This is a genomic window from Polynucleobacter sp. AM-25C3 (assembly GCF_018882335.1).
Lineage (GTDB): Bacteria > Pseudomonadota > Gammaproteobacteria > Burkholderiales > Burkholderiaceae > Polynucleobacter.
In genome coordinates, this window is the sequence record NZ_JACVOS010000009.1 from 57221 (window position 1) to 101165 (window position 43945).

Annotated in this window: 48 protein-coding genes (1 of these 48 only partly in view); 38 read left to right on the forward strand and 10 right to left on the reverse strand. The window is 45.2% G+C overall.

What is annotated here, in order from left to right:
- Together ICN12_RS07495 and ICN12_RS07500 are read left to right on the forward strand one after the other, a co-directional pair.
- A protein-coding gene (locus tag ICN12_RS07495) for an ABC transporter ATP-binding protein (RefSeq protein WP_216271884.1) crosses the window boundary here: on the forward strand, positions 1 to 365 show its end. 1309 nt of this gene lie to the left of the window's left edge; 365 of the gene's 1674 nt are visible here — the last part of the coding sequence; its start codon lies off the left edge, out of view; its stop codon occupies positions 363 to 365.
- Between the two features lie 138 nt (positions 366 to 503).
- A complete protein-coding gene (locus ICN12_RS07500) occupies positions 504 to 1187 on the forward strand; it encodes a C40 family peptidase (protein ID WP_255537751.1) in 684 nt (227 codons plus the stop codon).
- 26 nt (positions 1188 to 1213) lie between these two features.
- Here the strand turns inward: ICN12_RS07500 and ICN12_RS07505 are convergent, their stop codons facing one another.
- The 4 genes from ICN12_RS07505 to ICN12_RS07520 form a co-directional block, all read right to left on the reverse strand.
- Positions 1214 to 1486, reverse strand: coding sequence for a BrnA antitoxin family protein (locus ICN12_RS07505; protein WP_216271885.1), 273 nt, complete (start codon positions 1484 to 1486; stop codon positions 1214 to 1216).
- The gene (locus tag ICN12_RS07510) at positions 1461 to 1739 is read right to left on the reverse strand and encodes a BrnT family toxin (protein ID WP_216271886.1); all 279 of its coding nucleotides are present in this window, start codon (positions 1737 to 1739) and stop codon (positions 1461 to 1463) included. Before ICN12_RS07510 ends, ICN12_RS07505 begins: the two co-directional genes overlap by 26 nt.
- Before the next feature lie 128 nt (positions 1740 to 1867).
- Positions 1868 to 2788 carry a hypothetical protein gene (locus ICN12_RS07515; protein ID WP_255537752.1) on the reverse strand — a complete coding sequence of 307 codons (921 nt, stop codon included), beginning with the start codon at positions 2786 to 2788 and terminating at the stop codon, positions 1868 to 1870.
- 93 nt (positions 2789 to 2881) lie between these two features.
- The gene (locus ICN12_RS07520; RefSeq protein WP_216271887.1) at positions 2882 to 3796 is read right to left on the reverse strand and encodes a patatin-like phospholipase family protein; all 915 of its coding nucleotides are present in this window, start codon (positions 3794 to 3796) and stop codon (positions 2882 to 2884) included.
- Positions 3797 to 4000: 204 nt separating this feature from the next.
- On the opposite strand from ICN12_RS07520, the gene scpB reads away from it, so the two are divergent.
- From scpB to ICN12_RS07575, 11 genes are all read left to right on the forward strand, one after another.
- Positions 4001 to 4747: an SMC-Scp complex subunit ScpB gene (gene scpB, locus ICN12_RS07525; protein ID WP_216271888.1), complete on the forward strand. Its 747-nt coding sequence runs from the start codon at positions 4001 to 4003 to the stop codon at positions 4745 to 4747.
- A gap of 6 nt (positions 4748 to 4753) precedes the next feature.
- The gene (locus ICN12_RS07530; protein WP_216271889.1) at positions 4754 to 6520 is read left to right on the forward strand and encodes a pseudouridine synthase; all 1767 of its coding nucleotides are present in this window, start codon (positions 4754 to 4756) and stop codon (positions 6518 to 6520) included.
- Positions 6521 to 6693: 173 nt separating this feature from the next.
- A complete protein-coding gene (gene rimP, locus ICN12_RS07535; protein WP_216271890.1) occupies positions 6694 to 7185 on the forward strand; it encodes a ribosome maturation factor RimP in 492 nt (163 codons plus the stop codon).
- Positions 7182 to 8663, forward strand: coding sequence for a transcription termination factor NusA (nusA, locus tag ICN12_RS07540; RefSeq protein WP_216271891.1), 1482 nt, complete (start codon positions 7182 to 7184; stop codon positions 8661 to 8663). Before rimP ends, nusA begins: the two co-directional genes overlap by 4 nt.
- A gap of 13 nt (positions 8664 to 8676) precedes the next feature.
- A complete protein-coding gene (infB, locus tag ICN12_RS07545) occupies positions 8677 to 11472 on the forward strand; it encodes a translation initiation factor IF-2 (protein WP_216271892.1) in 2796 nt (931 codons plus the stop codon).
- 14 nt (positions 11473 to 11486) lie between these two features.
- On the forward strand, positions 11487 to 11855 hold the full coding sequence (gene rbfA, locus ICN12_RS07550) for a 30S ribosome-binding factor RbfA (protein WP_216271893.1): 369 nt from the start codon (positions 11487 to 11489) through the stop codon (positions 11853 to 11855).
- Between the two features lie 5 nt (positions 11856 to 11860).
- Entirely contained in the window at positions 11861 to 12772 is a 912-nt protein-coding gene (gene truB / locus ICN12_RS07555; RefSeq protein WP_216271894.1) for a tRNA pseudouridine(55) synthase TruB, read from the forward strand.
- Between the two features lie 63 nt (positions 12773 to 12835).
- Complete coding sequence (gene typA, locus ICN12_RS07560) at positions 12836 to 14653, forward strand: translational GTPase TypA (protein ID WP_216271895.1); 1818 nt, start codon at positions 12836 to 12838, stop codon at positions 14651 to 14653.
- Positions 14654 to 14781: 128 nt separating this feature from the next.
- On the forward strand, positions 14782 to 17154 hold the full coding sequence (locus ICN12_RS07565; RefSeq protein ID WP_216271896.1) for a Tex family protein: 2373 nt from the start codon (positions 14782 to 14784) through the stop codon (positions 17152 to 17154).
- Positions 17155 to 17237: 83 nt separating this feature from the next.
- Positions 17238 to 17492 (forward strand): type II toxin-antitoxin system Phd/YefM family antitoxin, encoded by a 255-nt coding sequence (locus tag ICN12_RS07570; protein WP_216271897.1) that lies wholly within the window; start codon positions 17238 to 17240, stop codon positions 17490 to 17492.
- Positions 17492 to 17908 carry a type II toxin-antitoxin system VapC family toxin gene (locus ICN12_RS07575; RefSeq protein ID WP_216271898.1) on the forward strand — a complete coding sequence of 139 codons (417 nt, stop codon included), beginning with the start codon at positions 17492 to 17494 and terminating at the stop codon, positions 17906 to 17908. Before ICN12_RS07570 ends, ICN12_RS07575 begins: the two co-directional genes overlap by 1 nt.
- An 8-nt stretch (positions 17909 to 17916) precedes the next feature.
- Here the strand turns inward: ICN12_RS07575 and arsA are convergent, their stop codons facing one another.
- Together arsA and arsD are read right to left on the reverse strand one after the other, a co-directional pair.
- The gene (gene arsA, locus ICN12_RS07580) at positions 17917 to 19674 is read right to left on the reverse strand and encodes an arsenical pump-driving ATPase (protein ID WP_216271899.1); all 1758 of its coding nucleotides are present in this window, start codon (positions 19672 to 19674) and stop codon (positions 17917 to 17919) included.
- Positions 19675 to 19692: 18 nt separating this feature from the next.
- The gene (gene arsD, locus ICN12_RS07585; protein ID WP_216271900.1) at positions 19693 to 20055 is read right to left on the reverse strand and encodes an arsenite efflux transporter metallochaperone ArsD; all 363 of its coding nucleotides are present in this window, start codon (positions 20053 to 20055) and stop codon (positions 19693 to 19695) included.
- Between the two features lie 112 nt (positions 20056 to 20167).
- Between arsD and ICN12_RS07590 the strand changes: the two genes are divergently transcribed.
- The 5 genes from ICN12_RS07590 (at position 20168) to relB (ending at position 22716) form a co-directional block, all read left to right on the forward strand.
- A complete protein-coding gene (locus ICN12_RS07590) occupies positions 20168 to 20497 on the forward strand; it encodes an ArsR/SmtB family transcription factor (protein WP_216271901.1) in 330 nt (109 codons plus the stop codon).
- Positions 20494 to 20985: an arsenate reductase ArsC gene (locus tag ICN12_RS07595; protein WP_216271902.1), complete on the forward strand. Its 492-nt coding sequence runs from the start codon at positions 20494 to 20496 to the stop codon at positions 20983 to 20985. Before ICN12_RS07590 ends, ICN12_RS07595 begins: the two co-directional genes overlap by 4 nt.
- Entirely contained in the window at positions 20982 to 22025 is a 1044-nt protein-coding gene (gene arsB / locus ICN12_RS07600) for an ACR3 family arsenite efflux transporter (RefSeq protein ID WP_216271903.1), read from the forward strand. Before ICN12_RS07595 ends, arsB begins: the two co-directional genes overlap by 4 nt.
- A 71-nt stretch (positions 22026 to 22096) precedes the next feature.
- On the forward strand, positions 22097 to 22420 hold the full coding sequence (locus tag ICN12_RS07605) for a type II toxin-antitoxin system RelE/ParE family toxin (RefSeq protein ID WP_216271904.1): 324 nt from the start codon (positions 22097 to 22099) through the stop codon (positions 22418 to 22420).
- Positions 22417 to 22716, forward strand: a complete 300-nt coding sequence (gene relB, locus ICN12_RS07610; protein WP_370624983.1) for a type II toxin-antitoxin system RelB family anti-toxin — start codon at positions 22417 to 22419, stop codon at positions 22714 to 22716. The genes ICN12_RS07605 and relB overlap by 4 nt, the downstream gene beginning before the upstream one ends.
- Positions 22717 to 22745: 29 nt before the next feature.
- On the opposite strand, the gene ICN12_RS07615 is transcribed toward relB, so the two are convergent.
- From ICN12_RS07615 to ICN12_RS07630, 4 genes are all read right to left on the reverse strand, one after another.
- Positions 22746 to 22982 carry a hypothetical protein gene (locus ICN12_RS07615; RefSeq protein ID WP_216271905.1) on the reverse strand — a complete coding sequence of 79 codons (237 nt, stop codon included), beginning with the start codon at positions 22980 to 22982 and terminating at the stop codon, positions 22746 to 22748.
- 70 nt (positions 22983 to 23052) lie between these two features.
- Positions 23053 to 23478, reverse strand: coding sequence for a universal stress protein (locus tag ICN12_RS07620; protein WP_216271906.1), 426 nt, complete (start codon positions 23476 to 23478; stop codon positions 23053 to 23055).
- Between the two features lie 119 nt (positions 23479 to 23597).
- Entirely contained in the window at positions 23598 to 24371 is a 774-nt protein-coding gene (locus tag ICN12_RS07625; protein WP_216271907.1) for a sulfite exporter TauE/SafE family protein, read from the reverse strand.
- A 1-nt stretch (position 24372) separates the two neighbouring features.
- Positions 24373 to 25653, reverse strand: coding sequence for an HD-GYP domain-containing protein (locus tag ICN12_RS07630; protein WP_216271908.1), 1281 nt, complete (start codon positions 25651 to 25653; stop codon positions 24373 to 24375).
- A 159-nt stretch (positions 25654 to 25812) separates the two neighbouring features.
- On the opposite strand from ICN12_RS07630, the gene ICN12_RS07635 reads away from it, so the two are divergent.
- The 20 genes from ICN12_RS07635 (at position 25813) to ICN12_RS07730 (ending at position 43338) form a co-directional block, all read left to right on the forward strand.
- Positions 25813 to 26709, forward strand: coding sequence for a pseudouridine synthase (locus ICN12_RS07635; RefSeq protein WP_216271909.1), 897 nt, complete (start codon positions 25813 to 25815; stop codon positions 26707 to 26709).
- A gap of 164 nt (positions 26710 to 26873) precedes the next feature.
- A complete protein-coding gene (locus ICN12_RS07640; RefSeq protein WP_216271910.1) occupies positions 26874 to 27128 on the forward strand; it encodes a hypothetical protein in 255 nt (84 codons plus the stop codon).
- Between the two features lie 246 nt (positions 27129 to 27374).
- Entirely contained in the window at positions 27375 to 27629 is a 255-nt protein-coding gene (locus tag ICN12_RS07645; protein WP_255537753.1) for a helix-turn-helix domain-containing protein, read from the forward strand.
- Between the two features lie 67 nt (positions 27630 to 27696).
- Positions 27697 to 27906: a TA system antitoxin ParD family protein gene (locus ICN12_RS07650; protein WP_216271911.1), complete on the forward strand. Its 210-nt coding sequence runs from the start codon at positions 27697 to 27699 to the stop codon at positions 27904 to 27906.
- Entirely contained in the window at positions 27906 to 28184 is a 279-nt protein-coding gene (locus ICN12_RS07655; protein WP_216271912.1) for a type II toxin-antitoxin system RelE/ParE family toxin, read from the forward strand. The genes ICN12_RS07650 and ICN12_RS07655 overlap by 1 nt, the downstream gene beginning before the upstream one ends.
- 484 nt (positions 28185 to 28668) lie before the next feature.
- Positions 28669 to 29928 carry an urea ABC transporter substrate-binding protein gene (gene urtA, locus ICN12_RS07660; RefSeq protein ID WP_216271913.1) on the forward strand — a complete coding sequence of 420 codons (1260 nt, stop codon included), beginning with the start codon at positions 28669 to 28671 and terminating at the stop codon, positions 29926 to 29928.
- Between the two features lie 53 nt (positions 29929 to 29981).
- A complete protein-coding gene (urtB, locus tag ICN12_RS07665) occupies positions 29982 to 31565 on the forward strand; it encodes an urea ABC transporter permease subunit UrtB (RefSeq protein WP_216271914.1) in 1584 nt (527 codons plus the stop codon).
- A gap of 2 nt (positions 31566 to 31567) precedes the next feature.
- Positions 31568 to 32710, forward strand: coding sequence for an urea ABC transporter permease subunit UrtC (urtC, locus tag ICN12_RS07670; protein ID WP_216271915.1), 1143 nt, complete (start codon positions 31568 to 31570; stop codon positions 32708 to 32710).
- Positions 32707 to 33504 (forward strand): urea ABC transporter ATP-binding protein UrtD, encoded by a 798-nt coding sequence (gene urtD, locus ICN12_RS07675; RefSeq protein WP_216271916.1) that lies wholly within the window; start codon positions 32707 to 32709, stop codon positions 33502 to 33504. The genes urtC and urtD overlap by 4 nt, the downstream gene beginning before the upstream one ends.
- A 2-nt stretch (positions 33505 to 33506) precedes the next feature.
- Positions 33507 to 34199 carry an urea ABC transporter ATP-binding subunit UrtE gene (urtE, locus tag ICN12_RS07680; protein ID WP_216271917.1) on the forward strand — a complete coding sequence of 231 codons (693 nt, stop codon included), beginning with the start codon at positions 33507 to 33509 and terminating at the stop codon, positions 34197 to 34199.
- A gap of 95 nt (positions 34200 to 34294) precedes the next feature.
- Positions 34295 to 35110 carry an urease accessory protein UreD gene (locus ICN12_RS07685; protein ID WP_255537754.1) on the forward strand — a complete coding sequence of 272 codons (816 nt, stop codon included), beginning with the start codon at positions 34295 to 34297 and terminating at the stop codon, positions 35108 to 35110.
- Between the two features lie 20 nt (positions 35111 to 35130).
- Complete coding sequence (locus tag ICN12_RS07690) at positions 35131 to 35433, forward strand: urease subunit gamma (RefSeq protein WP_216271919.1); 303 nt, start codon at positions 35131 to 35133, stop codon at positions 35431 to 35433.
- A gap of 8 nt (positions 35434 to 35441) precedes the next feature.
- Complete coding sequence (locus tag ICN12_RS07695) at positions 35442 to 36074, forward strand: HupE/UreJ family protein (protein ID WP_216271920.1); 633 nt, start codon at positions 35442 to 35444, stop codon at positions 36072 to 36074.
- Positions 36071 to 36409: an urease subunit beta gene (locus ICN12_RS07700; protein ID WP_216271921.1), complete on the forward strand. Its 339-nt coding sequence runs from the start codon at positions 36071 to 36073 to the stop codon at positions 36407 to 36409. Before ICN12_RS07695 ends, ICN12_RS07700 begins: the two co-directional genes overlap by 4 nt.
- Positions 36409 to 38112, forward strand: a complete 1704-nt coding sequence (gene ureC / locus ICN12_RS07705; RefSeq protein WP_216271922.1) for an urease subunit alpha — start codon at positions 36409 to 36411, stop codon at positions 38110 to 38112. Before ICN12_RS07700 ends, ureC begins: the two co-directional genes overlap by 1 nt.
- An 8-nt stretch (positions 38113 to 38120) precedes the next feature.
- Positions 38121 to 38714: an urease accessory protein UreE gene (gene ureE, locus ICN12_RS07710; RefSeq protein WP_216271923.1), complete on the forward strand. Its 594-nt coding sequence runs from the start codon at positions 38121 to 38123 to the stop codon at positions 38712 to 38714.
- Complete coding sequence (locus ICN12_RS07715; RefSeq protein WP_216271924.1) at positions 38704 to 39396, forward strand: urease accessory protein UreF; 693 nt, start codon at positions 38704 to 38706, stop codon at positions 39394 to 39396. Before ureE ends, ICN12_RS07715 begins: the two co-directional genes overlap by 11 nt.
- A 10-nt stretch (positions 39397 to 39406) precedes the next feature.
- Positions 39407 to 40027: an urease accessory protein UreG gene (gene ureG / locus ICN12_RS07720; protein WP_216271925.1), complete on the forward strand. Its 621-nt coding sequence runs from the start codon at positions 39407 to 39409 to the stop codon at positions 40025 to 40027.
- Positions 40028 to 40031: 4 nt separating this feature from the next.
- Positions 40032 to 40889 carry a hypothetical protein gene (locus tag ICN12_RS07725; RefSeq protein ID WP_216271926.1) on the forward strand — a complete coding sequence of 286 codons (858 nt, stop codon included), beginning with the start codon at positions 40032 to 40034 and terminating at the stop codon, positions 40887 to 40889.
- Between the two features lie 403 nt (positions 40890 to 41292).
- Positions 41293 to 43338 carry a TonB-dependent receptor gene (locus ICN12_RS07730; RefSeq protein ID WP_216271927.1) on the forward strand — a complete coding sequence of 682 codons (2046 nt, stop codon included), beginning with the start codon at positions 41293 to 41295 and terminating at the stop codon, positions 43336 to 43338.
- The last annotated feature ends 607 nt before the right edge of the window (positions 43339 to 43945 follow it).

Here is a 43945-nt window from a genome sequence, read left to right on the forward strand (position 1 = left end):
TCGGCATTGATCGTTCCGCCCTCATGCGCTACCCCCATGAATTTTCTGGTGGCCAAAGGCAGCGTATTGCCATTGCCCGCGCCTTAATTTTGAAGCCACAGATTTTGGTGTTGGACGAGCCGACTTCGGCGCTGGACGTTTCAATTCAAAAACAAGTGCTCGCCCTGCTCACTGAGTTGCAGAAAAAATATAACCTGGCCTACTTGATGATTAGCCATGATTTGGCAGTTATTCGGGCAATGTCCCATGAGGTGATAGTGCTTAAAGCAGGTCGGGTAGTAGAGTTCGGTGATACGGAAACCCTCATCAAGCATCCTCGTCAAACCTATACCAAAGAGCTTTTTACGGCCGCTGAACTGACTTAGAGTCTTTTAGAAATAGGCCCTATAAAGCGCTAAATTGGTGCATTCATGCCCAATAATGGTAAATATTGTATTGAAAACAATGAGTTAGCCCAAGGGCTAGCATTTGGTTAAATGATGCTTCTTTGTTAGAATGAATAGATGTCCTTTCAAAAAGACCTCCTACTACGCGTAGTGAAGCAAATGCCAATGGCTACGCTGATTGCATTCGCAATCGTTGTGAATCCAGTAATGGCCTTAGATGCCGCTCCTGATTCTGCAAAAGAATCTTCTGCTGAAGTTCTCAAAGACGCTCCCAAAGAAAGCATGTTCCAAGCGGGCAGGTCTTACTTTGCCCGCGTATCGGATCGCTTGGCTGACTCCGTCACCGTTAAATCAGATGAGTTGATAAACCGCGCAATGGAAGTGATTGGCGTGCGATATCGCTGGGATGCGGAGTTGCCGCAATCGGGTTTAGACGGCAGTAGTTTTGTTGGTTATGTCTTTAAAGACAAGTTAGGTTTTTTATTGCCACGTAAATCCACTCAAATGAGTCGTGTTGGCAAGCCTATTACTCGCGAAGAATTGCAGCCTGGTGATTTAGTGTTCTTCAACACCATGCGTTTAACTTTCTCCCATGTCGGCATTTATGTCGGCGACAATAAATTTATTCACTCGCCATCTAAAGGCACCAGCGTGCGCGTAGATGATCTTGGTAGCCTCTACTGGGATAAGCGTTTTGATGGTGCGCGCCGTTTAGATGGTAGCGACAACTTGGGTGATGCAGAGCGTCAAGAGCTGTTGAATGAAGTGAATAAGTTGAAACGTAAGTCTCGTAACCTTTAATCCCGGACTCCTAAATTTCCATTGAGCTAAGCGAGCGTATGCTCCCTCAGCCATTCTCTTAGTGCTAAATCAATCCTAGTCTGCCAGCCAGATCCCGATGCTTTAAATGCTTCAATTACATCACTGGATAGACGAATAGTTGTTGAGATTTTGGTGGGCAAAGCTTGAGCCCCTCTGAGCTTGCGAGAGGCTAATTTAGCTTGTAGCGACTGTGGCAGATCTTGAAATGTTTTCGATTTCTTAAACTCTTGAGCTGACCACTCGAAGTTTTCATCATCTATCTTGGATTTGTTTTTCATATTCAGTGAGCTCCCGCTTGTTTGCCTTTCTAAAGCTAATGACTCGTATTCCCTTTTCGGTTTCAGTAAAAACCAACGTGTGCAAACGACATCGTAAAAAACCAATTGCCCGTATTCTTATTTCGCCATAATCCTTGCGTTCGTCTATGGATAATCTTGCACCCTCAAATTCAAATTCAATCACATCCTCAAATGAGAGATTGCGTTCAATCAAATTTTTTCTGTTTTTAGAGCGATCATAAGTAATTTCCATACATCTGATTGTAGTTACAATCAGATGTATGGAAATATACCATGCTTATGAAATGGGGATGTAGGACATCAATAGCGCTCGAATGAAGTGGGCGGGCTTAAGCGCAATTCTCGCAACCTTTAATTGCTTTAGAAGCTGGCTGCTAAACCAATCGAAGTTCCTCGGACATTCTGTCCAAATTGATACCGAAATACCAATCGCACCCGGCTAAACATCGGATCTGATGCACTACGATCGACCTCCACGCCGGTACCTACGGAGGAAAGGGAGTCAAACCCAAGGGCGCCTCGAAGTTGACCCAGAAACTCAGTATGAGCCACTTCAAAGACGGCGCGCAAAGGTCTCTCTAATACGGTTAGTGGAGTCGGGTATCGAGCACGAGCCCATAAACCTAAGCTTTGTGAATCTGCGGAGCCTTGAACGGCGGCTGAGCTATCAAAGGTATTGGTGGCGATATTGGTGTAGCGAAGTTCCACATCGTATTCACGTTCAGGTTTGTAGTCCTCATAATCCAACATGAGTGATCCACCAAGCCCATAAGCATTCATGCGGCCACCGTTTAAGAATTGCAGATCAATTCCCTTTTGGTTATTGAGGTAGCGACTTGCCAGAGACAGGTCGCTCTCAATATGGCCTAGCATGACGTTGGCAATGGGGCGGATACGTAAGGTATCGGTAAGCGGGAAGTCCCAACCAATGCCGCCAGTTCCAGTAATGCCATTCCAGTGGACGGGTACAGTGACACCCGTGTTAGCAATGCCATCTGTAAATGTGGGGTTGTAACGATTGACGGCAATTGTGCCTTCAAGATAGAGTGGAAAGTTTGCGCTAATGCGATCGCCGCCACCCAAAGAAATCATTTGCAAGTTTGGATTGTCGCCACCTTTATCGGTGATCGAGAGCGACCCAGTGGTGATATCTGGAGTGAGCGAGTAACCCGTGATAGTCATGAAGGCATCGGTACGCTTCTTAAGGTAGTTATTGGCTGCCGTTGAGAATTGGCCGCTCTGCGCATAAATGGGATGCGCTTGCACGCTGAGTACCAGCATGAGCAAAACCTTAAGAAGAGTGGGGGTGGATTTCATAAACAATTGCACTGAATCCTAAATCAATCACTTCCACTTGGGAAGTTAGCCTTAGAGCTAGCCTCGAAGCTTTTCTTTCAGGGCGGCCATCTGCTCTTGGGCTGCTACTTCGCCTGCCAGGATCGCAGCATTTCTGGATCTGAAGTCGCCACTACTCATTTGTTTGAGAAGGGGGGTTATCACAATGTCAGCGTTTTTGAGCTCGTACTGGTTAATGCTTCTTTGCATGATTGAGATGGTTTGCTGCATGATGCCGAAAGTTCCGCTGGCATCTTGATGAACGGGTTCCGATGAGATGTTGACCGCAATCACTAGGGTTGCACCCATCTGCCTGGCATAACTTACTGGGACTGGCGCGACTAAGCCGCCATCCACATATTCTTTGCCACTAATGACGGCCGGCTGAAAGACGCCAGGGACACTGCATGAAGCGCGCACTGCTAGACCGGTATTACCAGAGCGAAATAAAACACCTTTGCCTGATTGCAGTTCGGTAGCTACAACCCCTAGTGGGATGCGCATTTGCTCAATCGATTTGTTTTGTACTTCACGGTTCACCATGTTCTGCAGGGCATCCCCTTTGATGAGGCCGCCAAATCTTCCCGCGAACGGTAATCCCCAGTCCGCAATAGTGGCTTCATCCAAATTTAAGGCAAGTCGGTTGAGTTCGTTTCCGGTGGCGCCAGAGGCAAGTAATGCGGCAATAACGCTACCAGCACTGCTGCCAACCACTATATCGGGTCGGATGCCTTGAGCCTCGAGCGCCTTAATAACTCCCACATGGGCAAAGCCACGGGCAGCGCCGGCTCCTAAGACAAGGCCAATAACAGGTTTGCGACTGCTCATTAAGCTGCATCCAGCTAGACTTGAACCCCCAATGAGAGTCCCCAAACCAAGACTAAAGCCCAAAAAACGGCGCCTTGCATCGGTTTCGAAGGGTGTAGATGGGTTTAGGGTTGTAATTTCATGCATATAGCTATTGTATTGAGCCTCCCTTATAATGAACGAATGGTGAGCGAAAAAGACTTCGTTTCAGCGGGGGTAGCTCTCCGATACGTAGATTTTCGGAGATGAATTGCCCGTAGTAGCTAAAAGTGCCACCAGAACACCACCAACCCATTACTGAAATACATTTTTTATACCCTCGTCAGGTCATTACCTGATAGCCCGAATTTTATGGATGATCACAATAAACGCGTAATTGAAACAGCCCTCTTGTGCGCGCAAGAACCACTAACAGTTGCTGATCTCACGCGCTTATTTGTCGAAGACATTGCGGTTGGCGAGATTGATGATGCTCTATTAGAGCTTCAAAAAGCCTGGGAAGATAAAGGTATGGAGTTAGTCCATATCGCAACCGGCTGGCGTTTCCAAAGCCGTTTAGCGATGCGCGAATATCTCGATCGTTTGACACCAGAAAAGCCACCAAAGTATTCTCGTGCGGTGATGGAGACTTTGGCAATTATTGCTTATCGTCAACCAGTCACCCGTGGTGAGATCGAAGAGATTCGTGGTGTTGCTGTGAGTAGTAATGTCATGAAGCAATTGGAAGATCGTGGCTGGGTTGAGGTGATTGGCCACAAAGAGACTATCGGTCGTCCTGGCTTGTATGCCACTACTAAACAGTTCCTGGATGACTTAAGCCTCACCAATTTGCAAAGCTTGCCAATGCTTGAAGATGCTGCGCCGATGGCTGCGGCTGAGCAATTGGGTCAAGCGGTAATGGAGTTTGATCCAAGCGCTACTGTAGAAACAGTCATTGAGTTAGACGAAAACGGTCAACCCCTGATTCAAACAGAGAGCGAAGAAATCACTGAAGTAACTGCAGAAGAATTAACTGCGGAAGAAGTAACGCACGAAACAATGGAAGAAGTAGAAGAAGTTACCCCAGAGTCTGAAGAAAAATCAGACGAACAAAAATAATTATTAATGACAAGTCCCAACGAAAACGATTCATCCCCGATAAAACCAACATCGGATATTTCCCTTAGCTCTGAACCTCGCTCCGGCAACGCCGATGGTGCGAAGACTGAAGGGCGCGAGGGTGAACCACGTCGCCCACGCCGTCAAGGCGCTGGCGCTAGTAAGCATCCTTTTAATAAGAAGCGCCCATTTAATAAAGATCGGCCGCGTCGCGAGGGTGCTGAATCTAATGGCCCACGTGAAGGTGGAAACAATCAATCCGCTAAGCTTGCACCCAACCCAGCAGAAAGTGATGCTCTGTTCGCGTCAGTGGTTTCTGGTGAGTTCGATGCTGCTTTGGATGCACCTGAAGCGCTTGAAACAAAAAACCCTGATGGCGTGAATGAGAATGAAGTTTCTCATCAGACTGGTGCTGAGCGTCGTGCGCAACGTGTGCGTCATGACGAAGACGCAGATATGCCTAGCGATGATGAGATGAGCAGTTTGCAATTTGCAAACATCGATGATTTACCGCTCAGCTTGCGTGATGAAGTGTGGTCAGACTTAGATGGTTTAGACGACGACGCTGACGATGAAGACACTGTGAAGTTACATAAGGTGTTAGCTGATGTCGGCATGGGATCGCGTCGCGATATGGAGGACTTGATTATTCAAGGACGCGTATCTGTGAATGGCCTACCTGCTCACATTGGCCAGCGTATTGGCCCAACCGATCAAGTGCGCATTAACGGTAAGCCCGTGCATCGCAAGATTCAGACTAAGCCACCACGCGTCATCATGTATCACAAGCCTTCAGGCGAAATCGTGAGTCAGTCCGATCCAGAGGGTCGCCCAACCGTATTTGATCGATTGCCAAAGCCACGTCAGGGACGTTGGATTGCAGTAGGGCGCTTGGACTTCAATACTGAAGGTCTATTGTTGTTTACGACATCAGGCGAGTTAGCAAATCGCTTAATGCACCCTCGCTACGGTGTCGAGCGTGAGTATGCCGTTCGTATTTTGGGTGATCTGAGTCAAGAAAATACGGCTCAATTAAAGAGCGGTATTACCTTAGATGACGGCCAAGCTAAATTCTTACGTCTTTCTATGGGTGGCGGGGAAGGTGCAAACCGTTGGTACCACGTTGCTTTGACTGAAGGTCGTAACCGTGAGGTGCGCCGCATGTTCGAAGCAGTCGGGCATGTCGTCTCTCGTTTGATTCGTACTCGTTATGGCATTTTCTTGTTGCCTCCACGCTTGAGGCGGGGAAAATGGGAGGAGATTGAGGCCGGCGGCATCTATAACTTGATGAAGTTTGCGGGTTTGAAGATGCCTCAGCCACAAGATAAAGGTCGCAATCCAAACTCACAGGGTCGTGATCGTCACTCCACTCCAAGTGGTGATTTTCAGCCAGATCCAATGCAAACCTCAGTTTCTTATTGGGGTTCACGGGATGCTTTAACCCAGGCTAGTGGCCACGGTGCTCTAACCCATCAAGGTCGGGGCGACAAGCCTGCTGGCGGTCGTGGTGGTTCAGGCGAAGGTCGCGGTCCTTTCCGGGGTCGCACTAATGCTGGCAGACCTGGGCAGGGATCCGGGCAAGGCGGCCAGGGTGACCAAGGAGCTCAGGGACAGAATCGCAATAAAGGCAAGAAAGTCCACCATGGCCAGTCTGCTTTTGTGACGGCAAGCCCTCAAAGCCCAGGAAATGGCCCTAAACGGGGCGCGCCAAAAGGGCGTAAACCCTTTAATAAAGGACCTAGAAAACCTCGAAATCCTAGCGAAAGCTTCTGATTTTGATGAATTTTCCTCTAAATCGGCTATAATTTTGGACTTACAGCAGTTTGCTGCTGTTTTGGGTGGTTACCGACTGATGTTGCGATCAACGTAAGTCGGCCTGTTCTGAATTTCGAGAATATGGGCTTTGAAGCCCATTTTTTTTTGCCGTTTTGGATTGAAGGGTTGTTGTGAAAGATCAGCGGATTATTTCTGCGGAAGTAGAAAACTTAGGGTACACGCTAGTGGATATTGAGCGTGAAGCCGGCGGTTTGCTGCGTGTCACGATAGAAAACCCGGATTATGAGCGCTTGATTAATGTCCAGGATTGCGAAAAGGTAAGTCACCAGCTGAGCTATACATTGCCAGTGGAAAACATTCCCTTTGAGCGCCTTGAGATCTCTTCTCCTGGTCTAGATCGCCCTGTGAAGTCAGCGGCTGATTACGAGCGCTTCTCTGGAATGGAAGTGGATTTGAAATTGCGTGTTGCCGTTGGTGATCGCAAGAAGTTTCGTGGTGTGTTGCAAGGTTTGCTGAGTGGTGAGTTGGATTCACCTGACGCGAAATTTGGTTTGTTGTTTGAAGGTGCCGATGGCGCCGAGTCTCAATTGGAGTTTTCTTTAGCCGAGGTCGATAAGACTCGGTTGGTCCCTGTTATTGATTTCAAAGGAAGAAAGTCATGAGCCGAGAAGTTCTCATGTTGGCAGACGCCTTAGCGCGTGAAAAGAACGTAGATCAAGCGATTGTGTTTGAGGCGCTAGAAATGGCGTTGGCATCAGCCACTAAGAAGCGTTACCCGACAGAAGATGTGGATATCCGTGTATCGATTGATCGTGAGTCTGGAGAATACGAAACCTTCCGTCGTTGGTTGGTTGTTCCTGATGAAGCGGGTCTCCAAGAGCCGGATAAAGAAATTCTGCATTTTGAAGCTTTAGAGCAATTCACCGACATGGAAGTTGGTGAATTCATTGAAGAGCAAATCGAATCTTTAGCTTTTGGCCGTATTGGCGCTCAAGCTGCTAAGCAAGTGATTTTGCAACGTATTCGTGATGCTGAGCGTGAGCAGATTTTGAACGACTACCTTGAGCGTGGCGAAAAAGTCATGACTGGTACCGTGAAGCGTGCTGACAAGAACGGTTTGATTATTGAATCTGGCCGTGTTGAAGCCTTGCTGCGTCGCGATCAAATGATTCCTAAAGAGAACCTCCGTTCTGGTGACCGCGTACGCGCTTACATTCTCAAAGTAGATCGTGAAGCCCGTGGTCCACAGATTGAGCTCTCACGTACTTGCCCAGATTTCTTGATTAAATTGTTTGAGAATGAAGTTCCAGAGATGGAGCAGGGTTTATTGGAGATTAAGGGCGCGGCTCGTGATCCTGGTATCCGCGCAAAAATTGCTGTGATTACTTACGACAAGCGTATCGATCCAATTGGTACTTGCGTTGGTGTTCGTGGCACCCGCGTTACTGCAGTGCGTAACGAAGTGGCTGGCGAAGCAGTGGATATCGTGTTGTGGTCTGAAGATCCTGCGCAGTTTGTGATCGGCGCTTTGGCTCCAGCCCAAGTATCTTCCATCGTGGTTGACGAAGAGCGTCACGCCATGGATGTGGTGGTTGATGAAGAGAACTTGGCAATTGCAATTGGCCGCAGCGGACAAAACGTTCGTTTAGCTAGCGAATTGACTGGTTGGCAGATCAACATCATGACTCCAGAAGAGTCTGCTGAGAAAACTGAAAAAGAAGCTGCTTCTGTACGTCAATTGTTTATGGATAAATTGGACGTGGACCAAGAAGTTGCTGACATCCTGATCGAAGAGGGTTTCAACACATTGGAAGAGGTTGCTTATGTACCCCTTTCTGAAATGTTAGAAATCGATTCTTTTGATGAAGACACAGTAAATGAATTACGTACTCGTGCACGTGACTCCCTCTTGACCATGGAATTGGCGAAAGAAGAGCGCGTTGGCGAAGTCTCACAAGATTTACGTTCCCTCGAGGGAATGACCACTGAATTGATTGCTAAGCTTGCTGACAATCAAGTTCATACCCGTGACGACTTAGCTGAACTGGCTGTTGATGAGCTAGTTGAGGCGACACAAATTGACGAAGAAACCGCGAAAACGCTCATCATGAAAGCGCGCGAACATTGGTTTACTTCATGAGAGGAAGTAGTGCATGGCAACAACAGTAAAAGTACTCGCTAAAGAATTAAAACGTACCGCGCCAGACCTTCTGGAGCAATTGAAGGCGGCCGGTATCGAAAAAGGTTCTGAAGACGACAGCATTACCGAAAAGGACAAGACTGTCCTGCTTGAGCATTTGCAAAAAGAGCATGGCAGTGCGGATACAGGTAGTCGTAAAAAGATTACTTTAATCAAGCGCGAAAACTCGGAGATTCGTCAGGCGGATTCCGCTGGACGCACTCGTACAGTTCAGGTTGAGGTTCGCAAAAAACGCGTGCTAGTTAAAGCAGGAGACAAAGCTCCTGAAGAGGCTCCGGCTGAAGTGGTCAAAGAGGCTGCTCCTGCGGCTCCTACCAAACCAATTCTGTCGGCTGAAGAGTTGGAGAAACGCGCAGCTGAAGCAACTCGCCAAGCTGAGTTATTGGCTCGTCAAGAAGCGGAAATGAAAGCGGCAGAAGATGCTCGTGAAAAAGAAGCGGCTGCTGTTGCTGCCGCTGCAAGCGTGGCTGAACCAGCCCTTGAAAAAGTAGCTAAGTCGGGTGACGAAGCGTCTGCTGCTGCAGAAGTTGCAGCAAAAGCGGCTGATAAAAAAGCACAAGCTGATAAGGCCGCCAAAGATATTGCTGATGCCAATAAGGCACAGTTGGCTGATATTACCAAGCGTCGTGCCGCCGCTGAAGCGGAAGCTTTAGCGATTCGCGACATGATGAGTGCGCCTGCACGTGTTCTCAAAGCACCAAGTGAAATTGCTGCTGAAGAAGCTAAAAAAGGTACCTTGCATAAACCTGCCAAGGTTGAAGGTGCAGACGACAAGAAGAAAGTGGTTGCTAAGGTTGGTGGCAAGACGATTAAGTCTGCAGAGACTTCATCTACCTGGCAAGAAGAGGGCGCTAAGAAACCTAGCGGCCTTAAGACTCGTGGCGACAGCTCTGGTGGTGTAGGTGGTTGGCGTTCAGGCGGCGGCAGAAGAAAGCAGCGTCAAATTGCAGAAGCCAACGTTGATACCAACTTCCAAGTTCCAACAGAAAAAGTTGTGCATGATGTTCATGTTCCCGAAACGATTACTGTTGCGGAGTTAGCTCATGCAATGGCTGTGAAGAGTGCTGAAGTAATCAAGCTCTTGATGGGTATGGGTCAGATGGTGACGATCAATCAGATCTTGGATCAAGACACTGCAATGATCATCGTAGAAGAAATGGGCCATACAGCCCATGCTGCTAAGTTAGATGATCCAGATTTAGATCTCGGTATTGCTGGTCACGATGCGGAATTGTTGCCACGTCCACCAGTAGTGACGGTGATGGGTCACGTTGACCACGGTAAAACATCTCTACTCGATAAGATTCGTGCTGCAAAAGTTGCTACTGGCGAAGCCGGTGGTATCACTCAGCATATCGGCGCTTATCACGTTGAAACTCCACGCGGCATGATTACCTTCCTGGATACCCCAGGTCACGAAGCCTTTACGGCAATGCGTGCTCGTGGTGCTAAGGCAACCGATATCGTGATCTTGGTTGTCGCGGCTGATGACGGCGTGATGCCACAAACAAAAGAAGCGATTCATCATGCGCAAGCAGCGGGTGTTTCTATCGTGGTTGCAATCAACAAGATTGATAAGCCTGAAGCCAATTTAGAGCGCGTTAAAACTGAACTGGTTGCTGAGCAAGTGGTGCCTGAAGAATACGGTGGCGATGTGCCATTTATTGGTGTCTCTGCAAAAACAGGTGACGGCATTGATGCATTGCTCGAGAACGTTCTATTGCAAGCTGAAATTTTGGAGCTCAAAGCGGCTAAAGATGCTCCTGCACAAGGTCTTGTCATTGAAGCGCGTTTGGATAAAGGCCGTGGTCCTGTTGCTACTATTTTGGTTCAGTCTGGCACGCTCAAGCGTGGCGATATGTTGTTGGCTGGTTCAACCTACGGTCGCGTTCGTGCGATGTTGGATGAAAACGGCAAAGCATGCAATGAAGCTGGCCCATCTATTCCGGTGGAGATTCAAGGCTTATCCGAAGTTCCTGCAGCTGGTGAGTCAGTACAAGTGGTTCCTGATGAGCGTAAAGCGCGTGAGATTGCCCTCTTCCGTCAAGGTAAGTTCCGCGATGTGAAGTTGGCTAAACAGCAAGCATTCAAACTCGAAACCATGATGGAAAACATGGAAGAGGGCGCTATTGAAGCGAAGTTGTTGCCCCTCATTATTAAGGCCGACGTACAAGGTTCTCAAGAGGCTCTGTCACAGTCATTACAAAAGCTATCTACTGCAGAGGTGAAGGTTCAAATCGTTCACGCAGGAGTGGGCGGCATTACTGAAACTGATGTGAACTTAGCAGTTGCCTCTAAGGCAGTCATTATTGGCTTTAACTCTCGTGCGGATGGTGCAGCACGTAAGTTGGCTGAGAACAATGGTGTGGATATTCGTTATCACAACATTATTTATGACGCAGTGGATGAAGTGAAAGCAGCCTTAAGTGGCATGTTGACGCCAGATAAGAAAGAAGAAATCACCGGTATGGTGGAGATTCGTCAAGTCTTCTTGGTATCTAAAGTTGGCGCGATTGCTGGTTGCTTGGTACTCGATGGTGTTATTAAGCGTAACTCCAGTGTTCGCCTCTTGCGTGACAACGTGGTTATCTGGACTGGTGAGTTGGATTCACTTAAGCGCTTTAAAGATGATGCGAAAGATGTTCGTGCCGGTGTTGAGTGTGGCTTGTCATTAAAAGGCTACAACGACATCAAAGAAGGCGATCAACTCGAAGCGTTTGAAGTGACTGAAGTTGCCAGAACACTCTAAGAATCATTAAGTCCATGCATAAAACTAGCCCTCATCGTAACCAGCGTCTCGCCGATCAAATTCAGCGAGACCTGGCTGAGCTGATTCCTCGTGAATTGCGTAGTCCAAGCTTGGGTTTAATTACTTTACAAAGTATTGAACTCACGCCGGATTTGGCCCATGCAAAAGTATTCTTTACTGTCTTGGGTGCTGAACCTGCGGTTGCATTGAAGGCTTTGCAGGATAAGGCGGGTTATTTGCACTCTTTGTTGTTTAAGCGTTTGCACATTCATACTGTGCCCACTCTGCATTTCCACTATGACAGTTCTGTTGAGCATGGCATCGAAATGTCTCGCTTAATTGATCAAGCGGTGGATAGTGATCGCAAAGACGAGAGCGCGTAATAGCCATGTCTGTACGTATCGACGGCGTAGTCCTGCTTGATAAGCCTGCTGGCATGAGCTCGCAAGGTGCAGTTACAGCCGTAAAGCGTGCATTTAATGCAGAAAAAGCAGGGCATACTGGTACCTTGGATCCAATGGCAACGGGCTTGCTCCCGATTTGTTTGGGTGAGGCTACAAAATATTCACAAGATTTACTTGAAGCAGATAAGACTTATATTGCTCAGGTGAAATTTGGTCAGCGTACCGATACTGGTGATGCTGAGGGTCAAATCATTGAAGAGTTACCGCTCCCCGTATTTGCAGATGAAGTTGCCATGAAGTTGGCACTGGAATCATTGTTACCCGCATTTAGTGGCCCCATTAGTCAGATTCCGCCTATGTATTCCGCGCTCAAGCGTGATGGCAAGCCTTTGTATGAATATGCTCGTGCCGGCGTTGAATTAGAGCGCGCTCCACGAGATATTACGATTCATGCAATTCGTTGGACTAACTTTAATTGGCCAGAAGCAACATTGGAAGTGAGTTGCAGCAAAGGTACTTATATCCGCGTGTTAGCGGAAGATATTGGCAAGGCTTTGGGATGTGGTGCGCATTTAGTTGGGTTGCGCCGCACTGAAGTGGGCCACCTTACATTGGACCAGTCCTTTGCACTGGAAAGTATTCAAAAAGGCTTGCAAGATAGCTCTAGCTATATCTTGCCAGTCGATGCGCTCTTGCAAACATTGCCACACCTCACGGTGGATGAGCAGCAAGCAAAGCGTTTAGAGATGGGGCAACGAGTCCCGCTCAATATCCCCTCTATTGAAGCACTCGTTCGCATCTATCGTGCTACGGCTGCTCCCCACAACTTTATTGGCACTGGTGATTGGCGCTCGGGTGTTTTACATCCTAAACGTTTGATTTCTTCAGCACATTAAATATTTTTGACTTATTAATTCATTAACCTTAATTAACCCTACTCTTAACTTTAGAAGCTTCACATGACTAAACGCGCACTCCGTAATATCGCCATCATCGCCCACGTTGACCACGGTAAAACTACTTTGGTTGACCAACTCTTGCGCCAATCTGGCACATTCCGCTCCAATGAAAAAATGACCGAACGCGTCATGGACTCAAACGACTTGGAAAAAGAGCGTGGCATTACTATTTTGTCCAAGAACTGTGCAGTTGAATACGACGGCACACATATCAACATCGTTGACACACCAGGACATGCTGACTTCGGTGGTGAAGTAGAGCGTGTGCTCTCCATGGTTGACGGTGTATTGCTCTTGGTTGATGCGGTTGAAGGCCCAATGCCACAAACTCGCTTCGTGACTAAAAAAGCCTTGGCTTTGGGTTTGAAGCCAATTGTGGTGATTAACAAGGTTGACCGTCCAGGTGCACGTTGTGACTACGTGATTAACGCTACATTTGAGTTGTTTGACAAACTTGGCGCTACTGAAGAGCAGCTCGACTTCCCAATCATCTACGCATCAGGCTTAAACGGCTATGCAGGCACTACAGAAGATGTTCGTGAAGGCGATATGCGCCCATTGTTTGACGCTGTACTGAAATACGTACCTGTGCGTGATGACGATCCAGATGGTCCTTTGCAGTTCCAGATTTCTTCAATCGATTACAACAGCTATGTCGGTAAGATTGGTGTTGGTCGTATTAGCCGTGGCCGCGTAAAGTCGGGCATGGAAGTGGTTTGCATGAACGGACCTGATGGCGTGCCATTCAAAGGTCGTATCAACCAAGTATTGAAATTTAAAGGTTTAGAGCGTGAAATCGTTGACGAGGCAGTTGCTGGTGATATCGCTTTAATCAACGGTATTGAAGAGTTGGCAATTGGTACAACAGTTTGCGCTGTGGATAAACCAGATCCATTGCCAATGCTCAAGATTGATGAGCCTACTTTAACCATGAACTTTATGGTGAACACCAGCCCATTGGCCGGTCGTGAAGGTAAGTTTGTTACTAGCCGTCAGATTCGTGAGCGCCTTGATCGTGAATTGAAAGCCAACATGGCTTTGCGCGTAAAAGAAACTGATGATGACACCGTATTTGAGGTATCAGGTCGTGGTGAGTTGCATTTGACTATTTTGGTTGAAACCATGCGTCGTGAAGGCTATGAGATGGCGGTTTCCCGTCCACGCGTAGTGTTCCACGAAGAGAATGGCGTCAAGATGGAGCCGTACGAAAACTTAACGGTTGACGTAGAAGATGCTACTCAAGGTTCCGTGATGGAAGACTTAGGTAAGCGTAAGGGTGAGTTGCAAGATATGGTGAGTGACGGAAAAGGTCGCACCCGTCTTGAGTACCGCATTCCTGCGCGTGGCCTGATCGGCTTCCAAGGCGATTTCATGACTATGACTCGTGGTAATGGCTTGATGAGTCATACATTTGATTCTTATGCTCCAGCGAAAGACGGAATCTTAGGTGAGCGTCATAACGGCGTATTGATTAGCCAAGATGATGGCGAAGCAGTTGCTTACGCTATTTGGAAACTGCAAGATCGCGGTCGTATGTTCGTAAAACACGGCGACCCTGTGTATGAAGGCATGGTGATTGGTATTCATAGTCGTGACAACGACTTAGTTGTGAACCCGATTAAAGGTAAGCAATTAACCAACGTACGTTCTTCAGGCACTGACGAAGCAGTTCGTTTGGTAACCCCAATCGATTTGACTTTGGAATACGCTGTGGAATTCATCAGTGATGATGAGTTGGTTGAGGTCACTCCGAAAAGCGTGCGTATCCGTAAGCGTTATTTGAAAGAGCATGACCGTAAGAAAGCTTCCCGCGAGTAATATCGCTGAGTTGCTTCACTGAGTCGCTTTAATCAGTCACGCTGTTAGCTAAATAAGAGTCACCTTTGGGTGGCTCTTATTTTTCCTTAACGCCAATATTCCTAAAATCTGAGTAAATTATTCATTTCATGCTGCCATCTATTGAACAACGCCTTGCCCAAGAGTTATCCGCTAAACCGGCTCAAGTAGCTGCTGCTATCGCCTTAATGGATGAAGGGGCTACAGTTCCTTTTATTGCCCGTTATCGTAAAGAGGCTACTGGTGGGCTGGATGACACGCAGTTGCGATTGCTAGAAGTGCGTTTGGCTTATTTGCGTGAGCTCGAGGATCGGCGTAAAGCAATTGTTGCCTCCATTGAAGAGCAGGGCAAGATGACGCCAGAGTTGCTCAAGGCAATCATGCTGGCTGAGGATAAGACGCGCTTAGAGGATCTCTATCTTCCGTATAAGCTCAAGCGTCGCACTAAGGCGCAAATTGCCCTAGAAGCTGGATTAGAGCCCTTGGCAAATGATTTATTAGCAAACCCCATGCTCGAGCCAGAGCTTGAGGCGGCTAAGTACCTCAAAGAGGCATTTACTTCTGATCAAGGCGATAACCCAGGAGTGGCTGATACGAAAGCCGCTCTAGAAGGTGCCCGTCAGATTTTGATGGAGCGTTTTGCTGAAGATGCTAGCTTGGTGCAGTCACTTAGAACCTATTTGCAAGAGCATGGCGTCGTGGAGTCCAGGGTGATAGCGGGTAAAGAGCAAGAGGGTGAGAAGTTTGCTGATTATTTTGATTACGCTGAGCCGATTTTGGCAATTCCATCGCATCGCGCTTTGGCTTTGTTTAGAGGCCGTCGCGAGCAGATGTTGATGGTGAATTTACGCCTCGATACCGAAGAAGAAAAACCCAAGTGGGATGCGCCCCACAACCCTTGTGAGTCTCGCATCGCTAATCAGTTCAAAATTAAAAATGAAGGTCGTCCTGCTGACCAGTGGTTGTCCGAGACTGTGCGTTGGACTTGGCGTATTAAGTGCTCCATGCATTTAGAGTCTGAGCTGATGAGTGCTCTGCGTGAGCGCTCTGATGCCGAAGCGATTAACGTATTTGCTCGCAATTTAAAGGCTTTGCTCTTGGCTGCGCCTGCCGGCCCTAAAGTGACCATTGGATTAGATCCTGGCATGAGAACCGGGGTGAAGGTTGCCGTTGTAGATGCGACTGGCAAGGTGGTAGATACCGAAGTCATTTATCCACATCAGCCGAAGAATGATTGGGCTGGTTCTTTGCATACGCTTGCCAAGTTGGCAGAAAAGCACAAAGCGACCTTGATCTCGATTGGTAATGGCACCGCATCACGCGAGACCGATAAGCTAGCCCAAGATCTCATCAAGGCTAGGCCAGAACTCAAGCTCACCAAGATTGTTGTATCTGAAGCGGGTGCATCGGTTTACTCAGCCTCTGAGTACGCTTCCAAAGAATTGCCTGGCATGGATGTCTCCTTACGTGGCGCAGTATCGATTGCGAGAAGATTGCAGGATCCGCTGGCGGAGTTAGTCAAGATTGATCCAAAGTCCATTGGTGTGGGCCAGTATCAGCATGATGTGATGCAGACCCAGTTGGCAAAGTCTTTGGTGGCGGTGGTAGAAGACTGCGTGAACGCGGTTGGTGTAGATGTGAATACGGCTTCAGCCCCTTTGCTAGCTAGGGTTTCAGGCCTGAGCAGTACGGTTGCTGAAGGGATTGTTAGCTATCGTGATAGTAATGGCGCTTTTCAGACGCGCGCAGATTTGCGTAGCGTGCCTCGCTTAGGTGAGAAGACTTTTGAGCAGGCTGCTGGCTTCTTACGCATCATGAATGGCACTGATCCTTTAGATGCTTCCGCTGTTCATCCAGAATCCTATCCCTTAGTAGAGAAGATTCTGAAAGATATTAAAAAGGGCGTTAAAGAGGTGATTGGGGATTCAGCAATCCTCAAAGGCCTGAGTCCTGAAAAATATGCTGATGAAAAGTTTGGCGTGCCAACAGTTACTGACATCATTAAAGAATTAGAAAAGCCAGGACGCGATCCTCGGCCGGAGTTTACGACCGCAACCTTTAAAGATGGCGTAGAAAAAATCAGCGATCTGAAAGCTGACATGATTTTGGAAGGCGTTGTGACTAACGTCGCAGCTTTTGGTGCATTCGTCGATATTGGCGTTCATCAAGATGGCCTTGTGCATATCTCTGCCTTAGCCAACACCTTCGTTAAAGATCCACATACCGTAGTGAAGGCGGGGCAGGTTGTTAAGGTCAAAGTGCTAGAGGTGGATGAAAAGCGTAAGCGCATTGCACTAACTATGCGGCTCTCTGATGAGGCTCCTAAAGTTGCTCTAGGCGCGAAACCCGAGCAAAGAGCAAATCGCCCAAGTGACTCAAGAGCCCCAAGATCCACAGAGACTAGAAGGCCTCAGGAAGATCGACGTAGCGCGCCACCAATCAATAATGCGATGGCGGACGCTTTACGTAAATTGAAGGGGTAGCTCACTGCGAGTGAGGTTATTTGGATGCCTCCAAAAAATGTAGTAACATTGATACATTAACAATGTATTATTTGGGGGTTTATATGATTACTACTTTTTCAAGTCGAGAATTCAATCAAGATACAGGGCGGGTAAAAAAAGCTACAGAAGCAGGTCCTGTTTTTATAACCGATCGGGGTAGGCCTGCACATGTCTTAATGACGTTCATGGAGTATCAGCGCGTTACAGGAAAAAAGAAAAACATCTTAGATCTTGTGGGTATGAGGGGTGCTGGAGAGATTGATTTTGAACCTGCGAAAATATCGAGCTTCACAAAACCAATCTCGGATCTCCTTTAATGTATTTGCTTGATACAAATGTAGTTTCAGAATTTAGAAAGCTGAGCAGCGGTCAAATCAATTCAAATGTTAAAGAGTGGGCAGAGGAAACCGATCCTGAGCTCATGTTTCTTTCGGCTATATCAATCCTTGAGTTAGAGATTGGAGTCTTGCAAGTCGAAAGAAGGGATAAAAAGCAGGGGCAAGTCCTAAGAAAGTGGCTGAGTAAACATGTTCTGCCAGCTTTCTCAGAAAGGGTATTGCCCATCGATTCGCCCGTTGCACAACGTTGTGCGAGTCTTCATGTCCCAAACCCTAAATCAGAAAGGGATGCCATGATTGCGGCTACTGCGATTGAGCATCGCATGACGATCGTCACAAGAAATGTAGCTGACTTCAGTAGCTCAGGTGTCAAGGTTTTTGACCCCTGGCGGTAAGATTGGTTTTACTGATGTCTTGAAAGCATCAACAGCTTTTCTACACCAACGGGCTCCTCTCTGAGGAGCGGCAGAACGGCATAGCGCTTGGCGTAAGTGTTTGCGACCAAGTCAATTTCATGCAATTCGTTTTGCGCCCGTTTTCTCAAGAGTGGGGAGTGCGGATTAGATGCAGCCACACTGTTATTAATCACCCAAGCCCAAGGTTCGATGCCAGCTCTACGAAGATCGGCTTGTAGATTGGCCGCTTCTAATACGGGGGTAGTTTCTGCAAGGGTTACTAAAAGTACCTTTGTTTGTTTGGGATCTTGCAGTTGCATCATTGGCGTGGTGAAGTGCGTATTGGTTTTACCCATCTGACGCTCAATATCGCGATGATATGAGCCCGTGGCATCTAGCAAAAGCAATGTATGTCCTGTTGGTGCGGTATCCATTACGACAAACTTCTTGCCTGCCTCACGAATGATTCTTGAGAAGGCTTGGAATACCGCAATTTCCTCTGTGCAGGGAGAACGCAAATCTTCTTCTAACAATTTACGACCAGCATCATCTAACTTGGCACCCCGGGTCTCCATGACATGCTGTTTATATCGCTCAATTTCAGCATGGGGATCTATACGGCTAACGGACAAGTTATCCATAGTGCCATTGAGGGTTTCATTAATGTGCGCTGCTGGGTCGGAGGTTGTTAGATGTACAGCGAGACCACGATGGGCTAGTTCTACTGCGACAGCTGCTGCTAAGGTAGTTTTACCCACACCGCCTTTACCCATAGTCATCACTAGACCATGACCATCTTTAGCAATCTCATCTACTAGTGTTGATAGATTTGGAGCATTCAGTGTGATGGGTGTGAATTTAGATATATCAGGCACAGGCACTTGATCTTTGAGTAGTAAATGCAAAGCATCTAAACCTACGAGATTGAATGGCTTTAATTCGATGATGTCGGTTGGTAGAGCTTTAAGTACATCAGGAATGGCGCTAAGCACTTTTTGTTCTCTGGCATAAATCGCCTGCGCCAATGGGTCTTGGGCAGCCTCGCTTTGAGGTAGCACACCATTGATCACGAGATTCTGTTTGGATAAACCAATGCCCGCTAATTCATCATGGGTGCGAGCGGCTTCACGCAAGGTAGAGGCTTGTGCTCTAGCGACCAGTATTAAACGGGTGCGCTCTGGATTGGCCAGAGCATCTACTGCCTCTTTGTATTGCGCACGTTGTTTCTCTAAGCCGGCCAGAGGACCAAGGCAGGAGGCATCGCCTTTACCTTCCTCTAGAAAACCACTCCAGGCGCCAGGCAACTGCAACAAGCGAATGGTGTGGCCTGTAGGTGCTGTGTCGAAAATAATATGGTCGTATTCAGTGGTTAACGCATCATCAGTGAGGAGCGCAGTGAATTCATCAAAGGCGGCGATTTCTGTAGTGCAAGCGCCGGAGAGTTGCTCTTCAATGCCCTTGACTACGGCGTCTGGCAGTTTGCCTCGTACAGGCCCCACAATGCGATCTCTGTAGAGTTGGGCCGCGGCTTGTGGGTCAATCTCTAGTGCAGATAAATTGGCAATTGCCGGAATAGCGGTGATGTGGTTCCCAATATTGACCCCAAACACTTGACCCACATTGGATGCTGGATCAGTGCTCACAAGCAATACTCGCTTGCCCGCTTCAGCCAATTCAATGGCACTTGCACAGGCAATGGAGGTTTTCCCAACCCCACCTTTACCCGTGAAGAATAAAAAGCGTGGAGGTGAGTTTAAGAATTGCATTGAGATAGCCTTATGAAATTAACAGCGCTTACTTCCGGAGCAACAACTTGATGCAGGTTTTGCTTCATCTACTGATTGAATAATTCCAGCCCAACGAGATAGTTCAATGCGGTTGGGGTATCGACCTGCTAATGCCATTTCACCGTCGACCAAAATTAAGGGAAGGGCTTCTGCACCAGAGCGCTCTAAGAATCCGCCAACGGTTTTGTTCTCGACAAAAGCCATAGGCTCGGAGGATAAGTTAAAGCGACTAATCTTGGCACCATTTTGCTTGGCCCACTCCACATCAGCAGAGAAGGTAACCAAAGCCTGGTCAACATCCACTCCGCATACACCGGAGCTACAGCACATTGCTGGGTCATACACTTGAATGGTTTTCATAAAACACTCCTTATTGATCTGATCAGTCTATTCTTTCATTGTGGCAAAAGATCATGCAGAGCATTTGATCCATGTCATCAATTTGTCATAATATTTCCATTATCATCGAAATATGAAAAATGCTGAAGCCATTCAGGCTTTCCTAGCCCTAGGGCAGGAGTCACGTTTAAATGTATATAGATTGATTGTTCAAAAAGGCGATCAAGGCCTTATGCCTTCTCAAATTCATGAGTTGCTGGGTATTCCTAATGCAACCTTGAGCTTTCATTTAAAAGAACTCTACTTAGCAGGGTTAATTACGGTGGAGCGTCAGAGTCGCAATCTCATCTATCGACCTAACGCTCAATTGGTTCAAAACCTGAGTGAATTTTTATTAGATAACTGTTGCGGTGGCCAGTCTTGTGCTCCGCTTAAACCTTCGAAAAAGGCCAAATCATCATGAAAACCTACAACATCCTCTTTCTGTGTACGCATAACTCTGCACGCTCAATATTGGGTGAGGCTTTAGCATCAACCCATCCTAGTGGCAAGCTGGTCGGTTTTTCAGCTGGCTCAACGCCCGGTACAAGTGTTAATCCCATCGCCGCAGATATTGCCGTAGAACTAGGAATGGATCGTGCGCTATTGAAGTCTAAAAGCTGGGACGTCTTTGCAGAAACCAATGCACCGAAGATGGATTTCATCATCACGGTTTGTGACAATGCCGCTGGAGAAGTGTGTCCATTCTGGCCAGGTCAACCCGCTACGGCACATTGGGGCTTTCCTGACCCATCGTTAGTGCAGGGTACCGATTTAGAAAAGAAGGCCGCTTTTGTAAGTGTGATGAATGGCTTAAAGAAGCGCATTGATATCTTGGCTGCCATGCCCTTAGAAAAGTTAGACTCCATGACGCTGAAGGCAATCCATGCATCAATCCAAACGCAAGCATGAATGCCTTAACCAAAAAACTCTCCTTTCTTGACCGCTACCTCACGGTATGGATCTTTGCAGCGATGGCTTGCGGAATCGCCCTGGGCTTTATATTTCCTGGTGTAGAAGGGTTAATTAACTCCTTCCAAGTTGGCACCACCAATATCCCCATCGCTATTGGTCTGATATTGATGATGTATCCGCCGTTTGCAAAGGTGCGTTACGAAGATTTGCCTGATGTGTTTAAAGACAAACGCATTTTTCTGATTTCGATATTGATGAACTGGATTGTTGCGCCTGCATTAATGTTTTTTTTGGCAATCACTTTTGTACCTGATCAACCGGAATATATGGCTGGCTTGATTTTGATTGGTATTGCTCCCTGTATTGCCATGGTGATTGTGTGGAACGATATTGCTAAAGGTTCAACTGAGTATGCTGCTGGTTTAGTGGCATTTAATGCCATTTTCCAAGTACTCTTTTTTAGTGTCTACGCCTATTTCTTCCTCACAGTTTTGCCGCCTTACTTTGGCTTAGCCGCATCCAATGTCAGCGTGAGCATGGGGCAGATTGCGGAGAGCGTCTTTATCTATCTTGGCGTACCTTGCATTGCGGGTATTTTGACCCGAGTGGTGATGCTCAAGTTCATATCTAAGGATCAATATCACGAGCAGTTTGTGCCCCGCATCGGCAAGCTCACCCTGATTGCTTTGCTATTCACTATCGTGGTGATGTTTAGCCTGAAGGGTAAGCTTATTCTGAGTCTGCCGATGGATGTCGTCACGATTGCAGTTCCACTGTTAATTTTCTTCCTCATTATGTTCTTGCTGACATTCTTTGTAACGGGCAAGATGGGGATTGATTACAAGCGTTGCTGCACCTTGTCTTTTACGGCATCAAGCAATAACTTTGAACTCGCTATTGCTGTAGCAATTGCTGTATTTGGAATTAATTCAGGCGCAGCATTTGCAGCAGTCATAGGCCCTCTTGTAGAGGTGCCCATCATGATTGGCTTAGTTACGGTAGCGCTGTGGTTTAAAGAACGCTTCTTTAAGACCTAAATTCCCCTGGCGTCAGATGGCCCTTGCACAACATGGTTGTTTGATGCTAACATATTTGTTAGCATCATCAAATGACCTATACCATTCGCTATTACAGTTCTGAAGTGTTGGAGCAGATTTTTGTTTTACCTGTTTCTTTGCGGGCTCGATACATTGCTTTGACTGAACGCATGATTAAATATGGACCGCATTTGGGGTTGCCGCATACTGATTCATTTGGAAGTGGGTTATTTGAATTGAGGCTAAAAGGTGCAGAGGGGATCGCTAGAGTTTTCTTTTGTACGCTAGTGGGGCGTGAGGTTGTAATGTTGCATAGCTTTATCAAGAAGTCACAGAAAACTCCCGATCGGGAGTTAAGGCTAGCCAAGCTGAGGATGAGGGAGTTGAAATTATGAAGACAAAACCGTTAACTCATAAACAGGCCGTAAGTATCATGTTGAAAAACGCTGCTGTAAAAGCAGAAGTTCAGCGATTAAATAAAGAAGAGTTCGCCATTCTTGATGAGATTTTGAAGGCTCGTAAAGCTGCCGGCCTATCCCAGGCTGAAGTGGCTAAAAGAATGGGTACCCAAGCACCTGCTGTTGCTAGACTGGAAAGTTCTCTGGCTACTGGAAAGCATTCTCCAAGTCTTAGCACTCTTCGAAAATATGCTGCCGCTCTAGGCAAGAAAGTTGAGTTGCACCTAGTTTGACGGCGGGTAATGCTGATAGCGATCAGAACCTATGACCTATAAGGCCTCACGAGAGCCTCTAGCCCGAATGCATCATTCGCATGTCTGAGTGCATCAATGGATTCTCTGAGCGCCTTAATATCTTTGCACTTGAGCTTTTGCAGTTTCTTACGATCCATGCCATAGGTATCTACTAGGTAGCGAACTCGAGATAGACATATTTGCAGGCGGATGAGCCAGTAGATAGCAAAAATTCCGGGTGCGAATAGCAGAAGCAAAATACTCATTTAATAGCCTATAAAAAAGGCCGTCATGAAGACGGCCTATTGAGAATCAATCTTGCGATTATTTCAATGCTTACTTGATTAATAAAACAGGTTGTTTTGCTGCATTACTAATCTTCTGGGCTACTGAACCCATGATGGCATCAACAATACCAGTTCTACCTTTTGAGCCCATCACAATCAGGTCAAATTTTTCTTTATTGGCTAAGGCAATAATTTCGTTAGCAACATTACCGCGCTTAATCACCATATCGTGTTTTACGCCAGCAGTGTCAAGAGCCTTCTGGGCACTTTTTAGTTCTTTCTCACTAACTTCACGCAGGTAATCATCAATCACGCTGGTAGCAACAAATTGCTTAACGTGACCAAGGCCAATATCGTCATGAATACTGATCAATGTCACCGTGCATTTGCTGCGTAAATCTTTAGCTAACTTTCCAACGTACTTAGCTGCATTGAGCGAAGATTTGGAGCCGTCAACTGGTAATAATATTTTCATTTGTCCCTCTATTTTTGTAGTGAATAAACTGCACCTGCATTATTCTAATTTACTATTAAATTCAGTATAAATCTACGAAAAAATAGCAGATCTACACAGGCCATTGCTAAGACGGCGTTTTACTTCAGAAAGGCATCGTAGAAGGTTTTAATGATCAAGATAGTTACCAGAATAAAGAAGCCCTTGCGAATAAAGGCATTGCCATGCTTAATCGCAATCTTGCTACCAATTTGACCTCCTACGAGATTGGCACTGGCCATCAGTAAACCTAGCTTCCAGTCAAAATAACCGAGGTAGAAAAACACGCAGAGCGCCCCCAAATTGGAAGCGATATTGAGAAACTTGGCTGGCGCTGCAGAGCGTAAAAAATCGAAGCCCAATACTCGGGTGTAGAACAGCTTATAAAAAGCGCCAGCTCCAGGCCCCAGAAAGCCATCATAAAAACCAATAAGTCCGGCACCAGTTGAGGCAATCGCTTTTTGTTTATGGTGTTGGTGCTTGGGCGCATGAATTAACCCAGCACTGGACTTGATATTAAAGATCAGGAGCGCTAGCAATAAAAATGGCAGTGCGCCTCTGAGCCAATCTGTAGGTAATTGAGTTACAAGATACGCCCCGGCAACCGAGGCGAAGAAAGCAAATATAGAAGAAATAATTACTAAACCCCAAGGACTTTTATTAGCTCTGCTGTATTGAATGGCGGAGCCAATGGTGCCTACAATCGAACCAAATTTATTGACCGAGAGCAGGGTGGCAGGTGGAAAGCCTGGCAACACGGCAAAAAGGGCTGGCACCTGAATCATTCCCCCGCCACCGATGATGGAGTCGACCAGGCCAGCAAATAAGGCGCAAGCCAGCAATAAGCTGAGGTCAAATACGGAAAGCTCCAACATGTCAGCTTAATTGCGTTTTAAGGTAGCGGTTAATTGCCTGGTCAAGACGTTCGTGGATGGTGGATTCATTGTCATGCATTATTTTTTCATAAATTGTTTTGGAGATGGGTACAAAGGCATCAATCACGGCTGGATCAAAATGCGTACCACTATCTTTTTCAATAATCTCCATCGCTGTTTGATAGTCAAATGATTTCTTATAAGGTCTGTTCGAGCAAAGGGCATCAAATACATCAGCTACAGCAAAAATCCTGGCTGGAAGGGGAATGGCTTCACCCTTCAGGCCTCTTGGGTATCCTGATCCATCCCACTTTTCATGGTGGGCGCTGACCACTGGATAGGCTTCATGAAGCAGTGTTCTGCCTTGAATCATTTCTTCGCCGTGACTTACATGGGTTTTCATGATTTCCATCTCATCAAAATTGAGTTTTGATGGTTTGAGTAAGATGTCATCGGGAATACCAATTTTGCCAATATCATGCAAAAGGCCGCCAATGATGACGGGCACCATTTCTGCGGAGGGTAGATTGAGTGCCTCTGCAATTCGGATGGCGCTCAAGGTCACGCGATAGTTATGAATCCCTGTTTCCGCGTCCCTCTTGGCTGCTGCTTCTCCAAGGGATTTCATGGTCTGAATATTGGATCTAAAGAGATTATCTGATTTGAGATCTTTTTCTTTATTAAGGCTAATGATAACGGGGTAAAGAATGAGTCCGCATAGTAAGACTGCTAGTGCCACCATGATGGAAGTCTGTAAGGCGACCTCTCTTAATTGGGCTTCGCGCCATTGCGGGATGATGCTTAAGGTTTCTAAATAGCCAATAACCTGATTTTTTGCGTCCTTACCATTGCTAGTGAGCGGTGTGATGGTGTTGATTACCCTTCGGCCATCTGACAATTTTTGCGTATCTGAGGTGGTGTTATTTAGACCGGGTTGCTTGATGTGATGCAAGCCCATCATTGAGTGCTCAGTTTCACTGGGAGTGTCGCCGTACTCTGCGAGCTTATTCCAGTCTACATCGTAAATTTCTACCACATCAAAGATGCCGTATCGCACCAAGTAGTTAGCTGCTATGCCAGCTTCTTCATGGAACAAATAAAACTCGCTACTAAAGGGGCCATCCTTTTTCATCAGACGGTCGGCTGTTTCTATTGTCAATCCTTTATTTAAATCCCCTGCTGCATTAAATGCTTGTAACCAGGCTAGGTAGCCCATAGTAATGGCTAAGAGAATTGACACTAGCCCTATGCGCAAAGCAATTTTTTTATTAAAGGAGGGCATTAAGGTATTTTATTCGAGGGCTTTCAAGGTATTTAGATGATAAGCCTTCCACCTGAATTTAAGCGTCTTATTGACGGTAAATCGCCGCATTCCTCTAAAATAAGAATTAGTTATATAACTTGGATACCAATTCATTGTCATGGTCATGGAGCACATAGTATGAAAGTGAATTCCGATGGCGTATCCGCATCGAGGGTGTATCTGCCTTCAGGGCAGAGTCACACAAGCCTATTGGATTTCTTCCTTAGCAACTTTCCACATATTGAGCCAAGCGAATGGACCGCGCGCTTTAGTGAGGGCTTGGTGATGACTGCCGACGGTGCCCCAGTTGCCGCTAACAATGTCTATTTACCAAATACCCACTTACTGTATTTCAGGCGCTTGGCACGAGAGCCAGAGATTCCGTTTGATGAACGCATCGTATTTCAGGATGAGCATATTCTGGTGGCAGATAAGCCCCATTTTTTACCAGTCACACCCAGTGGGCTTTACTTACATCAAACCTTACTCAATCGGCTGAAGAAAAAAACAGGGATTCAGAGCTTGAGTCCAATCCATCGCATTGATCGAGATACTGCTGGCTTAGTTATTTTTTCAGTAAATCCCGAGGAAAGGGCGCAGTATCAAAATCTCTTTAGGGATCGAGCCGTCACGAAAGTGTACGAAGCCATTGCGCCATATTCAGAGGATCTCATCGGTAGATTGCCAATGACTTATCAAAGTAGGTTAGAGGAGTCTGAGCACTTTTTGCAAATGCAAGAAGTGGAGGGTGAGACAAATACCGATACCCGCATTGAATTGATTGAAGCAACAAAACCCTGGGCTAAATATCGCCTCACTCCAGGCAGTGGCAAAAAGCACCAGTTACGTTGCCATCTCAATAGCCTGGGGGCTCCAATAAAGCATGATCAGATCTATCCAATTCTTACTCCCTACCAAGAATATGATTTGGACTTTTCTAAACCACTGCAACTATTGGCTAAGGAGCTTGCATTTCTGGATCCCATCACTGGTAAGGCACATCATTTTTTCAGCACTCAATCATTAGATTTCTGAAATATCGCCACAAGTAGAACTACAAATGCGCTGCAGTAAAAAAGCAGGCAAAAATCACATTTAGACCGATCTATAATTGAACGAGCGGCTAATTTTGGCCGCTAGGGCTAGTCAGCATGCGGAAAGTGCGGATGCTGTAAATCCGACTTCATAGGAAAGCGCAAATGAGCAAAGAAACTTTAGGGACAAATGGCCTTCCAGGACATGATTATTTTTTGGATGCGGTCAATCATATTGACGAGGCTGTAGCTAGCAATACGATTGCTGCTAGCGCTGCAAAAGGCTTGGTATACAGCTTGGTGGAGACATTAGGCACCATGATTGGCGACCCTGATTTGCCAAGTCACCTAAAGTCGGGCTACATGGGCGCTTTAGATCTTGCGGTGGAATTGGAAGCGAAGCTAACAAAGCAGGCTTAGAAACTTAAAGTCATTCCAGCAAGGGCAACTTCGGTTGCCCTTAACCATTTAAGATGCCTCGCAAACCACCCTGATATTAAAGTTGATGAGCAAGTGCCCAAAGAAACGTTTAGTAGTGGCTCCCTTGGTAGATTGGGGCAAAGCTCTGATTGCTCTCAATCTTCTAATAATTACCTATCGGTAATTAATTCTTGAAAATCCCTGAAAATCACTTAAGATATTACCTATCGGTAACTTTTGGAGTGGATGATGGCGAATATGAAGAATGAAGCGGGTACCTCTATCAAGATTGGGTCTGCGAAAGACTTAGGGCCATTCGTTCAGCGATTTCGCTCATCCCAAAAAATCACTCAGGCTGATATTTCAGGTATGGCCAATACAGGCAATCGTTTCATTGTCGAACTTGAAAATGGCAAAGAAACGGTTCAGCTTAAGAAGGTTCTCGATGTTTTGGACACTCTTGGTTTGGAGATGATCATCCAAAGGAAGGGTGATAACTAATGGTGGATAGGTTCCTTTATGGAACCTATTTTGCTATAATGGACCCAAGTTCAATAATGGGGGCAACATGTCGATCAACGTCAAATTATCAGATTCCTTGGTGGAGCAAGCTAAGGCCTATGGCCATATTGAGCATCGCTCAGTGCCTAAGCAGATAGAGTACTGGTCACAGATCGGCAAGATTGCCCAAGAAAACCCCGACTTACCGTTTTCTATGATTCGTGAGATTTTGATTGCAGATCAAGAGCCTATCATCGGCGAATACGTATTTAACTGATGCGTTTACTTGTTACTGCCTCGTTTGTTAAGGCTACAAAAAAACTTCACCCTTCACAAAAAACAGAATTAGATGCTGCAGTAAAGGTGATCAGCTCAAGTCCATCTATTGGGGAGGCGAAGACTGGAGATTTGCTGGGAGTTCGCGTTTATAAATTCAAACTGTCGCAGCAACTATGCTTGCTGGCCTATCGAATTTTGGATGAAGAGAGCATTAAGCTGTTGACCCTTGGGCCTCATGAGAATTTCTATCGTGATTTAAAGCGTCAGGGTGAATGACGGTATGCAGAATATAAAAGAGAAAAGATTGGCCGTGGCACCTATGATGGATGGGGGCGATATAGCCATCTGAGCCATATAAATAAAGGCTCTTACTTTTTTAAAATTCAATTTAGGGCAAATTTAGGACAAGAATTCAATGTCTTACTTTGCTAAAAAATGTCTTGCATCTACACGTCCTAAGGAATGTTTATCAAACTAGCCAAGCGCTTTTAGTCTGATCTTGCGCAATTTCATCTTTCTAGCTGAATGAGAATTAAAGCGACCAAATTATTCTTTAGGGCCAGCCTTCGGGATAGTTTTTTCATTCATATTGCGAATAACCTTTGTTTAGAGCAATTCTTGGGGGAATTATTGGCACCATTTTGGGGCTCTAGCCCCAAAGTGGTGTTTTCTTCTACTTCCACCAATATGAAACATTCTCTAATGACCTCAGGCGGTAGGTATTTGTGCCCATCTGATTAATTTACTCAAGAGGTGAGAGATGAAACGTAGATCATTATTAAAGTTGTCGGCATTAGCAGCGGCCTTAAGTTTTGCAGGTATGAGTCATTTAGCTATGGCTCAAAGTAAGGAGCCAATCAAAGTCGGTATTTTGCATTCCTTGTCAGGAACAATGGCGATTTCTGAAACATCACTCAAAGACATGGATTTGATGGTGATTGATGAGATCAATAAGAGCGGCGGCGTTTTGGGACGTAAGCTAGAGCCAGTAGTTGTGGATCCTGCCTCCAACTGGCCATTATTTGCAGAGAAGGCTCGTCAGTTATTAACCAAAGACAAAGTTTCTGTTGTTTTTGGCTGCTGGACTTCTGTCTCACGTAAATCAGTGTTGCCAGTATTTGAAGAGTTGAATGGTTTGCTTTTTTATCCAGTGCAGTACGAAGGCGAAGAAATGTCTCGTAACGTGTTCTACACCGGTGCAGCTCCTAATCAACAAGCCATTCCAGCAGTTGAGTACTTAATGAGCAAAGAGGGCGGCGGCGCTAAGCGTTGGGTTCTCTTGGGTACAGATTATGTTTACCCACGAACAACCAACAAGATTCTCCGAGCATTCTTGAAGTCAAAGGGTGTCAAGGATGAAGATATTCAAGAAACTTACACACCATTTGGTCATTCTGACTATCAAACTATTGTTGCCAATATTAAAAAATTCTCTCAAGGCGGTAAGACAGCCGTTGTCTCTACTATTAACGGTGATTCCAACGTTCCTTTCTACAAGGAATTAGGTAATGCGGGCCTCAAAGCTAAAGATGTTCCAGTGGTAGCCTTCTCTGTTGGTGAGGAAGAGTTGCGTGGCGTTGATACTAAGCCTTTGGTTGGTCAGTTAGCTGCATGGAACTACTTCATGTCCATTAAGAACCCCGTAAATGACGCGTGGAAAAAACAATGGGCTGCTTACTCTATAGAGAAGAAGTTACCAGGCGCCAGCAAGCCTTTGACAGATGATCCAATGGAAGCTAGTCGTACTGGAATCTTGATGTGGAAAGCGGCTGTAGAAAAAGCAGGTACTACTGATGTAGATGCTGTTCGTAAGGCGATGATTGGTCAAAAACTCAATACTCCAAGCGGATATATTGAAGTGATGGGTGCTAACCACCATTTGTCTAAGCCAGTCATGATTGGCGAAATCAAAGCGGATGGCCAGTTCAATGTCATTTACAAAACTCCAACAGCCATTCCAGCTAAGCCTTGGAGTCAGTACATCGACGGTAATGCAGGCAAGCCTGATTCAGTCCAGTAATCTTTTATTAATATTTCCCTCCCTCATTTGAGGGAGGGTTTCAACATCTATTTATGAAACTCCCATTTTTTTCAAAACTAATTCTTTCCATTGTCTGCCTAATGACTTGTGGAATTACTTTTGCAAAAATTAGCGCTGCAGATTTAAAGCCATTATTTGGCGAAAACTTTGATGCAAAAGTGAAAGTGGTTCAGAGTCTATCAAAGGAGGGAAGTCCTGAGGCCTTAGATATTTTGCAAGCATTGAGCGCCGAGACGCTATTTTTATCACCTCAAGGAGTTGTAGTTCAAAAAGACGATCAATATATTGATGTAATTACCGGACAGAGCGTTACCGTAAAGTCTGATGAACTTCAGGATGTAGTGTTGAATAATCAATTGCGTGGCAAAGTGGATAACGGTCTGCTGGGTTTGCAATTAGCGTCTACTGATCCGCAGATTCGTACTAAGGCGGTCGATGCCTTAATTAAAGACCCTGAACCAGATACCTTTCCCTTGGTAGAGAAGTTGCTCGTCACTGAAAATGATCCGGCACTTAAGCCTAAGGTAGAAAAGTTATGGGCACTTTTGGCATTGCAATCAGATAATCAAAATTCTAAATTAAAAGCTATCGAATTACTGGGTGATAGCGGAGACCCGCAGGTGGCAGCTTTATTGGCACCACTGGCTAAAGAGGGTGGCCCAGTTCAAGAGGCGGCCGAAAAGGCAATTGCCAAAATTAAGAAAGCACAATTCAGTGGTGAAATTCTCGGCAATGTCATTGCTGGGTTTAGTTATGGCAGTATTTTGTTACTCTGCGCGCTGGGACTAGCGATTACATATGGCTTAATTGGTGTTATCAATATGGCTCACGGTGAGTTCCTTATGGTGGGCGCATATGCCACTTATATTGTTCAGGGATTCTTTAGGCAATATGCACCAGGCTATTTGGATTGGTACTTATTATTTTCACTACCAGTGGCTTTTCTTGCTGCAGCCTTGATAGGTATATTAATAGAGAGAACTGTCATTCAGTTTTTATATGGCCGCCCCCTAGAGACTTTATTGGCTACATTTGGTGTTAGCTTATTAATGATCCAGATGACGAGAACTATTTTTGGGGCTCAAAACGTTGAAGTCGCTAATCCAAGCTGGATGTCGGGTGCATTGCAGGTGCTACCCAATTTAGTGGTGCCATACAACCGTATTATTATTTTTGCATTTGCAATTGCAGTAGTCATTGTTACCTGGTTAGTGCTCAATAAAACGCGTTTAGGGCTTTTTGTAAGGGCGGTTACTCAAAACCGAACCATGGCTGCATGCGTTGGGGTTAAAACTGTTCATGTAGATATGTACGCCTTTGCTTTTGGAGCTGGCATTGCTGGTTTAGGTGGCGTAGCACTCTCTCAAATCGGAAACGTTGGCCCTGATTTAGGTCAAAGCTATATCGTGGATTCGTTTATGGTGGTCGTGCTTGGTGGCGTAGGCCAACTTGCTGGGACCATTTATGGAGCATTTGGTTTGGGTATTACCAGCAAATTATTGGAGCCATTTATTGGTGCCGTCTTAGCCAAGATTGCTATCTTGGTATTCATCATTATCTTTATTCAAAGACGTCCTCAAGGCCTCTTCGCATTAAAAGGAAGGAGCGTTGATTAATTATGGATATTAGAAAGCTAGCCCCTTCATCCAGCTTTACTTTGCAAGTTCCTGAGCGTGAATCAATTCTGAGTAGGCGTGCATATATTGCCTTGGCTGCATTGACGCTCTGTGTGTTAGTTGGAGTTCCAATACTTTCCTTGGTAGTGCCAGAAACAAGCGTATTTTTTATGTCTGCATATGCACTAAGCCTGATTGGGAAGATCATGTGCTTTGCTATAGCAGCATTAGCGCTAGATTTAGTATGGGGTTACTGCGGAATTTTAAGTTTAGGTCATGGTTTATTTTTTGCCATCGGCGGTTACATCATGGGTATGTATTTGATGCGACAAATTGGCTCCGGGGGCGTTTATAAAAGCGAGTTGCCTGACTTCATGGTGTTTTTAGATTGGAAAGAATTGCCCTGGTTTTGGAAAGGCAGCGAGCATTTCTGGTGGATGCTAATGATGTTAATTTTGGTTCCAGGTGTCATTTCCTGGATCTTTGGATATTTTGCTTTCCGCTCAAGAATTAAAGGCGTGTATTTTTCCATCATTACTCAGGCCTTAACTTATGCTGCAATGCTTTTATTTTTCAGAAATGAAACAGGCTTTGGTGGTAATAACGGCTTTACTGATTTCAAGCGGATATTAGGTTACTCGATTAGTGCACCGAGTACCCGAGTCACGCTCTTTATCGTTACTTTCCTCGTCTTATTGGGTAGCTTTATTCTCTGCCGTGCGTTAATTACCTCCAAGATGGGAAGGGTCATTACGGCGGTGCGAGATGCAGAGTCACGCTTGATGTTTTGTGGCTACAACCCATTAGGCTACAAATTATTTATTTGGGTTCTATCAGCGATCTTATGTGCAATTGCTGGGGCGCTATTTGTTCCGCAGGTCGGCATTATTAACCCAGGCGAAATGTCTCCAACTAACTCTATTGAAATGGCTATTTGGGTTGCTATTGGCGGTAGGGGAACTTTGCTTGGACCCATCATTGGGGCATTCGCAGTAAGCGGGGCCAAGAGTTTCTTTACCACTAACTTCGCCGAATATTGGCTATTCTTTTTGGGAATGATGTTTGTATTGGTTACATTGTTTCTACCAAATGGACTATTGGGCATTTATCATAAATTTACTGGTAAGAAGGGTGGTTCAAAATGAGCGCCCACTTTCTTGAAAAGGGGATTGATACATCTCATACCGGCATTCTGTATGTTGAAGATTTGTCGGTGAATTTTGATGGTTTCCAGGCAATCAATAAGTTGTCCTTGACGATTGATGTCGGAGAATTACGTTGCGTAATTGGGCCTAATGGTGCAGGTAAGACGACCTTAATGGATGTGATTACTGGTAAAACTCGTTCAACCATTGCTGATATTGATGGATCTGTGTATTTGGGGTCAACGATTGATCTCATGACCATGAATGAGCCGCAGATAGCTCAAATTGGTGTTGGACGCAAGTTCCAAAAACCAACTGTCTTTGAGCAACATCCTGTTTGGGAAAATCTTGAATTGGCGATGGCTGGAGATAAGTCATGGCATCACTCATTGGTGGCTAAAGTCGACTTAGAGGGGCGTCGTTTGATGGAAGCTGTTCTTGCCCTGACCCAGCTTGAATCTGAGGCTTATCGCCCAGGCGGACTGCTTTCTCATGGTCAAAAGCAACGATTAGAAATCGGGATGCTTTTAATGCAGCAGCCTAAACTTTTATTACTTGATGAACCTGTTGCTGGCATGACTGATGAGGAGACCATGCGCTTAGCAGAATTGCTCAATTCTTTGCGAGGCCAATGCTCGATGATGGTAGTTGAACATGACATGGAATTTGTTGCTGCATTAGCAGGTGAAAAAGGTAAGGTTACTGTTCTAGCTGAGGGATCTGTTTTGGCTGAAGGCACATTAGATGAAGTCAAGCGTGATGAGCGCGTAATTGAATCGTATTTAGGACGTTAATCATGTTGATCGTAAAAGACCTCAATCAATACTACAGTGGAAGTCATATTCTCCGTAATGTGAACTTTGAAGTTCCGAGGGGTCAATTAACTAGTTTGCTAGGTCGAAATGGCGTAGGCAAAACTACTTTGCTAAAGTCCCTCATGGGGGTGGTGAAGGTTAAGACTGGATCGATTGCTTGGGATGGAAAAGAGCTGGGCAATTTACCTCCTTGGTCAAGGGTGGATAATGGTTTTGCCTATGTGCCACAGGGACGCGAAATTTTTCCTAGACTCACGGTTGAGGAAAATTTATTGATTGGCGCCGCAAAGTTTTCCAGCTCGAAAAATATCCCCAGCTATATATATGAGTTATTTCCGATTCTGTCGGATATGAAAGCACGGCGGGGCGGTGATTTATCCGGTGGCCAACAGCAGCAATTAGCAATTGGACGTGCACTCATGTCTCAGCCAGAATTAATTATCTTGGATGAGCCTACCGAGGGTATTCAGCCTTCAATCATTCAGGATATTGGCCGCTGTCTTCGTAAGCTAGTCGATGAGATGGGGATTACTGTCTTGCTAGTAGAGCAGTATTACGATTTTGCAAAAGAACTGTCTGATAACTACATTGTGATGCGCCGAGGCGAAGTGGTGGCCCAAGGTAAAGGAGTTGATATGGACATCAATGGTGTTCAGGAGATGATTTCAGTTTAAAGTGGATGCTGAATTCACTAAAGTGGTTTAACCATATGTTTTTAGCTCCAGATAACGCAGTAAAACAGCTATTTAGGTCTCTAAGTCCAAGTTGGATGGCTAAGCTGAGCCTATCTTATGAGCGCACCCCGATTGGCACGGTTCTGAAAAGAAGTCTTCACGAGGGCCCGCTACGAGTACAAAAAGCGCTATACCCTGAGGGCGATATTATTTGCCACACGGTGATCATCCATCCGCCAGCAGGAATCGCTGGAGGGGATACTCTGGATATTCAGGTTTCGCTTGCTAAAGAGGCCCATGTAGTTCTATCAACCCCAAGTGCAACGAAGTGGTACAAGTCTTTTAAGAATCCGGCAACGCAAAGTATTCAATTTCAATTGGGAGAAGGGGCAAAGTTGGATTGGCTTCCTCAAGAAAATATATTTTTTAAGGGCTCCAATTCCAATCTTTTGACCAAGCTCAATCTTCCCTTTAGTGCTTCATTTATCGGTTGGGATGCATTGATGTTAGGGCGTCATGCCTCTGGAGAAGAATGGTCAAATGGACATATTCATCTTTTAAATGAAATTCGCCGTGATGGGAAATTGATTTGGATTGAAAATGGGCATATTGATGCTGAAGATTTATATTCAAAGTCACTGCCTCAATTAGGATCATGGCCCGTATGTGCAACTTTATTGGCATTGGGGCCTCAGTGCCCCAATCATTTGGTTGAAACTCTTTCTGGGATGATGTCATGGACCGATACATTAAGAGCTGGTGTCACGTTGATGCCGCAGGGGGTGGTAATAGTACGTGCAGTATCTACAGATATTGAGATGACAAGAAATTGGATGATAGATGTATGGACTAAGTTAAGGCCTATGGTCCATGGTGTATCGGCTCAACCGTTAAGGCTTTGGGCTTCATAGAATTGTTATAAAGGTGAAATATGGAATTAACCCCGCGTGAAAAAGATAAGTTACTCATATTTACCGCCGCACTTTTAGCTGAGAGGCGTAAGGCGAGAGGTCTAAAGTTGAACTACCCAGAATCAGTTGCTTTAATTAGTGCTGCAATCATGGAGGGTGCTCGCGATGGCAAAACCGTTGCTCAGTTAATGCATGAGGGACAAACTATTCTCGGTCGTGATGACGTAATGGATGGTATTCCAGAGATGATTCCAGATATTCAGGTGGAAGCCACCTTTCCGGACGGAACAAAACTAGTTACCGTTCATAACCCCATTAATTAGGAATTGAGATGACCATTCGCATGAAAAAATTATTATTAGCTACTAGCTTAGTTACGGGTATGCTTTTCTCAGGTCTAGCTTTTTCTCACCCAGGGCATGATGCTTCGGTGAGTTTTATGTCAGGCTTTACGCATCCATTCAGTGGGTTTGATCACTTTTTAGTAATCGTGCTTGTGGGCTTTTGGAGTGCCTTCACGCTGAAAAAAATCTGGTTTGGCCCATTCGCTTTTATATTGGGCATGTTTCTTGGGGCTCTTGCGGGACTAAGTGGCCTACCCCTTAATTTCTTTGAATTTGGCATTGCCGCTTCAGTCATTGCTATTGGCATCTTGCTTTTGGTTAAAAATAAATACCCAACTAATGCGATTCTTTCTTTGATTGGGGCTTTTGGGGTATTTCATGGCTTTGCCCATGCTCAAGTATTTTCAAGTGCGTCCCTGGGAATTTCCTTGATCTCTAAAGATATGGCAGGTTTACTTTTGGCAACAGCGATCCTGCACTTAAGCGGCACTCTGTTGGTTAAGCTTCTGAAGGATAAAACTACCATCATTGCAAGGATCACTGGGTTTGCTAGTGTGATCTATGGTTGGGTATTAATTAGTCAACTCTCGTTTGCTTTGCTTGGCGGTGCTTCTGTATGAGTTCTTCCGCTAATTCAAATAGTCAACGCTTCATACCCGGTCAAATGTTTGTTGAACCCGGGGATATTGAATTTAATGTAGGCCGAAAAACGCTTTCACTTGAGGTCTCTAACAGTGGTGATCGTCCAATTCAAATTGGCTCGCATTTTCATTTCTTTGAAGTTAATGATGCATTGTTGTTTGCTCGTGAACAAGCAAAAGGAATGCGTCTCAATATTGTGGCTGGTACAGCTGTTCGTTTTGAACCTGGTCAAAAGCGCACTATTGAGTTAGTTGAAATATCGGGTGACAAGAAGATTTTTGGCTTTGCCGGGCGTGTTATGGGGGATGTGTAATGGCTAAGATTAGTCGTCAAGCTTATGCCGAGATGTTCGGACCTACCGTTGGTGATCGGCTTAGGTTAGCTGATACCGGTCTTTTAATAGAGATTGAAAAAGACTTCACCATTTATGGAGAAGAGGTCAAATTTGGCGGCGGTAAAGTGATTCGTGATGGAATGGGTCAAAGCCAACGAGAGTCAAAGGATTGCGCTGATACCGTGATCACCAATGCAGTGATCATCGATCACTGGGGTATTGTCAAAGCCGATATCTCGATTAAAAATGGATATATTTCTAATATTGGTAAAGCAGGCAATCCTGATATTCAACCTGGGATTACTTCGGTCATTGGTCCTGGGACCGAAATTATTGCGGGCGAGGGGATGATTGTGACTGCTGGTGGAATTGATACCCATATCCACTTCATATGTCCCCAGCAAATTGAAGAGGCTTTGATGTCTGGTGTGACCACCATGATTGGCGGTGGTACTGGCCCGGCAACAGGAACTTTTGCAACTACTTGCACTCCAGGGCCTTGGCATATTCAACGAATGCTGCAGTCGATTGATGCTTATCCTATGAATATTGGTTTGCTGGGTAAAGGTAATGCAAGTTTGCCTGCTGGATTGCGCGAACAGGTAGATGCTGGCGCGATTGGATTGAAGCTTCATGAAGATTGGGGTACAACCCCGGCTGCAATCGATTGTTGTTTGGGTGTAGCTGATGAGACGGATACTCAAGTGGCTATCCACACAGACACCTTGAACGAATCTGGTTTTGTTGAGACAACCTTGGCGGCCTTTAAGGGACGAACCATTCACACATATCACACCGAAGGTGCGGGTGGTGGCCATGCACCTGACATTATTCGCGCATGCGGGGAATCCAATGTCTTGCCGTCTTCAACAAATCCCACTAGGCCATTTACAGTCAATACCCTAGATGAGCATTTAGATATGTTGATGGTCTGCCATCACCTTGATGCCTCTATTGCTGAAGATATTGCCTTCGCAGAATCTCGTATTCGTCGTGAAACGATTGCCGCAGAGGATATCTTGCACGATCTCGGCGCTTTTTCCATGCTTTCATCAGATTCCCAGGCGATGGGTCGAGTTGGTGAGGTCATTATTCGTACATGGCAAACTGCTGACAAGATGAAAGCGCAGCGTGGTTTATTGCCTGGCGATACCAATCAGAATGATAACTTCCGGGTTAAGCGCTATATTTCAAAGTACACCATTAATCCTGCGATTACACATGGTATCTCTCATGTAGTTGGCTCGATTGAGGTGGGCAAGTACGCAGATTTAGTCTTTTGGAAGCCAGCCTTCTTCGGTGTGAAGCCTTCATTGATATTGAAAGGTGGTTCTATCGCAGCTGCTGCCATGGGTGACCCGAACGCATCCATTCCAACGCCACAACCTGTCCACTATAGAAATATGTTCGCCGGAATAGGGCAGGGAATTCGGCATAGCTCTTTAACCTTTATTTCTCAATCAGCCATGCATGCCAATATTCGTGATGCTTATGGACTGGAGAAGCAGGTAGAAGCAGTAAAAAATTGCCGCTCTATTACTAAAGCAGACATGATTCATAACGATTGGCAGCCAAATATCACAGTTGATCCTGAAACGTATCAGGTTATTGCTAACGGTGAATTGCTTACTTGCGAGCCAGCTAAATCATTGCCAATGGCTCAACGCTATTTCTTGTTTTAGGAAAATACATGTCAGAACCAATTCGTGTTGAAAAAATTATTCCCAAAAGCCAAGGATTGGCAAAGGCAGTTTTGGCCAGGGCGGTGGAATTAAAGCTACCCTTTGAATCTCGTAATAAAAGCCGTTTCTCAGAAACACTTTCCGATGGACGTGAAGCCCATTTTTTCTTGCCCAGAGGAAATGTACTGGTTGATGGGGATGTCTTAGTTGCAGATGATGGCTCAATGATTAAAGTTTCTGCCGCCAATCAAGAGGTGGTTACGATTGCTTCTAGCGATGCCCATCAGTTAATGAGAGCGGCATATCACCTCGGGAATCGCCATATTCCAGTGCAAGTGGGCGAGGGTTTTTTACGTATTGAGCCAGACTCAGTGCTTGAGGGGATGATTTCGCAATTGGGATTGGATGCCAAGCATGAGTTGGCTCCGTTTGAACCTGAAACGGGCGCTTATGGTGGCGGTCATCGACACAGTCATGCTGAGACCTTCGATAGCGACTATGCACTAGCCCAGAAAGTCTATTCCGATCACGAAAAGCCACATGTTCATGGGCCTGGTTGCTCTCATCATCATGGCGATCACGAGCATCCCCATGAGCATTGATCTCAACGAAATTACTGCATTAATGCAGTTGGCATCACCAGCGTTGCCGATTGGCGGATATAGCTATTCTCAAGGTCTGGAGGCCGCGATTGACTCTGGCTTGGTGCGAGATGCTTTCACTGCAGAATCTTGGATTGAAGATGTATTTCTAGGTGTATTTGCAAGATCTGAGGCGCCACTTTGGCTGTTAAGTTATCAAGCTTGGAAAGATAATCAGATCAATGATGTAAGGCATCTGAATGAGTACTTCTTGGCAAGTCGTGAAACCTCTGAGCTACGATCAGAAGCAGAGCAAATGGGGTGGTCTTTATTGCAGATTGCTCAATCATTAGGTTGGGGCGGTGATAGCCTAGCACAATTAGCCGACATCAAACCTCTGTCATTATTGATTGCTCATACTTACGCTTGTCTTCATCTCAATATCCAATCTCAGAACGGCTTGGCAGCCTATGCCTTTTCTTGGATTGAGAACCAAGTTGCCGCCTCTTTGAAAGCCATTCCACTAGGACAAGTTGCAGGACAGCAGGCTTTAACTAAGATTCGTTTACTGGTTCCTGAGATGGTTGAAGAAGCTAAGCGCAGAGCCAAATCAGATTTATCAATGGTTGATAATTTTTCACCGATGTTAGCCATCCTTTCCTCTAGGCACGAAACCCAATATTCCCGATTATTCCGTTCATAAAAAATAAATCATGAGAACTAAAAAGAATCCCCCGTTGCGCGTTGGTATTGGTGGCCCAGTAGGTTCTGGCAAGACAACTTTGCTTGAGATGCTCTGTAAGGCTATGCGGGACCAATATGATTTGGTAGTGATTACTAATGACATCTACACCAAAGAAGATCAGCGCTTACTAACAGTTGCTGGCGCTTTAGACCCCGACCGAATTATGGGTGTAGAGACGGGTGGATGTCCTCATACTGCTATTCGCGAGGATGCTTCCATCAACTTAGAGGCAGTAGATCGCATGCAAAAACAATTTCCTGACGTGGATATTATTTTTATTGAATCAGGCGGGGATAATTTAGCTGCTACCTTTAGCCCTGAGCTTTCTGACTTGACAATCTATGTGATTGATGTTGCCGGGGGTGAAAAAATTCCTCGTAAAGGTGGTCCTGGAATTACGCGATCTGATTTACTGGTAATCAATAAGGCTGACCTTGCCCCTTATGTTGGAGCGTCGCTTCCCATCATGGAGTCTGACGCTAAAAAGATGCGTGGTGACAGACCTTTCATTATGGGCAGTGTTAAATCGGGTGATGGATTAAAAGAAATTATTAAATTCATTGAACTAAAAGGATTGCTTACGAATTAATTTTATGAATTTTGTCTTAAGGTTTTTAGCTACAAGTGTTTTAGCCATTCTTGGCACACCATCCGGACATGCCCACGGGATTGCTGGAAATCGATACTTCCCACCAACCATTGTTGTTGAGGACCCCTATGCGGCGAATGAAGTGCATGCTGTAGTTGGGAAATCGGCAAATATTGGCGCCGGCAACACTAATACGGATTCTGGGAATGTTGGTTTAGTAGGTATTGGTATTGAACCCTTAGATGGTTTTGGAATTGCTATCAATGGTCTTTATCGATCGCCAAACGGTAATTTAACGCCTCAAACAGCTGGATTTGATAATCTCTACTATGTAGTGAAGCAAGAGCTTCTGATTAGCGATACTCACGAGTTTGCTGTTTCATTTGGGGTTTTAGGGCAGGTTGGTAAAACTGGCTCTAGCAGTGGCGATGCCTATTCGACTTATGCACCTTCAATTTTTTATGCAAAGGGTTTTGGCGATTTGCCAAATTCGCTATCCTTTCTAAAACCACTAGCGTTAACTGGTGTGCTGGGATACCAAATCCCAACAGAACAATCTCAACCAAAAGTATTTAATTGGGGATTTACTGTCCAATATAGTTTGCCTTACTTAAATCAATTTGTTCAAAAAACAGGGTGGAGTGATTTTATTAATCGCCTAGTTCCCGTAATTGAACTTCCAATGCAAACATGTTTATCTGGAAGATGCTCTGGTCAGGTTATTGGTTCGATCAACCCTGGAATCATTTGGGTTGGTGATGGCTTTAATATTTCTGCCGAGGCAGTGTTTCCTGTTAATAGTCAGTCAGGCGCTTCTAACGGAGTTCTATTTCAGATTCACAAGTACCTAGGAAATGAATGATTGGCTCAGTACCAATATTAAATTCAGACGTATTTTCAATATGGAGAATAAGTTAAGCATACTAAAATCTTCAGTAATTTAATAATGATAAAAAGTGCCTGTGAACCCTAAAAGCAAGAAGAGATTGTGCACTGCACCAATGATGGATGGGGGCGACATGGCCATCTAAGTCATATAAATAAAGGCTCTTACTTTTTAAAATTCAATTTAGGGTAAATTTAGGACAAGAATTTAATATCTTATTTTGCTGAAAAGTGCCTTATATCTACACGTCCCAAAGAATGTTTATCAAACTAGCCAAGGGCTGCTAACGGCCAATATGAGCCCATTGAAAATCTTGTACTAAATTATCACATTTGGCCTATCCAAATATCTGAATAAGGCTGAAAATCGATTAAGTCTTATGCGCCAAATCATTATTTTTCTTCTGGTTAACCTAAATTTGCTGAAATTGTATGCGGCAGAGCCTCAATTCGATGACTCTTTGAGTGCTACATCTACTGGAAAAGTCAGCACAGTCATTGGTGGGGTTGAGTCTGCTTCTGAAGGCGTTATTTCATCTACTCAAATTGAAAGTCAGGGTCAAGTACGTCCAGCAGATGTTTTGGAGTTTATTCCAGGTGTAGTGGTTACCCAGCATTCAGGGGATGGTAAAGCTAATCAATACTTTTTACGGGGTTTTAACTTAGACCATGGGACGGACTTTTTAACTCGGATTGAGGGGATGCCTGTTAATTTGCCGTCGAATGCTCATGGTCAAGGTTATATGGACTTGAATTTTCTAATTCCAGAGGTAATTGGTCAGATTGATTACAGAAAAGGGCCTTATTACTCGGATACAGGAGACTTTTCTTCGGCAGGTTCATCTAATATTTTTTACAAAAATAAACTCGACACGAATTTTGGTTTAGCTACTGTTGGGTCTAATAACTATAAACGCTTGTTATCGGCTGGATCAATGGTAGTTAACGAGACGGGTAATTTAATGGGCGCTTTAGAGGTTCTTCGTAATGATGGCCCCTGGGAAAATCCTGAGGGGGTTAAAAAGCTTAATGGGCTCTTAAAATATAGTGATCATATTGGTGGCGATAAGATTTCACTCTTAGCTATGGGCTATAGAAACTCGTGGAATTCGACCGACCAAGTCCCATTGGGGGCAATTAGCAGTGGAATTGTTAATCGCCACGGGGCAATTGATCCTTCTGATGGCGGCACCACCTCAAGATATAGTCTCTCAGGTTTATGGCGACGAGATTTAGACGATGGCTATGCAGAGGTATCCCTTTATTACCTTCGCTATCAGCTACAACTTTTTTCAAACTTTACCTACTATCTCAATGATCCTATTAATGGAGACCAGTTTTCACAGACAGATAACCGCAATACTTATGGAGGGCAAGCTCAAAGGGTGTGGTTAGGAAATTTAGCTGGACTAGCAATGAGTAACACTTTGGGCTATCAGCTTCGTCAAGATCGAATCCAAGTGGGGTTGAATAATACAAAACAACAACAAGTTTTGAGTAATGTTCGAGAAGATAGTGTTGTTCAAACTAGCAATAGTCTTTTCGCTGAAAATGATATTGAATGGCAGCCTTGGTTCCACAGCAAGATTGGTGGTAGATACGATCAATATGCATTTAATGTTGGTAGTAATATCTCACAAAATTCAGGGACAAGTAATTCGGGTATTTTTTCTCCGAAAGCCACTTTGACTTTGGGACCTTTTTATAAAACAAACTTTTATTTGAACTATGGACAAGGTTTTCATAGTAATGATGCTCGTGGCACCGTGATTAAAGTTGATCCTAGTAATACGGTAGTTCCGTTAAATCCAGTCCCCGGGCTTGTAAAGACAACAGGTTATGAATTTGGCATTCGCTCGCTAGCGATAAAAAATCTAGAAACCTCTTTAGCCTTGTGGCAGTTAAATATAGGCTCGGAATTAGTTTTTGCTGGGGACGCTGGTATTACTGAGCCTAATCGTCCGAGCCAGAGAAAGGGTATTGAGTGGTCCAATCACTATACGCCACTATCATGGTTTGCATTAGATGGAAACTTTACCTATACCAAGGCTCGTTATATTGATGGAGATCCCCTTGGTTATTTTGTACCAGGATCCGTAGGATTAACTGGATCAATCATGGCTGATTTTCGTAAAGGTCCTTGGTCAGGCGGGGTTCAATGGCGTTATATTGGACCTAGCCCCCTTATAGAAAATGGTAGTGTTTATTCTAGCTCTGCCAGCGTATTTAACGGTAGAGTGAAATATGAAGTTACGCCTAAGGTGTATTTAACGCTTGATGTATTTAATTTGTTTAATCAACAGGCGAATGATATTTCCTATTACTATCAGTCAAGGGCTGCGCCCAAACTTCCCGCCAGTTCAGATATAGCCATTCATCCCGCAGAATCTCGAAGCTATAGGGCAACTCTTACATATAATTTTTGATGAGCCAAGGCTGTAATTTGATTATGTATGACAGTCCGTTTCGGGTCGAAAGCAGCCTCTTTAATGTTCAAAAGTACGATGAATTTATGGCAAATTTAGGGCAAGAATTTAATATCTTATTTTGTTACAAGGCGATACTAGAAATGACTAGATGAGCTAAAGCTATCAAAGTCGGAATCTATTCCTGAATCATTGCCACTGAAGTCATTGTCAAAGTTTGAATCAAAAATATGATCAGTCTCCCCGATTGAAGTGATCCACTTATTAAGAGATGCGTCTAAAAGTTATGAAGTTTTGATTCATGCCGAAAATTATGAGCTGTATTTGCCTTCTGAGGAGCTTGAAAATAGCGATGCTTCGGAGGTGCATGACTCAGAGTTGGAGGGTGAGGAAATTGATTCCCATTTCAACTATAAAACTTAATAATTTTTATCCCAAACCAACCCAGCCAACAGGTTTTTCTTTATGAAGTTTTGATGGTTGGGTAATACCCCCGCCCCTTAACCTGAGTTAAAAGTAGAATTTCTAAGTTGTTTGATTTAAAGGAAATTCTATGAAAACCTCCCGCTTTACCGATAGCCAAATCATGGCCATCCTCAAACAAGCC

Bases quoted from the DNA above. Each gene is read 5' to 3' on its own strand.
- ICN12_RS07500 (WP_255537751.1), top strand. From the start codon at position 504: ATGTCCTTTCAAAAAGACCTCCTACTACGCGTAGTGAAGCAAATGCCA.
- ICN12_RS07505 (WP_216271885.1), bottom strand. From the start codon at position 1,486: ATGAAAAACAAATCCAAGATAGATGATGAAAACTTCGAGTGGTCAGCT.
- ICN12_RS07510 (WP_216271886.1), bottom strand. From the start codon at position 1,739: ATGGAAATTACTTATGATCGCTCTAAAAACAGAAAAAATTTGATTGAA.
- ICN12_RS07515 (WP_255537752.1), bottom strand. From the start codon at position 2,788: ATGCTGGTACTCAGCGTGCAAGCGCATCCCATTTATGCGCAGAGCGGC.
- ICN12_RS07520 (WP_216271887.1), bottom strand. From the start codon at position 3,796: ATGCATGAAATTACAACCCTAAACCCATCTACACCCTTCGAAACCGAT.
- scpB (WP_216271888.1), top strand. From the start codon at position 4,001: ATGGATGATCACAATAAACGCGTAATTGAAACAGCCCTCTTGTGCGCG.
- ICN12_RS07530 (WP_216271889.1), top strand. From the start codon at position 4,754: ATGACAAGTCCCAACGAAAACGATTCATCCCCGATAAAACCAACATCG.
- nusA (WP_216271891.1), top strand. From the start codon at position 7,182: ATGAGCCGAGAAGTTCTCATGTTGGCAGACGCCTTAGCGCGTGAAAAG.
- infB (WP_216271892.1), top strand. From the start codon at position 8,677: ATGGCAACAACAGTAAAAGTACTCGCTAAAGAATTAAAACGTACCGCG.
- rbfA (WP_216271893.1), top strand. From the start codon at position 11,487: ATGCATAAAACTAGCCCTCATCGTAACCAGCGTCTCGCCGATCAAATT.
- truB (WP_216271894.1), top strand. From the start codon at position 11,861: ATGTCTGTACGTATCGACGGCGTAGTCCTGCTTGATAAGCCTGCTGGC.
- typA (WP_216271895.1), top strand. From the start codon at position 12,836: ATGACTAAACGCGCACTCCGTAATATCGCCATCATCGCCCACGTTGAC.
- ICN12_RS07565 (WP_216271896.1), top strand. From the start codon at position 14,782: ATGCTGCCATCTATTGAACAACGCCTTGCCCAAGAGTTATCCGCTAAA.
- ICN12_RS07570 (WP_216271897.1), top strand. From the start codon at position 17,238: ATGATTACTACTTTTTCAAGTCGAGAATTCAATCAAGATACAGGGCGG.
- ICN12_RS07575 (WP_216271898.1), top strand. From the start codon at position 17,492: ATGTATTTGCTTGATACAAATGTAGTTTCAGAATTTAGAAAGCTGAGC.
- arsA (WP_216271899.1), bottom strand. From the start codon at position 19,674: ATGCAATTCTTAAACTCACCTCCACGCTTTTTATTCTTCACGGGTAAA.
- arsD (WP_216271900.1), bottom strand. From the start codon at position 20,055: ATGAAAACCATTCAAGTGTATGACCCAGCAATGTGCTGTAGCTCCGGT.
- ICN12_RS07590 (WP_216271901.1), top strand. From the start codon at position 20,168: ATGAAAAATGCTGAAGCCATTCAGGCTTTCCTAGCCCTAGGGCAGGAG.
- ICN12_RS07595 (WP_216271902.1), top strand. From the start codon at position 20,494: ATGAAAACCTACAACATCCTCTTTCTGTGTACGCATAACTCTGCACGC.
- arsB (WP_216271903.1), top strand. From the start codon at position 20,982: ATGAATGCCTTAACCAAAAAACTCTCCTTTCTTGACCGCTACCTCACG.
- ICN12_RS07605 (WP_216271904.1), top strand. From the start codon at position 22,097: ATGACCTATACCATTCGCTATTACAGTTCTGAAGTGTTGGAGCAGATT.
- relB (WP_370624983.1), top strand. From the start codon at position 22,417: ATGAAGACAAAACCGTTAACTCATAAACAGGCCGTAAGTATCATGTTG.
- ICN12_RS07615 (WP_216271905.1), bottom strand. From the start codon at position 22,982: ATGAGTATTTTGCTTCTGCTATTCGCACCCGGAATTTTTGCTATCTAC.
- ICN12_RS07620 (WP_216271906.1), bottom strand. From the start codon at position 23,478: ATGAAAATATTATTACCAGTTGACGGCTCCAAATCTTCGCTCAATGCA.
- ICN12_RS07625 (WP_216271907.1), bottom strand. From the start codon at position 24,371: ATGTTGGAGCTTTCCGTATTTGACCTCAGCTTATTGCTGGCTTGCGCC.
- ICN12_RS07630 (WP_216271908.1), bottom strand. From the start codon at position 25,653: ATGCCCTCCTTTAATAAAAAAATTGCTTTGCGCATAGGGCTAGTGTCA.
- ICN12_RS07635 (WP_216271909.1), top strand. From the start codon at position 25,813: ATGAAAGTGAATTCCGATGGCGTATCCGCATCGAGGGTGTATCTGCCT.
- ICN12_RS07640 (WP_216271910.1), top strand. From the start codon at position 26,874: ATGAGCAAAGAAACTTTAGGGACAAATGGCCTTCCAGGACATGATTAT.
- ICN12_RS07645 (WP_255537753.1), top strand. From the start codon at position 27,375: ATGATGGCGAATATGAAGAATGAAGCGGGTACCTCTATCAAGATTGGG.
- ICN12_RS07650 (WP_216271911.1), top strand. From the start codon at position 27,697: ATGTCGATCAACGTCAAATTATCAGATTCCTTGGTGGAGCAAGCTAAG.
- ICN12_RS07655 (WP_216271912.1), top strand. From the start codon at position 27,906: ATGCGTTTACTTGTTACTGCCTCGTTTGTTAAGGCTACAAAAAAACTT.
- urtA (WP_216271913.1), top strand. From the start codon at position 28,669: ATGAAACGTAGATCATTATTAAAGTTGTCGGCATTAGCAGCGGCCTTA.
- urtB (WP_216271914.1), top strand. From the start codon at position 29,982: ATGAAACTCCCATTTTTTTCAAAACTAATTCTTTCCATTGTCTGCCTA.
- urtC (WP_216271915.1), top strand. From the start codon at position 31,568: ATGGATATTAGAAAGCTAGCCCCTTCATCCAGCTTTACTTTGCAAGTT.
- urtD (WP_216271916.1), top strand. From the start codon at position 32,707: ATGAGCGCCCACTTTCTTGAAAAGGGGATTGATACATCTCATACCGGC.
- urtE (WP_216271917.1), top strand. From the start codon at position 33,507: ATGTTGATCGTAAAAGACCTCAATCAATACTACAGTGGAAGTCATATT.
- ICN12_RS07685 (WP_255537754.1), top strand. From the start codon at position 34,295: ATGGCTAAGCTGAGCCTATCTTATGAGCGCACCCCGATTGGCACGGTT.
- ICN12_RS07690 (WP_216271919.1), top strand. From the start codon at position 35,131: ATGGAATTAACCCCGCGTGAAAAAGATAAGTTACTCATATTTACCGCC.
- ICN12_RS07695 (WP_216271920.1), top strand. From the start codon at position 35,442: ATGACCATTCGCATGAAAAAATTATTATTAGCTACTAGCTTAGTTACG.
- ICN12_RS07700 (WP_216271921.1), top strand. From the start codon at position 36,071: ATGAGTTCTTCCGCTAATTCAAATAGTCAACGCTTCATACCCGGTCAA.
- ureC (WP_216271922.1), top strand. From the start codon at position 36,409: ATGGCTAAGATTAGTCGTCAAGCTTATGCCGAGATGTTCGGACCTACC.
- ureE (WP_216271923.1), top strand. From the start codon at position 38,121: ATGTCAGAACCAATTCGTGTTGAAAAAATTATTCCCAAAAGCCAAGGA.
- ICN12_RS07715 (WP_216271924.1), top strand. From the start codon at position 38,704: ATGAGCATTGATCTCAACGAAATTACTGCATTAATGCAGTTGGCATCA.
- ureG (WP_216271925.1), top strand. From the start codon at position 39,407: ATGAGAACTAAAAAGAATCCCCCGTTGCGCGTTGGTATTGGTGGCCCA.
- ICN12_RS07725 (WP_216271926.1), top strand. From the start codon at position 40,032: ATGAATTTTGTCTTAAGGTTTTTAGCTACAAGTGTTTTAGCCATTCTT.
- ICN12_RS07730 (WP_216271927.1), top strand. From the start codon at position 41,293: ATGCGCCAAATCATTATTTTTCTTCTGGTTAACCTAAATTTGCTGAAA.